39 protein-coding genes and 2 pseudogenes (1 of these 41 running past the window's edge) are annotated in these 52,420 nt (G+C 62.7%); 25 read left to right on the forward strand and 16 right to left on the reverse strand.

The features are described 5' to 3' along the window. Nucleotides 1-671: the 5' portion of a glycine-betaine demethylase subunit GbcA gene (gene gbcA, locus AAZU54_RS06750; RefSeq protein ID WP_186552767.1), read on the reverse strand. The gene continues 619 nt to the left of window position 1, outside the view; the window shows 671 of its 1,290 coding nt (coding positions 1-671); its start codon is at nucleotides 669-671; its stop codon lies beyond the left edge, outside the window. 292 nt (nucleotides 672-963) lie between these two features. Between gbcA and gbcB the strand changes: the two genes are divergently transcribed. After that, nucleotides 964-2,064: a glycine-betaine demethylase subunit GbcB gene (gene gbcB / locus AAZU54_RS06755; RefSeq protein ID WP_186552766.1), complete on the forward strand. Its 1,101-nt coding sequence runs from the start codon at nucleotides 964-966 to the stop codon at nucleotides 2,062-2,064. Here the strand turns inward: gbcB and AAZU54_RS06760 are convergent. The 3 genes and pseudogenes from AAZU54_RS06760 to AAZU54_RS06770 all read right to left on the reverse strand — a co-directional run. Next, nucleotides 2,061-2,906, reverse strand: a complete 846-nt coding sequence (locus tag AAZU54_RS06760) for a nitrilase-related carbon-nitrogen hydrolase (protein WP_434726886.1) — start codon at nucleotides 2,904-2,906, stop codon at nucleotides 2,061-2,063. The two genes, gbcB and AAZU54_RS06760, sit on opposite strands and share 4 nt — an antisense overlap. 307 nt (nucleotides 2,907-3,213) lie before the next feature. Further along, nucleotides 3,214-4,086, reverse strand: a complete 873-nt coding sequence (locus AAZU54_RS06765) for a methyl-accepting chemotaxis protein (protein ID WP_372353311.1) — start codon at nucleotides 4,084-4,086, stop codon at nucleotides 3,214-3,216. After that, nucleotides 4,069-4,839 (reverse strand): annotated as a pseudogene (locus AAZU54_RS06770) (MCP four helix bundle domain-containing protein); the annotation flags it as partial. The pseudogene AAZU54_RS06770 and the gene AAZU54_RS06765, both read right to left, overlap by 18 nt. A 280-nt stretch (nucleotides 4,840-5,119) precedes the next feature. Between AAZU54_RS06770 and AAZU54_RS06775 the strand changes: the two are divergent. From AAZU54_RS06775 to AAZU54_RS06790, 4 genes and pseudogenes are all read left to right on the forward strand, one after another. Then, nucleotides 5,120-5,350, forward strand: a complete 231-nt coding sequence (locus tag AAZU54_RS06775; protein ID WP_186552763.1) for a hypothetical protein — start codon at nucleotides 5,120-5,122, stop codon at nucleotides 5,348-5,350. Continuing rightward, entirely contained in the window at nucleotides 5,347-5,649 is a 303-nt protein-coding gene (locus AAZU54_RS06780) for a cell division protein ZapA (protein ID WP_186552762.1), read from the forward strand. The genes AAZU54_RS06775 and AAZU54_RS06780 overlap by 4 nt, the downstream gene beginning before the upstream one ends. 246 nt (nucleotides 5,650-5,895) lie before the next feature. Next, a pseudogene (locus AAZU54_RS06785) lies at nucleotides 5,896-6,924 on the forward strand (HAMP domain-containing protein); the annotation flags it as partial. Between the two features lie 135 nt (nucleotides 6,925-7,059). Continuing rightward, nucleotides 7,060-7,788 carry a methyl-accepting chemotaxis protein gene (locus tag AAZU54_RS06790; RefSeq protein ID WP_392463580.1) on the forward strand — a complete coding sequence of 243 codons (729 nt, stop codon included), beginning with the start codon at nucleotides 7,060-7,062 and terminating at the stop codon, nucleotides 7,786-7,788. A 97-nt stretch (nucleotides 7,789-7,885) separates the two neighbouring features. Here AAZU54_RS06790 and AAZU54_RS06795 read toward each other — a convergent pair whose 3' ends face one another. Then, nucleotides 7,886-8,926 (reverse strand): low specificity L-threonine aldolase, encoded by a 1,041-nt coding sequence (locus AAZU54_RS06795; protein ID WP_434726887.1) that lies wholly within the window; start codon nucleotides 8,924-8,926, stop codon nucleotides 7,886-7,888. A 328-nt stretch (nucleotides 8,927-9,254) separates the two neighbouring features. Here AAZU54_RS06795 and AAZU54_RS06800 point away from each other — a divergent pair, with 328 nt between their 5' ends. The 8 genes from AAZU54_RS06800 (at nucleotide 9,255) to AAZU54_RS06835 (ending at nucleotide 18,968) form a co-directional block, all read left to right on the forward strand. Further along, complete coding sequence (locus AAZU54_RS06800) at nucleotides 9,255-10,508, forward strand: serine hydroxymethyltransferase (protein ID WP_186552759.1); 1,254 nt, start codon at nucleotides 9,255-9,257, stop codon at nucleotides 10,506-10,508. 15 nt (nucleotides 10,509-10,523) lie between these two features. Next, complete coding sequence (locus tag AAZU54_RS06805; protein WP_186552758.1) at nucleotides 10,524-11,774, forward strand: sarcosine oxidase subunit beta family protein; 1,251 nt, start codon at nucleotides 10,524-10,526, stop codon at nucleotides 11,772-11,774. A 15-nt stretch (nucleotides 11,775-11,789) separates the two neighbouring features. Further along, nucleotides 11,790-12,125 (forward strand): sarcosine oxidase subunit delta, encoded by a 336-nt coding sequence (locus AAZU54_RS06810; protein ID WP_186552757.1) that lies wholly within the window; start codon nucleotides 11,790-11,792, stop codon nucleotides 12,123-12,125. Further along, on the forward strand, nucleotides 12,122-15,136 hold the full coding sequence (locus AAZU54_RS06815; RefSeq protein WP_186552756.1) for a sarcosine oxidase subunit alpha: 3,015 nt from the start codon (nucleotides 12,122-12,124) through the stop codon (nucleotides 15,134-15,136). Before AAZU54_RS06810 ends, AAZU54_RS06815 begins: the two co-directional genes overlap by 4 nt. Before the next feature lie 137 nt (nucleotides 15,137-15,273). Beyond that, the gene (locus tag AAZU54_RS06820) at nucleotides 15,274-15,906 is read left to right on the forward strand and encodes a sarcosine oxidase subunit gamma (RefSeq protein WP_186552755.1); all 633 of its coding nucleotides are present in this window, start codon (nucleotides 15,274-15,276) and stop codon (nucleotides 15,904-15,906) included. A 10-nt stretch (nucleotides 15,907-15,916) separates the two neighbouring features. Then, nucleotides 15,917-16,774 carry a formyltetrahydrofolate deformylase gene (gene purU, locus AAZU54_RS06825; RefSeq protein WP_186552754.1) on the forward strand — a complete coding sequence of 286 codons (858 nt, stop codon included), beginning with the start codon at nucleotides 15,917-15,919 and terminating at the stop codon, nucleotides 16,772-16,774. Nucleotides 16,775-17,053: 279 nt separating this feature from the next. Further along, entirely contained in the window at nucleotides 17,054-18,253 is a 1,200-nt protein-coding gene (gene fdhA, locus AAZU54_RS06830; protein WP_186552753.1) for a formaldehyde dehydrogenase, glutathione-independent, read from the forward strand. Nucleotides 18,254-18,392: 139 nt separating this feature from the next. After that, on the forward strand, nucleotides 18,393-18,968 hold the full coding sequence (locus tag AAZU54_RS06835; RefSeq protein WP_312155491.1) for a DUF2780 domain-containing protein: 576 nt from the start codon (nucleotides 18,393-18,395) through the stop codon (nucleotides 18,966-18,968). Between the two features lie 59 nt (nucleotides 18,969-19,027). Here AAZU54_RS06835 and AAZU54_RS06840 read toward each other — a convergent pair whose 3' ends face one another. Both AAZU54_RS06840 and AAZU54_RS06845 read right to left on the reverse strand, forming a co-directional pair. Next, nucleotides 19,028-20,392, reverse strand: coding sequence for an APC family permease (locus AAZU54_RS06840; RefSeq protein ID WP_434726888.1), 1,365 nt, complete (start codon nucleotides 20,390-20,392; stop codon nucleotides 19,028-19,030). A 235-nt stretch (nucleotides 20,393-20,627) separates the two neighbouring features. Next, the gene (locus AAZU54_RS06845) at nucleotides 20,628-21,515 is read right to left on the reverse strand and encodes an acyltransferase (RefSeq protein ID WP_186552750.1); all 888 of its coding nucleotides are present in this window, start codon (nucleotides 21,513-21,515) and stop codon (nucleotides 20,628-20,630) included. Between the two features lie 181 nt (nucleotides 21,516-21,696). On the opposite strand from AAZU54_RS06845, the gene AAZU54_RS06850 reads away from it, so the two are divergent. The 4 genes from AAZU54_RS06850 to creD all read left to right on the forward strand — a co-directional run bounded on the left by AAZU54_RS06850 (nucleotide 21,697) and on the right by creD (nucleotide 25,927). Continuing rightward, nucleotides 21,697-22,203 carry an ATP-dependent zinc protease family protein gene (locus tag AAZU54_RS06850; RefSeq protein WP_186552749.1) on the forward strand — a complete coding sequence of 169 codons (507 nt, stop codon included), beginning with the start codon at nucleotides 21,697-21,699 and terminating at the stop codon, nucleotides 22,201-22,203. Between the two features lie 179 nt (nucleotides 22,204-22,382). Next, a complete protein-coding gene (gene creB, locus AAZU54_RS06855; protein WP_312155946.1) occupies nucleotides 22,383-23,063 on the forward strand; it encodes a two-component system response regulator CreB in 681 nt (226 codons plus the stop codon). Beyond that, nucleotides 23,063-24,496 carry a two-component system sensor histidine kinase CreC gene (creC, locus tag AAZU54_RS06860; RefSeq protein WP_405129036.1) on the forward strand — a complete coding sequence of 478 codons (1,434 nt, stop codon included), beginning with the start codon at nucleotides 23,063-23,065 and terminating at the stop codon, nucleotides 24,494-24,496. Before creB ends, creC begins: the two co-directional genes overlap by 1 nt. 102 nt (nucleotides 24,497-24,598) lie before the next feature. Then, nucleotides 24,599-25,927 carry a cell envelope integrity protein CreD gene (creD, locus tag AAZU54_RS06865; protein ID WP_434726889.1) on the forward strand — a complete coding sequence of 443 codons (1,329 nt, stop codon included), beginning with the start codon at nucleotides 24,599-24,601 and terminating at the stop codon, nucleotides 25,925-25,927. A gap of 137 nt (nucleotides 25,928-26,064) precedes the next feature. On the opposite strand, the gene AAZU54_RS06870 is transcribed toward creD, so the two are convergent. The 5 genes from AAZU54_RS06870 to aceE form a co-directional block, all read right to left on the reverse strand. Beyond that, entirely contained in the window at nucleotides 26,065-26,688 is a 624-nt protein-coding gene (locus AAZU54_RS06870) for a glutathione S-transferase (RefSeq protein WP_434726890.1), read from the reverse strand. A 9-nt stretch (nucleotides 26,689-26,697) separates the two neighbouring features. Beyond that, entirely contained in the window at nucleotides 26,698-27,363 is a 666-nt protein-coding gene (gene msrA, locus AAZU54_RS06875) for a peptide-methionine (S)-S-oxide reductase MsrA (RefSeq protein ID WP_186552744.1), read from the reverse strand. Nucleotides 27,364-27,511: 148 nt separating this feature from the next. Beyond that, entirely contained in the window at nucleotides 27,512-30,205 is a 2,694-nt protein-coding gene (locus AAZU54_RS06880) for a putative bifunctional diguanylate cyclase/phosphodiesterase (protein WP_186552743.1), read from the reverse strand. Between the two features lie 274 nt (nucleotides 30,206-30,479). Then, the gene (gene aceF / locus AAZU54_RS06885) at nucleotides 30,480-32,123 is read right to left on the reverse strand and encodes a dihydrolipoyllysine-residue acetyltransferase (RefSeq protein WP_434726891.1); all 1,644 of its coding nucleotides are present in this window, start codon (nucleotides 32,121-32,123) and stop codon (nucleotides 30,480-30,482) included. A gap of 12 nt (nucleotides 32,124-32,135) precedes the next feature. After that, nucleotides 32,136-34,781 (reverse strand): pyruvate dehydrogenase (acetyl-transferring), homodimeric type, encoded by a 2,646-nt coding sequence (aceE, locus tag AAZU54_RS06890; RefSeq protein ID WP_186552741.1) that lies wholly within the window; start codon nucleotides 34,779-34,781, stop codon nucleotides 32,136-32,138. A 383-nt stretch (nucleotides 34,782-35,164) separates the two neighbouring features. Between aceE and glnE the strand changes: the two genes are divergently transcribed. The 8 genes from glnE (at nucleotide 35,165) to AAZU54_RS06930 (ending at nucleotide 45,281) form a co-directional block, all read left to right on the forward strand. Next, nucleotides 35,165-38,098, forward strand: a complete 2,934-nt coding sequence (gene glnE / locus AAZU54_RS06895) for a bifunctional [glutamate--ammonia ligase]-adenylyl-L-tyrosine phosphorylase/[glutamate--ammonia-ligase] adenylyltransferase (RefSeq protein ID WP_434726892.1) — start codon at nucleotides 35,165-35,167, stop codon at nucleotides 38,096-38,098. Between the two features lie 222 nt (nucleotides 38,099-38,320). Further along, a complete protein-coding gene (gene waaF, locus AAZU54_RS06900) occupies nucleotides 38,321-39,370 on the forward strand; it encodes a lipopolysaccharide heptosyltransferase II (RefSeq protein WP_186552739.1) in 1,050 nt (349 codons plus the stop codon). After that, nucleotides 39,371-40,429: a lipopolysaccharide heptosyltransferase I gene (waaC, locus tag AAZU54_RS06905; RefSeq protein WP_434726893.1), complete on the forward strand. Its 1,059-nt coding sequence runs from the start codon at nucleotides 39,371-39,373 to the stop codon at nucleotides 40,427-40,429. Then, nucleotides 40,429-41,553: a glycosyltransferase family 4 protein gene (locus tag AAZU54_RS06910; protein WP_312155411.1), complete on the forward strand. Its 1,125-nt coding sequence runs from the start codon at nucleotides 40,429-40,431 to the stop codon at nucleotides 41,551-41,553. The genes waaC and AAZU54_RS06910 overlap by 1 nt, the downstream gene beginning before the upstream one ends. Further along, a complete protein-coding gene (gene rfaP / locus AAZU54_RS06915; RefSeq protein WP_312155413.1) occupies nucleotides 41,550-42,356 on the forward strand; it encodes a lipopolysaccharide core heptose(I) kinase RfaP in 807 nt (268 codons plus the stop codon). The genes AAZU54_RS06910 and rfaP overlap by 4 nt, the downstream gene beginning before the upstream one ends. Further along, entirely contained in the window at nucleotides 42,356-43,090 is a 735-nt protein-coding gene (locus AAZU54_RS06920) for a lipopolysaccharide kinase InaA family protein (protein WP_186552735.1), read from the forward strand. The genes rfaP and AAZU54_RS06920 overlap by 1 nt, the downstream gene beginning before the upstream one ends. Continuing rightward, a complete protein-coding gene (locus AAZU54_RS06925) occupies nucleotides 43,087-43,839 on the forward strand; it encodes a lipopolysaccharide kinase InaA family protein (RefSeq protein ID WP_186552734.1) in 753 nt (250 codons plus the stop codon). The genes AAZU54_RS06920 and AAZU54_RS06925 overlap by 4 nt, the downstream gene beginning before the upstream one ends. Beyond that, complete coding sequence (locus AAZU54_RS06930; RefSeq protein WP_186552733.1) at nucleotides 43,839-45,281, forward strand: lipopolysaccharide kinase InaA family protein; 1,443 nt, start codon at nucleotides 43,839-43,841, stop codon at nucleotides 45,279-45,281. Before AAZU54_RS06925 ends, AAZU54_RS06930 begins: the two co-directional genes overlap by 1 nt. Here the strand turns inward: AAZU54_RS06930 and AAZU54_RS06935 are convergent. The 4 genes from AAZU54_RS06935 to AAZU54_RS06950 form a co-directional block, all read right to left on the reverse strand. After that, a complete protein-coding gene (locus AAZU54_RS06935) occupies nucleotides 45,254-48,259 on the reverse strand; it encodes a dermonecrotic toxin domain-containing protein (RefSeq protein ID WP_434726894.1) in 3,006 nt (1,001 codons plus the stop codon). The two genes, AAZU54_RS06930 and AAZU54_RS06935, sit on opposite strands and share 28 nt — an antisense overlap. A gap of 72 nt (nucleotides 48,260-48,331) precedes the next feature. After that, nucleotides 48,332-48,508, reverse strand: coding sequence for a hypothetical protein (locus AAZU54_RS06940; protein WP_186552731.1), 177 nt, complete (start codon nucleotides 48,506-48,508; stop codon nucleotides 48,332-48,334). Next, the gene (locus tag AAZU54_RS06945; RefSeq protein WP_405129045.1) at nucleotides 48,505-49,617 is read right to left on the reverse strand and encodes a PepSY-associated TM helix domain-containing protein; all 1,113 of its coding nucleotides are present in this window, start codon (nucleotides 49,615-49,617) and stop codon (nucleotides 48,505-48,507) included. Before AAZU54_RS06945 ends, AAZU54_RS06940 begins: the two co-directional genes overlap by 4 nt. 153 nt (nucleotides 49,618-49,770) lie before the next feature. Next, nucleotides 49,771-52,203, reverse strand: a complete 2,433-nt coding sequence (locus tag AAZU54_RS06950; RefSeq protein WP_434726895.1) for a TonB-dependent siderophore receptor — start codon at nucleotides 52,201-52,203, stop codon at nucleotides 49,771-49,773. Nucleotides 52,204-52,420: the final 217 nt, after the last annotated feature.

The following is a 52,420-nucleotide window of genomic DNA, read 5'->3' on the forward strand; positions in this document are numbered from 1 at the left end:
TCTGGATGCGAGCCGTTGCAGTGGTAGCACTCGCGGTTGTTTTCCAGCACCAGCTTCCAGTTGGCCTTTTCCATCAAGGTGGTTTGCACCGCCACCTTGGTGTTCTCCATGTCGTACGGTTCCATGTAGTGCTCGAGGGTTTCGAGGAACTCGTCGATAGCCGGAGGGTTCTCGGCCAGGCTGATGAAGATGTAGCCGCCTGCGGTCTTGACGTTGATCGGCTTGAGGCCGTACTGCTTCATGTCGAAATCGGCGCCCATCTCGGTGCCGGCGAACAGCAGGCGGCCGTCGAGCTCGTAGGTCCACTGGTGGTACGGGCAGACCAGCTTGGCCACCTTGCCCTTGTCGCTGGTGCACAGCCGTGAGCCGCGATGGCGGCAGACGTTGTGGAAGGCATGCACCTTGCCTTCGGCGCCGCGGATCACGATGACCGGGTTCTTGCCGATCTGCAGGGTGAGGAAGTTACCCTTGGTCGGGATCTCGCAGGTCATGCCGGCGATCAGCCACTCCTTGTGGAAGATCTCCTGCATGTCGATCTGGAACAGACGCTCGTCGGTGTAGAACGGCTGGGGCAGCGAGTAGGTACGCTCGCGGGTCTGCAGCATCTCGGCGGTGGCCTTGCGTGCTGCTTCCAGTGGATCGCCCAGGCTCAGGGTTGCGGTGACGTCCATCGTTTTATCCTCAAGGCCGATAAGGGCCGGCGAAAGGTGGCTAATCGTTATTGTGGTGCCGCAAGGCTGCTTGCAAAAACATCAGGTCTATTTGCCGTGGAGTGTGCGATCAGATACGCCTTGAGCCGTATCCATGGGCGACATGGCCGATTCGAATTCCGACGCGTAAACCCTTGTAGGTCGGGGCTGGTCGCGATAAGCACGCCGATGTCGCTGGCAGGAATGTACGCCGCCTGCGCCTTGAGCATTATCGGAGCCATAAAAGGCCGGTAGTCGGCCGCTGGAGAACACCATGTCCGATACCTTCCTCAACCCGGTCACTACCCAGACCTGGGCCAACGGCCGCCACATCGTGCGCTGCGTCAAGGTCATCCAGGAAACCTGGGATGTGCGCACCTTCTGCTTCATGGCCGACCAGCCGATCATGTTCTTCTTCAAGCCGGGTCAGTTCGTCACCTTGGAGCTTGAGATCGAAGGCAAGCAGGTGATGCGTTCGTACACCATCTCCAGTTCCCCATCGGTGCCGTACAGTTTCTCGATCACCGTCAAGCGGGTGCCGGGCGGGCATGTTTCCAACTACCTGCACGACACCATGCACGAGGGTGCCGAGCTGCCGGTGCACGGGCCGGTGGGGCTGTTCAACGCGATTGATTTTCCGGCCGGCAAGGTGCTGTACCTGAGCGGTGGCGTGGGCATCACCCCGGTGATGTCGATGGCCCGCTGGTTCTATGACACCAATGCCAATGTCGACATGGTCTTCGTGCACAGCGCCCGCTCACCGAAAGACATCATCTACCACCGCGAGCTGGAGCAGATGGCTTCGCGCATTCCCAATTTCAGCCTGCACATCATTTGCGAGAAGCATGGTTTGGGCGAGCCGTGGGCGGGTTATCGCGGTTACCTGAACCAGCGGCTGATGGAGCTGATCGCCCCCGACTACATGGAGCGCACGGTGTTCTGCTGCGGGCCGACACCGTACATGACGGCGGTCAAGCGCATGCTCGAAGCGGTTGGTTTCGACATGAAGAACTACCACGAGGAATCGTTCGGCGCGACGCCAGCAGAAGCCAAGGCCGACGCAGTCGAGCATGCCGAACAGGCCGCCGACGCCCCGGAACTGGACCTGTCGGATCTGAACCTGGTGGAGTTCGTCGGCAGCGATAAGAGCATTCGCGTAGCCCCCGGCGAAACCGTGCATGCGGCAGCGGCCAAGGTCGGGCTGATGATTCCCAAGGCTTGTGGCATGGGCATCTGCGGCACCTGCAAGGTACTCAAGCTCGGTGGCGACGTGGAGATGGAGCACAACGGCGGCATCACCGAGGAAGATGAAGCCGAGGGTTACATCCTGTCGTGCTGCAGTGTGCCCAAGGGTGATGTGCGTATCGACTACTAGGCCTGGCAGAGTTTGCCGTAGAGCTGGGGGCGGCGGTCGCCGAGGATGTCGTTGTAGGGTGGAATGCGCTTGTCTGAGGCTGTGCGCAATTTGATGTCGGCCACCAGTAATTGGGGCCGATCCAGGCTGATCCCGCCGGCCAGCAGATAGCCGTCGGCACCGACCAGGGTGGAGCCTGCAACCCAGTCCATGCCGCGCTCATGGCCGCAGCGGTCGCAGGCCAGGATGAACAGATGATTGACCGCTGCATTAGCTTGCACCCGCGTTACTTCGACAGGGCGCTGCAGCGCCGGACGTGGCGATGCCGGCCAGTTGACCGGCGCGCACAGCAGTTGTGCGCCGCTGAGCGCAGCCAAGCGGACCCACTCGGGGAACTGCAAATCGTAACTTAGCATCATCGCCACCCGTCCTGAGCTCGTCTGAACCACGGGCGGGGCGCAGTCGCCCGGGGTGAAGATCAGCGTTTCTCGGTTCCACAGGTGTGCTTTGCGGTAGAAGGTGCGCTGGCCGTTTGGCTGAATCATCACCGAGGTATTGGCCACATGGCCGGCTTCGAGGCGTTCGCAGAATCCTACTATCACGATCAGATCAAGCGCTCGTGCCTGCTCTGCCAGTGCGTTTAGGCGAGTGCCGTCGCGTGACATCGAACAGACGAAGGCTTCTTCCCGGTCGCGTAACGCATTACCGCTCAAGGCCAACTCCGGCAACACCAGCAATTTCGCCTGCCGCTCGGCAGCTTCAGACATTGCCTTGAGCGATTGCTCAAGGTTGAAGCTTGGGTCGGCGATTTTGGGGGCGAACTGATAGCAGGCTACACGTTGCTTGGCGTTGGCTTGGGGCATGGGGGTTCTCCTGATTCGACGCCGCATGGGACAAAGACGCGTGAGGCCTGGACGCGTTGCGGACAGAGACTGCTCAGATGACCGGGGAGGGCAGGGTCGGCGATAGCTGGCGACCCACCATCACTTTTCCGTAGGCCTAAACGGGGACATTGATAGCTCGAATCGAGAGTTTGATATGTAGGAAAAGTCTGTTGTTGTTTTGGGGGTGCCACTTTTGATTTTTGGGGCCGCGTTGCGCCCCTTCGGGGCGCCGAACCGCCGCGAAGGGGCGCAAAGCGGCCCCAAAACAGGCGACCGCACTGCTGGCTCAAACGCGGAAACGCGCCACCAGGCCATTGAGGTCCACCGCCAGGCGAGACAACTCGGCACTGGCCGCGCTGGTCTGGTGCGCGCCCGTGGCGCTCTGCACCGACAGGTCGTTGATATTGACCAGGTTGCGATCCACTTCGCGGGCGACCTGGGCCTGCTCCTCGGCCGCGCTGGCAATCACCAGGTTGCGCTCGTTGATCTGCGACACCGCCCCGGCAATGCTGTCCAGCGCAAGCCCTGCGCCGCGAGCGATGTTCAGGGTCGACTCCGCGCGCTCGGTACTGGTGCGCATCGAGTCGACGGCCTCGCCAGTACCACTTTGGATGCTGGCGATCATGCGCTCGATTTCACTGGTCGACTGCTGGGTGCGGTGGGCCAGGGCGCGTACTTCATCGGCAACCACGGCAAAACCACGGCCCGCCTCACCGGCACGGGCGGCCTCGATGGCGGCGTTGAGTGCCAACAGGTTGGTCTGGTCCGCCAGGCCGCGGATCACGTCGAGCACCTTGCCGATGTCACGTGACTGTTCGGCCAGGTGGGTGATCAGCTTGGCGGTGGCCTGCACATCACCACTCATACGCTCGATTGCGTTGACGGTCTCCATCACCAGGTCGCGGCCGTCTCCTGCAGAGCGGCTGGCCTCGCCGGAGGCCTCCGAGGTGCTGACGGCATTGCGCGCCACTTCTTCCACGGCGCTGGTCATTTCGGTGACAGCGGTGGCGGCCTGTTCGATTTCGTTGTTCTGCTGATGCAGGCCACGGGCGCTTTCATCGGTGACGCAGTTGAGCTCTTCGGCTGCGGAGGCCAGTTGCGTGGCGGAACCTGCGATCAGCTGCAGGGTGTCGCGCAGTTTGTCCTGCATGCGCGCCATGGCCCGCAGCAGGCGGGCGGCTTCGTCGGTGCCTTCGGCGCGGATGATCTGGGTCAGGTCACCGTCGGCAACTTGCTCGGCGGCCTTGAGCGCTTCATCGATGGGTTTGACGATGCTGCGGGTCAGCAGCAGGGCGCAGAGCAAGGTCAGCACGGTGGCGGCGATCAACAGGCCGATCACCAAGGCGAACGCGGCGGCGTATTGGCTGGCGGCAGTTTCGTTGGTTTGGCGGGTCTGCTCAGTGTTGATCCGCACCAGGCTGTCCATGACCTTGTTGATCTGCTCGGAGTTGGCCAATAGATCGCGGTTGAGCAGGTCGCGCAGCTCGTCGGTGCGGTCGGCCTGGCTCAGGCTGCGCATGCGCGACTCCAGCTGGCGGTATTGCGCCAGTAGCTGACTGTATTGATCATAGGCCGCCTGCTCGTCGGCAGCGCCGATCAGCGGCTCGTAGGCACGCTTGGCCTGGTCGATCTGGGCATTGCGCTCATCCAGCAGGCGCAGGGTTTCCTGTTGGGTAGCCGGCTCGCGGTTGAGCAGCAAGCGATAGGACAGGGTGCGCATGCGCAGATTCAGCGCGGTCAGCTCGTCGAGGGTCTTGATGCTCGGTACGCTTATGTTTTCAATGGCGACACCGGCTTGGCGGATGTTGCCCATCTGGATCAGCGAGAAGACGCCAAGGCCAAGCATCAGCAGGCCGATCAGGGCGAACCCGAGCAGCGCGCGCGGGGCGATATTCATGTTGCGTAGGGACATGGTGGGGAAAATCCAGGCAAGGAGAGGGAGCGCGCGGTCCGTGCGACGAAATAAGACCTGCCTGGCTATCGGTCGTGACTGGCCAGTCTTGAGTACGAGCGGAGAAAAGTGTGAGCCACCTATCTAAATTCCTGACCGGCGGTTGACCCAGGTCGGAACAAGGGGGGCCAAACCCGGTCAATCTGCACAGGCTAAAGCCTTAAGAATCCGATATTTAATGGCGGGGGCTCGCGCTTTTCTTTATCGTGTGCGCCCTTTGCAACAACCGAGATATCCCCCCATGTTGGAAGCCTCCCTGAATCAAATCGAGCAGTTGGTCACTGACCTGCTGCAAAAGAACGCGCAATTGGTCGAGCAGAACACTGCGCTCAGCCAGGAACTGGCCCAGGCCAAGGAAGAAAACGACAGCCTGCAGCTGTCGCTGATGGAGCAAGAAGAGAAGCACGGCGCCACCGCCGCGCGTATCCAGGCGCTGGTCGAGCGCGCCAGTGCAGGTGTCGTTAACGCATGAGACTGCAAGCGCAGCCGATCAATGTGGTGTCGATCCTCGGCGCCGATTATTCGATCAAGGCGCCCGAAGGGCAGGAAGAAACCCTGTCGCAGGCTGTGCGGATGCTCAACACCGCCCTGGCCGAAACCAAACGTCAGTACCCGACCCTGATCGGCGACAAGCTGCTGGTACTGGCAGCCTTGAACCTGTGCTCCAAGCAGATCGAACTGCAGAAAGAGCACCAGCAGACCCTGGCACGCACCCAAGCGCAAATTGATGCGACGGTCGATGCCATTAGCCGCACCATCGGCGACCAGTAACCACTCACGAAGTACATGAGCGGGGATCGTGGCGGCGGGCTTGCCTCGCGATAGCCCCAGGGCCTGCTCCCTTGCCGTCACGGGGCACTCCGCTGCTACCATCCCCGTTTGTGCGCTGTTTGATTGTTGCTGATCTATGGCGTGACTGAATACTTAAGTGTATACACTTTCTCCGCACATGGATTCCTGGGGAGGAAGGGTATGCGCATCTGGCGGCGGAGTATTCAGTGGCAGTTGATCACCAGCATGGGCGCGGCCCTGCTGGTGAGCATTCTGGTGGTGGTGGCGATCTATACCGTGGCGGTCAACCGCCTGACTGAACGCTACCTGGTCGACACGGCGCTGCCGGCCAGTATCGAAGCCATCCGCAACGACATCGAGCGCATGCTCGCCCAGCCGCTGGTGGCGGCGGCCGACATCGCAGGCAATACCTTGCTGCGCGACTGGCTGGCTGCCGGTGAAGACCCAGCCCACGCGCCACGGTTCATCGAAAACCTGCAAGCTGCCAAGCAGCGCAACCAGGCGTTTACCGCGCTGTTCGCCTCGACCGCGACCGGTCACTACTACAACGAGAACGGCCTGGACCGCACGCTCAGCCGCGAGAATCCCAAGGACAAGTGGTTCTACGGCTACATCGACAGCGGCGCCGAACGCCTGATCAATATCGACATCGATGGCGCCACGGGTGAAGTGGCGTTGTTCATCGACTATCGGGTGGAAAAGGACGGCCAACTGGTGGGCGTGGCCGGCATGGGCCTGCGCCTCACAGAGCTGTCGAAACTGATCCACGACTTCAGCTTCGGTGAGCACGGGCGGGTGATGCTGGTGCGCAACGATGGGCTTATCCAGGTCCATCCGCAAAATGAATTCAGCGCCAAGCGCCAGCTCACCGAGCAGATCGGCGCCGAAGCGGCCAAGGCGGTGATGAGCCAAGGGCAAGGTTTGCGCAGCAGCCGCTTCCAACGTGATGGTGAGGACTATTTGGCCTTGGGCCTACCGCTGCGCGACCTCAACTGGACGTTGGTGGCCGAGGTGCCGGAAGCCGAGATCTACGCGCAGATGCGCCAAGCGGTATGGCTGACCAGCCTGATTGGCGGAGCGGTGGCGTTGGTTTCGCTGCTGCTAGTGGTGTTGCTGGCGCGTGGCTTGGTGCGGCCCATCCGCCAAGTGACAGCAGCCCTGGTGCAGATCGGCAGCGGTGCGGGCGATCTCAGCCATCGTCTGGATGATTCACGCCAGGACGAACTGGGCGACCTGGCCCGGGGCTTTAACCGTTTTCTCGACAGCCAGCGTGCGCTGATCGGCGACGTGCTGCGGACCACTGAGCGTCTGCACCACTCGGTGGAGCAGGTGACCCAGGTGGTGGATGATACGGCTGAACGCTCAGGGCGCCAGCAGGAGATGACCGAGATGGTTGCCACTGCCGTGCACGAGATGGGCCTGACCGTGCAGGACATCGCGCAGAACGCCGGGCAAGCGGCGCAGGCATCGCAGTCGGCGCGTGATGAAGCGCTGCAAGCACGGGAGGTGGTACAGCGCTCGGTCAAGGGTATCGAGGGGATGTCTGGCGAGATCGGTAAAGCTGCCGAGGCGGTCGAGCAGTTGGCCAATGAAGTGGCCTCGATCGATGAAGTGCTGGGGGTGATCCGCAGTATTTCCGAGCAGACCAACCTGCTGGCGCTCAACGCCGCCATTGAAGCTGCGCGAGCGGGGGAGATGGGCCGTGGCTTTGCCGTGGTGGCCGATGAAGTGCGTACCTTGGCCCGGCGCACGCAAGTGTCTACCGATCAGGTGCAGCAGATGATCCAGCGCCTCAAAGAGGGGGCGGGGACTGCCGTTGCTTCAATGCAGGCGGGGCAGGCGGCTACGGGCAGTGGGGTCGAATCCAGCCAGCGCACGGGAAGCTCGCTTGGGGCGATTACCGATCAGGTGGAGCACATCAGCGACATGAACCACCAGGTAGCCACGGCGACCGAAGAGCAGTCGGCTGTCACTGAGGAAATCAACCGCACGGTGCAGGGGATTTCCGATCTGGCCCGGCAGACGGCGGCGCAGGTGCAGGGCTGTCGGGATGAGTGCCAGGCGTTGCGTGGCTTGGCAGATGATCTGGCGCGGCAGATGGGTGGTTTCAGGCTTTGACAGGCTGTGAATGCATCGCGGGGCAAGCCCGCTCCCACGCTTCCTGCATTTAGAGTTGGCAGGCGTGGGAGCGGGCTTGCCCCGCGATAGCGCTCGATCAGCCAGCGATGATCGCGCGGATATCCGCTGCCAATTCACGCACCCGCGCTTCCTGGGTATCCCACGAACACATGAACCGCGCGCCACCGCTGCCAATGAAGGTATAGAAGCGCCAGCCCTTGTTACGCAGCGCTTCCAGCGCAGGTTCCGGCATCTGCAGGAACACGCCGTTGGCCTCCACCGGGAACATCAATTCCACCTCCGGCAAGTCACTCACCAGCGACGCCAGCAACTGCGCGCAGTGGTTGGCGTGGTTGCCATGGCGCAGCCAGGCGCCATCTTCCAGCAAGCCCACCCACGGCGCTGACAAGAAGCGCATCTTCGATGCCAGTTGGCCGGCCTGTTTGCAGCGGTAATCGAAGTCTTCTGCCAGCTGGCGATTGAAGAACAGAATCGCCTCACCCACCGCCATGCCGTTCTTGGTGCCGCCAAAGCACAGCACATCGACGCCAGCCTTCCAGGTCAGCTCGGCTGGCGAGCAGCCGAGGAACGAACAGGCATTGGTGAAGCGGGCGCCGTCCATGTGCAGGTTCAGGCCCAACTCCTTGCAGGTGGCGCTGATTGCCTTGAGCTCGTCGGGGCGGTACACGGTGCCGACTTCGGTGGCCTGGGTCAGGGTCACCACGCGCGGCTTGGGGTAGTGGATGTCCTGGCGCTTGAGCGCGACTTCGCGGATCGACTCCGGGGTGAGCTTGCCATTGACGCTAGGCGCGGTGAGCAGCTTGGAGCCGTTGGAGAAGAACTCCGGCGCGCCGCATTCGTCGGTTTCGACGTGGGCGGTCTCCGAGCAGATCACGCTGTGGTAGCTCTGGCACAACGAGGCCAGGGCCAGCGAGTTGGCGGCGGTGCCGTTGAAGGCGAAGAACACTTCGCAGTCGGTTTCGAACAACTTGCGAAAGTATTCCGAGGCGCGCTCGGTCCACTGGTCGTCGCCGTAGGCGCGTTCGTGGCCCTGGTTGGCCTTGGCCATGGCGGCCCAGGCTTCGGGGCAGATACCGGAATAGTTGTCGCTGGCGAATTGTTGGCTGTTATCTGACATGACACGGTCCTGTGAACGACGCAGAACAGCACTCTAAACCAAGAGCCGAGCGGTTGCCTATACAACCGATTGACCCGAGCGCGGAGGCTACGTGGGAGCGGGCTTGCCCCGCGATAGCGCAAGCAAGACAGCCAGCGTTGGGCACGCCAACGCTATCGCGGGGCAAGCCCGCTCCCACGTTCCCACTCAACACCGTTTTCGCCAATGTCGTAAACGCGCCATTGCAAGGCGTGCGCAGGCATCTGACCGCTCCTTGCCAGTCATACCATCGCCACAAAGGGTCATCGAACCCTACTGACAAAAAATGATCGCTGCCGGGAGATACATGATGTTCAGCAAGCAAGACCAGATCCAGGGTTATGACGACGCACTGCTGGCGGCGATGAATGCCGAGGAACAGCGCCAGGAAGATCACATCGAGCTGATCGCCTCGGAGAACTACACCAGCAAGCGCGTGATGCAGGCCCAGGGCAGCGGCCTGACCAACAAATACGCCGAAGGCTATCCGGGCAAGCGCTACTACGGTGGCTGCGAGCACGTCGACAAGGTCGAGGCACTGGCTATCGAGCGCGCCAAGCAGCTGTTCGGCGCTGATTACGCCAACGTTCAGCCGCACTCCGGCTCTTCGGCCAACAGCGCCGTGTACCTGGCCCTGCTGCAGGCCGGTGACACCATCCTGGGCATGAGCCTGGCCCATGGCGGTCACCTGACCCACGGCGCCAAGGTGTCGTCCTCGGGCAAGCTGTACAACGCTGTGCAATACGGTATCGACACCACGACCGGCCTGATCGACTACGACGAAGTCGAGCGCCTGGCGGTCGAGCACAAGCCGAAGATGATCGTCGCTGGCTTCTCGGCCTACTCCAAGACCCTCGACTTCCCGCGTTTTCGCGCCATTGCCGACAAGGTCGGGGCGCTACTGTTCGTCGACATGGCCCATGTCGCCGGCCTGGTGGCTGCTGGCCTGTACCCCAACCCGATCCCCTTCGCTGACGTGGTCACCACCACCACCCACAAGACCCTGCGCGGTCCGCGTGGCGGCCTGATCCTGGCCAAGTCCAACGAAGAGATCGAGAAAAAACTCAACGCCGCCGTGTTCCCCGGCGCCCAGGGCGGCCCGCTGATGCACGTCATCGCTGGCAAGGCGGTGTGCTTCAAGGAAGCCCAGGAGCCGGAGTTCAAGAGCTACCAGAAGCAAGTCATCGAAAACGCCCAGGCCATGGCCCAGGTGTTCATCGAGCGCGGCTACGACGTGGTCTCCGGCGGCACCGACAACCACCTGTTCCTGGTCAGCCTGATCCGCCAGGGCCTGACCGGCAAGGACGCTGACGCAGCCCTGGGCCGCGCGCACATCACCGTCAACAAGAACGCCGTGCCTAACGACCCGCAGTCGCCGTTCGTCACCTCGGGCCTGCGCATCGGCACCCCGGCTGTCACCACGCGTGGTTTCAAGGTTGCCCAGTGCGTGGCACTGGCTGGCTGGATCTGCGATGTGCTGGACAACCTGGGCGACGCCGACGTCGAAGCCGACGTTGCCAAGAATGTCGCCGCGCTGTGCGCCGACTTCCCGGTCTACCGCTGAGTGGAGTAACACACCATGCAACGCTATTCGGGCTTCGGCCTCTTCAAACACTCCCTCAGCCACCACGAAAACTGGCAGCGCATGTGGCGCACGCCGACCCCTAAGAAGGTCTATGACGTGGTCATCGTTGGCGGTGGCGGACACGGCCTGGCCACCGCTTACTACCTGGCCAAGGTTCACGGCATCACCAACGTGGCCGTGGTCGAGAAGGGCTGGCTGGGCGGCGGCAACACCGCCCGTAACACCACCATCGTGCGTTCCAACTACCTGTGGGACGAATCGGCCAAGCTCTACGAACACGCCATGAAGTTGTGGGAAGGCCTGTCGCAGGACATCAACTACAACGTGATGTTCTCCCAGCGCGGCGTCTACAACCTGTGCCACACCTTGCAAGACATTCGTGATTCCGAGCGTCGGGTCAGCGCCAACCGCCTCAATGGCGTCGATGGCGAGCTGCTCAATACCGACCAGGTCGCGGCTGAGATTCCGTACCTGGACTGCTCGAAGAACACCCGCTACCCGATCCTCGGCGCGACCGTTCAGCGCCGTGGCGGCGTGGCCCGTCACGATGCCGTGGCCTGGGGCTTCGCCCGTGCTGCTGACGCCCTCGGCGTCGACCTGATCCAGCAGACCGAGGTCATTGGTTTTCGCAAGGAAAACGGCGCAGTCATCGGCGTCGAGACCAACAAAGGCTTCATCGGCGCCAAGCGCGTTGGCGTGGTCACTGCCGGTAACTCCGGGCACATGGCGCGCCTGGCGGGCTTCCGCCTGCCGCTCGAATCGCACCCGCTGCAAGCGCTGGTGTCCGAGCCGATCAAGCCGATCATCGACAGCGTGATCATGTCCAACGCCGTGCACGGCTACATCAGCCAGTCGGACAAAGGCGACCTGGTCATCGGCGCCGGTATCGACGGCTGGGTCGGCTACGGCCAGCGCGGTTCGTACCCGGTGATCGAACACACCCTGCAAGCGATCGTCGAGATGTTCCCGATCCTCTCGCGGGTGCGCATGAACCGCCAATGGGGCGGCATCGTCGACACCTGCCCGGACGCCTGCCCGATCATCTCCAAGACCCCGGTGAAGAACCTGTTCTTCAACTGCGGCTGGGGCACCGGCGGCTTCAAGGCCACCCCAGGTTCGGGCAACGTGTTCGCCGCGAGCCTGGCCAAAGGCGAGATGCACCCGCTGGCCGCGCCTTTCTCCATCGACCGTTTCTACAACGGTGCGCTGATCGACGAACACGGCGCCGCGGCCGTCGCCCACTAATCGGAGACAATCGTCATGTTGCATATTTTCTGTCCCCACTGCGGCGAGCTGCGCTCCGAAGAAGAGTTTCACGCCTCAGGCCAGGCGCACATCGCCCGCCCGCTCGACCCGGCTGCCTGCTCCGACGAGGAGTGGGGTACCTACATGTTCTTCCGCGACAACCCACGCGGCATTCACCACGAGCTGTGGGACCACGTTGCCGGTTGCCGCCAGTACTTCAACGTCACCCGTGACACGGTGACCTACGAGATTCTGGAAACCTACAAGATCGGCGAGAAGCCGCAGATCACCGCCGCTGGCAAGCAAAACGCCGCGCCGTCGACCGTCAAAGGCCAGGGGGAAAAAGTATGAGCCAGACCTATCGCCTCGCCAGCGGCGGCCGTATCGACCGCAGCAAGGTCCTGAACTTCACCTTCAACGGCAAGACCTACCAGGGTTATGCCGGTGACAGCCTGGCCGCCGCATTGCTGGCCAACGGTGTCGATATTGTCGGGCGCAGCTTCAAGTACTCGCGTCCGCGCGGCATCGTTGCCGCTGGCACCGAAGAGCCGAACGCGATCCTGCAGATCGGTTCCAGCGAAGCCACCCAGATCCCTAACGTGCGGGCCACGCAACAGGCGCTGTACTCGGGCCTGGTCGCTACCAGCACCAACGGTTGGCCGAACGTCAACAACGACGTCATGGGCATCCTGGGCAAGGTGGGCGGCAGCATGATGCCGCCGGGCTTCTACTACAAAACCTTCATGTATCCCAAGTCGTTCTGGATGACCTACGAGAAGTACATCCGTAAAGCCGCAGGCCTGGGCCGTGCGCCGCTGCAGAACGATCCGGACAGCTACGACTACATGAACCAGCACTGCGACGTGCTGATCGTCGGTGCTGGCCCTGCCGGCCTGGCTGCTGCCTTGGCCGCTGGCCGCAGCGGCGCGCGGGTGATCCTCGCCGATGAACAGGAAGAGTTCGGCGGCAGCCTGCTCGACAGCCGCGAGACCCTCGATGGCAAGCCAGCCGCTGACTGGGTTGCCGCGACCATCGCCGAGCTCAAGGGCCTAGCGGAAGTCACCCTGCTGCCACGTGCCACGGTCAACGGTTACCACGACCACAACTTCCTGACCATTCACGAGCGCCTGACCGACCACCTCGGTGACCGCGCGCCTATCGGCCAGGTTCGCCACCGCGTGCACCGCGTGCGCGCCAAGCAGGTGGTGCTGGCGGCTGGCGCCCACGAGCGGCCGCTGGTGTATGGCAACAACGACGTGCCGGGCAACATGCTCGCTGGCGCTGTGTCCACGTACGTTCGCCGCTATGGCGTGGCGCCTGGGCGCAAGCTGGTGCTGTCGACCAACAACGACCACGCCTACCGCACCGCGCTGGACTGGCACGACGCTGGCCTGCAAGTGGTGGCCATCGCCGACGCCCGTCACAACCCACGTGGCTCGCTGGTCGAGGAAGCGCGTGCCAAGGGCATTCGCATCCTCACCTCCAGCGCTGTGGTCGAGGCCCGTGGCAGCAAGCACGTGACCGGCGCCCGCGTGGCGGCGATCGATGTGCAGGCATTCAAAGTCACCAGCCCCGGCGAAGTGCTCGACTGCGACCTGATCGCCAGCTCCGGCGGCTACAGCCCTATCGTTCACCTGGCTTCGCACCTGGGCGGTCGCCCGGTGTGGCGTGAAGACATCCTCGGCTTCGTGCCTGGCGATGCCCCGCAGAAACGCGTCTGTGTCGGGGGCGTGAATGGCGTCTACCCGCTGGGTGATGTCCTTGCCGATGGCTTCGAAGGCGGCGTGCGCGCAGCCACCGAGGCCGGCTTCAAGGCCACTACCGGCACTCTGCCGAAAACCGTCCAGCGCAAGGAAGAGGCCACCGTGGCGCTGTTCCAGGTGCCGCACGACAAAGGCACGCGTGGCCCGAAACAGTTCGTCGACCAGCAGAACGACGTCACCGCCGCCGGTATCGAGCTGGCCACCCGCGAAGGCTTCGAGTCGGTCGAGCACGTCAAGCGCTACACCGCGCTGGGCTTCGGTACTGACCAAGGCAAGCTGGGCAACATCAATGGCCTGGCCATCGCTGCTCGATCGCTAGGTATCACCATCCCGGAAATGGGCACCACCATGTTCCGCCCCAACTACACCCCGGTGACCTTCGGCGCGGTCGCCGGTCGTCACTGTGGTCACTTGTTCGAGCCGGTGCGCTTCACCGCCCTGCATGCCTGGCACGTGAAGAACGGCGCCGAGTTCGAGGATGTCGGCCAGTGGAAGCGTCCGTGGTACTTCCCTAAACCCGGCGAAGACATCCATGCCGCGGTTGAGCGTGAGTGCAAGGCGGTGCGCGACAGCGTCGGCCTGCTCGATGCCTCGACCCTGGGCAAGATCGACATCCAGGGCCCGGATGCGCGGGAGTTCCTCAACCGCGTCTACACCAACGCCTGGACCAAGCTTGACGTGGGCAAGGCCCGCTACGGCCTGATGTGCAAGGAAGACGGCATGGTCTTCGACGACGGCGTTACCGCCTGCGTCGCCGACAACCACTTCATCATGACTACCACCACTGGCGGCGCCGCGCGCGTGCTGCAATGGCTGGAGCTGTACCACCAGACCGAATGGCCGGAACTGAAGGTGTACTTCACCTCGGTCACCGACCACTGGGCGACCATGACCCTGTCCGGCCCCAACAGCCGCAAGCTGCTCGAAGAGATCAGCGACATCGACCTGGACAAAGAAAACTTCCCGTTCATGAGCTGGAAGGAAGGCAACGTTGGCGGGGTGCCGGCGCGGGTGTTCCGGATCTCGTTCACCGGCGAGCTGTCGTACGAAGTCAACGTCCAGGCCAACTACGCCATGGGTGTGCTGGAGAAGATCGTCGAGGCCGGCAAGCCATTCAACCTGACCCCGTACGGCACCGAGACCATGCACGTACTGCGTGCCGAGAAGGGCTTCATCATCGTTGGCCAGGATACCGATGGCTCGATGAACGCCGACGACTTGAACATGAGCTGGTGCGTAGGCCGCAACAAGCCGTACTCGTGGATCGGCCTGCGTGGCATGAACCGCGAAGACTGCCTGCGCGAAGACCGCAAGCAGCTGGTTGGCCTGAAACCGGTCGATCCCAAGCAGTGGCTGCCGGAAGGCGCGCAGCTGGTGTTCGACCCCAAGCAGCCGATCCCGATGGACATGGTTGGCCACGTGACCTCCAGCTACGCCTCCAACTCCCTGGGCTATTCGTTCGCCATGGGTGTGGTCAAGGGCGGCCTCAAGCGCATGGGCGAGCGGGTGTTCTCGCCGCAGGCCGATGGCAGCGTGATCGAGGCCGAGATCGTGTCTTCGGTGTTCTTCGATCCGAAGGGTGAGCGGCAGAACGTCTAAGGCCGGCGGATGTTGAATGCGTGGGAGCGGGCTTGCCACGCGATAGCGATGGCGGACACAGCGCCGCCATCGCGGGGCAAGCCCGCTCCCACGTAGCGTGCATCGCATCGATCACAAGAATTCAAGGCAGGTAACAAATGAGCGCTATCAACGTCTTCCAGCAAAACCCCGGCGCTGAGGCCAAGGCCCAGTCGCCGTTGCACCACGCAGACCTGGCCAGCCTGGTCGGCAAGGGTCGCAAGAACGCAGGTGTGACCCTGCGAGAGAAGAAATTCCTCGGTCACCTGACCCTGCGCGGCGATGGCCACAACCCGGAATTCGCCGCAGGCGTGCACAAGGCCCTGGGCCTGGAACTGCCGGTGGCACTGACCGTGGTCGCCAACGCTGACAGCTCGCTGCAGTGGGTCGGCCCCGATGAGTGGCTGCTGATCGTGCCGGGCGGCCAGGAGTTGGCCGTCGAGCAGAAACTGCGCGAGGCCCTTGAAGGCCAGCACATCCAGGTGGTCAACGTCAGCGGTGGGCAAAGCCTGCTGGAGCTGCGCGGGCCGAACGTGCGCGACGTGCTGATGAAATCCACCAGCTATGATGTGCATCCCAACAACTTCCCGGTCGGCAAGGCCGTGGGCACGGTGTTCGCCAAGTCGCAACTGGTGATCCGCCGTACCGCCGAAGACACCTGGGAGCTGGTGATTCGCCGCAGCTTTGCCGATTACTGGTGGCTGTGGCTGCAGGACGCTTCGGCCGAATACGGCCTGAGCATCGAAGCCTAAGGAGAGCAGCATGAGTCGGGCACCGGATACCTGGATTCTCACCGCCGACTGCCCGAGCATGCTCGGCACTGTCGATGTGGTTACGCGTTTTCTCTACGAGCAGCGCTGCTATGTCACCGAGCACCACTCCTTCGATGACCGGCTGTCGGGGCGCTTCTTCATTCGCGTCGAATTCCGCCAGCCGGATGACTTCGACGAAGTCGGCTTCAGGGCCGGTCTTGCCGAACGCAGCGAAAAGTTCGGCATGACCTTCGAGCTGACCGCCCCCAATCACCGCCCCAAGGTGGTGATCATGGTGTCCAAGGCCGACCATTGCCTGAACGACCTGCTGTATCGCCAGCGCATCGGTCAACTGGGCATGGACGTGGTCGCGGTGATCTCCAACCACCCAGACCTGGAACCCTTGGCCCATTGGCACAAGATCCCCTATTACCACTTCGCCCTCGACCCCAAGGACAAGCCGGCGCAAGAGCGCAAGGTGCTGCAGGTGATCGAGGACAGTGGCGCAGAGCTGGTGATTCTTGCCCGCTACATGCAGGTGCTGTCGCCTGAGCTGTGCCGCCGACTGGATGGCTGGGCGATCAACATCCACCACTCGTTGCTACCAGGGTTCAAAGGCGCCAAGCCTTATCACCAGGCGTACAACAAGGGCGTGAAGATGGTCGGTGCCACCGCGCACTACATCAACAACGACCTCGATGAAGGGCCGATCATTGCCCAGGGCGTCGAGGTGGTCGATCACAGCCATTATCCTGAGGACCTGATTGCCAAGGGGCGCGATATCGAGTGCCTGACCTTGGCGCGGGCAGTGGGTTATCACATAGAGCGCCGGGTGTTCTTGAACGCCAATCGCACCGTAGTGCTTTGATTTACGCAATCGCGGGGCAAGCCCGCTCCCACGCACCCTGAGTACGACTCCGATAGCGTGGGAGCGGGCTTGCCCCGCGATTGCGTTGGTGGCTACAGCACAAAAATCGCTTTCTGCAACCCAGGCTGGCTGACGCCTCCTGACAAGCCACTGTCGTTTCCAGTCACGGCATCCCCCCGCCACAAGCCCACAATTCCCTCATTCCAGTAACACATGCCGCCCATGGATGGCGGCGCTTCAACCAACGCTGCATAAGTACAATTCAAGCGAGGTAAGAGCATGTCTGGTAATCGTGGAGTGGTATATCTCGGCGCCGGCAAGGTCGAGGTGCGCAATATCGACTACCCCAAAATGCAGGACCCACGCGGCAAGAAGATCGAGCACGGGGTGATCCTCAAGGTGGTTTCCACCAACATCTGCGGCTCCGACCAGCACATGGTGCGTGGTCGTACCACCGCCCAGGTCGGCCTGGTGCTGGGCCACGAGATCACCGGCGAAGTCATCGAGAAAGGTCGTGACGTCGAGAACCTGCAAATCGGCGACTTGGTCTCCGTGCCGTTCAACGTCGCCTGCGGCCGCTGCCGCTCGTGCAAAGAGATGCACACCGGCGTCTGCCTAACCGTCAACCCAGCCCGCGCCGGCGGCGCTTATGGTTACGTCGACATGGGCGACTGGACCGGTGGCCAAGCCGAATACGTGCTGGTGCCGTACGCCGACTTCAACCTGCTGAAGCTGCCTAATCGCGACAAGGCCATGGAAAAGATCCGTGACCTGACCTGCCTCTCCGACATCCTGCCAACCGGCTACCACGGCGCTGTAACTGCGGGCGTCGGCCCAGGCAGCACCGTCTACGTCGCCGGTGCCGGCCCGGTCGGCCTGGCTGCAGCTGCGTCGGCGCGCCTGCTTGGTGCGGCGGTAGTCATTGTCGGTGACCTCAATCCCGCCCGTCTGGCCCATGCCAAGGCGCAGGGCTTCGAAGTGGTCGACCTGTCCAAGGACACCCCGCTGCATGAGCAGATCGTCGATATCCTCGGCGAGCCGGAAGTGGATTGCGCCGTTGACGCGGTAGGCTTCGAGGCCCGTGGCCATGGCCATGAAGGCGCCAAGCACGAGGCCCCGGCCACTGTGCTCAACTCGCTGATGCAAGTCACTCGCGTCGCCGGCAAGATCGGCATCCCGGGCCTGTATGTCACCGAGGACCCAGGCGCCTCGGACGCCGCCGCCAAGATCGGCGCGCTGAGCATTCGCTTCGGCCTGGGCTGGGCCAAGTCGCACAGCTTCCACACTGGCCAGACTCCAGTGATGAAGTACAACCGCGCCTTGATGCAGGCGATCATGTGGGACCGGATCAATATCGCCGAAGTGGTCGGCGTGCAGGTGATCAGCCTGGATCAAGCGCCGGAAGGCTACGGCGAGTTCGATGCCGGTGTGCCGAAGAAGTTTGTCATCGATCCGCACAAGATCTTCAGCGCTGCCTGAAAACCCTGAGCCAAGCCCCTCCCCGTGAGGGGCTTTTTCATTGGCAAGCCAGCACCGACATGCGGCCCGGAACAAACCTGCGAACCCCCAGTCGAATGCCTCGTTTCCCCGGCCATCCCGGCCGACGAGGTCCATTGCAATGAAAGCTCTCACCCTGGCAACCCTGATGACCCTGGCCGCAAGCCCGGTGTTCGCCTTCAACCTCAGCGATGCCGCCAACGCTGTGTCGTCCGTGCACAATCAAAACCAGCAGGGCAAAGTGCAGGCGCCAGCCGAGTCGGCCAATCTGCTCAATACCTTGGGCAGCCAGCTGAACATCACCCCCGAACAAGCGGTCGGCGGGGCAGGGGCCATGCTTGGGCTGGCGCGCAACAACCTGAGCACCGACGACTACGGCCAGTTGACCAAGGCTGTGCCGGGATTGGACCTGCTGGCGGGCGCCAATGCGCTGGGTGGCCTGAGCGGCCTGGGTGAGTTGCTGGGCAACAACAGCGAGAAGTCGTCTGCCCTGAGCAACGCCCTGGGCAACAACGTCGAGGATCGCAACGACCTGGACAGCGCCTTCAAGGCGCTGGGCATGGATACCGGAATGATCGGCCAGTTCGCTCCGCTGATCCTGCAGTACCTGGGTCAACAAGGTTTGGCAGGGTCGTTGCTGCAGAATCTGGGCAGCCTGTGGGGCGCTCCGGCTGCGCCCGTCACCCCATCGGTGTAACCCTTGGATTACACCGGCCCCTGTAGGAGCGGGCTTGCCCGCTCAGAGGAATCGCAGACTCAACCGGCTTCGGAGAAGTCCACCAGGCGCACCGGGCGGCGGAAGCCGGCCGTGAGCACGCCCAGGTAGGCCAGGCCCAGGGCAAACCAGCTCAGGCCGATCACCAGGGTCAGCGCCGAGAGACTGGTCCACAGCCACAAGGTCAGGCCCAGGCCGACCAGCGGTACCACGCCATAGCGCAGCAGCCCAAGCAAATTGCGTTGGCTGCTATCCATCAGCAAATGGGTGCGCACCACAGCAAGGTTGACCGCCGAGAACGCGACCAGGGCGCCAAAGCTGATCAGCGAGGCGAGGGTGCCCAGGTTGATTACCAGTGCCAGCAGCGAGAACGCCGAGACCACCAGGGTGGCGAACACTGGGGTGCCGAAGCGTGGCGACAGCCGACCGAAGCTACGCTGCGGCAGCATCCTGTCGCGACCCATGGTGTAGAGAATCCGCGACACGGCCGCTTGGGAGGCCAGCGCCGAACCCAGGCTGCCGGCCACGTAGGCGGCCGTGAAGAAGTTGGCCAGGAACTGCCCACCGGCCTTGAGCATCACTTCATTGGCCGCCGCATCGGCATTGGCGAAGGTGCTGCCGGGCAGCACCAGCTGGCTGATGTAGGCCAGCAGGGTGAACAGCAGGCCGGCGCCGAGGGTGGTGAGGATGATCGCCCGAGGTACGTCGCGGCGTGCGTCGCGGCTTTCTTCGGCCAGGGTCGACACCGCGTCGAAGCCCAGGAACGACAGGCACAGCACCGCAGCGCCGGCCATCAGGTGGCCAAAGCCGGGTGCCGAACCATCGCCCAGCAAGGGTGAGAGGAAGTCGACCGACTGGCCGTTGCCCAAGGTCTGCCACGACAAGGCGACAAACACCCCGATGAACACGATCTGCGCGCCAACGATCAGGTTGCTGGCCTTGGCTACCGAGTGGATACCGACCACGTTCAGCACCGTCACCAGAGCGATCGACGCCAGGACAATGGTCCATGCCGGAATGGCCGGGAAGGCGATATTCAGGAACAGCCCGATCAACAGGTAGTTGATCATCGGAATGAACAGGTAATCGAGCAGCAGCGACCAGCCGGCAAGAAAGCCGATATTGGGCCCAAAGGCCATGTTGGTGTAGGAATACGCCGAACCCGCGACCGGATAGCGCTTGACCATGAAGCTATAGGAGGTGGCGGTGAACAACATCGCCAGCAGGGTTACCAGGTAGGCGCCGGCCGTACGGCCACCGGTGATTTCGGTGACGATGCCGTAGGTGGTGAAGATGGTCAGCGGGACCATGTACACCAGGCCGAAGAACACCAGCGCGGGTAGGCCCAGGACGCGGCGCAGTTGAGCGGGGGCTGCCTCGGCAGCAGAGCAAGGTTGGTTTGCCATCAATCGATCCCGGCGTTTTTGTAGTTGTTTGTTGATCGATTTTTATCCATCTAGATGGATGATGACAAACAAAGAGTTCCTTATCTCAATTATAAGCGTGGGTTTTAATCGACCTTCGCTGCTGAAGGTTCCGGCCTCTTCGCGGGCAAGCCCGCTCCCACAGGTTTTTGCAGCGCTGACCAACCCTGTGGGAGCGGGCTTGCCCGCGAAGAGGCCGGAACAGCCACTGAATATCTCAGCGCATTTCAGCGCGCAGCTGCTCGATCCGCTGATCTTTCTCGACCCACAGCTGATTCACCCAAGCCTGCACAGACTGGCGGAACGCCGGATCATTCTCGTAATCCCCTTCACTCAACGCCGGGTCCAACTCACGCACGCGAATGTCGATAATCACCCGACTAATGCTGCCATTGAGCAAATCCCAGAAGCCCGGCGCTTTATCGCCTGGATAAACGATGGTGACATCCAGCAACGCATCGAGCTGCTCACCCAATGCCGCCAAAACGAACGCCACACCACCGGCCTTGGGCTTGAGCAGGTACTTGTACGGAGACTGCTGCTCCAAGCGCTTGGCCTCGCTGAAGCGGGTGCCTTCCAGGTAATTGACCACGGTCACCGGCTGGCGCTTGAACAGCTCGCAGGCAGCCTTGGTGATTTCCAGGTCCTTGCCCTTGAGCTCTGGATGTTTCTCCAAAAACGCCTTGCTGTAACGCTTCATGAACGGGTAATCCAGCCCCCACCAGGCCAAGCCCAGCAGCGGCACCCAGATCAGCTCCTTCTTGAGGAAGAACTTGAAGAACGGCACCCGCCGATTGAGGCTCTCGATCAAAGCGGGGATATCGACCCAGGTCTGGTGGTTGCTCACACACAGGTAGGAGGTGTCCTGACGCAGTTTGTCGACGCCGCGGATATCCCACTGGGTGGGGATGCACAGGGCGAAGATGAGCTTGTCGATTTCCGACCAGGATTCGGCGATCCACATCACCGCCGCAGAGGCATAGTCACGGCCCCGGCCTGGCAGGACCAGTTTGAGCAGGGCAAAGACCATCAGCGGGCAGATCATCACCACCGTATTGAGCAGCAGCAGGAAGGTGGTGAGGATGCCGGTCAGCAGGCGACGCATAAAAAGACTCTTGTTGTGGGAAATAAGCGGTTGGCAATGATAAGTGCGGCAAAGTCCTACGCCAAATGTCCAATGCCCAACGGATGGGACAAATGTTTCACATTATGTTGGATAAGCTTTGGCGACGAACCTCTCGCGCTTGTGCAGTCTAAGCACTGTCTCGTCTCAAGGAAGCTAGCCTGTGAAACCATTGCTTGCCCTGTTATCGCTGCTCGCCCTGCCGGTCATGGCGGCCGAGCCGACCCTGTATGGTCGCTACGAGTACATCACCTTGCCGGAAATTGGCGGCGAAACGCTCAAGGCCAAGATGGATACCGGCGCGTTGACCGCGTCGCTGTCGGCCAAGGATATCGAGCGCTTCACCCGTGATGGCGAGGACTGGGTACGTTTTCGCCTGGCCACCAAAGATGCCGACGGCAAGGTCTATGAACACAAGATCGCGCGGATCAGCAAGATCAAGACCCGCGCCGATGAAGACGATGAAGAGGGCGAAACGGCTGAGGCGGCGCGCCGGCCGGTGGTCGACCTGGAGCTGTGCCTTGGCGATGTGAAACGCACGGTCGAGGTCAACCTGACCGACCGCAGCAGCTTCAACTACCCGCTGCTGATCGGCGCCAAGGCATTGCGTGAGTTCAAGGCAGCAGTGAACCCGGCGCGCAGGTTCACCGCAGGCAAGCCTGACTGCTGATTGATGTCGTCTGCACTGGCCTCTTCGCGGGCAAGCCCGTTCCCACAGGTACAGCGCTGCGCCTGTAGGAGCGGGCTTGCCCGCGAAGAGGCCGCTACAGACCCCAAATCAATCCCGCACTTGCTACATTCCCCCCAATCCCCTAAAAGTCCTGCATTGCCCCAGCAAGGCCGGACGCCATGCCCCACATCCTCATCGTCGAAGACGAATCCGCCATCGCCGACACCCTGATCTACGCCCTGCAAGCCGATGGCCACAGCACCGACTGGGTCAGCCTCGGTAGCGCTGCGGTCGAGCGCCAGCGCCTGCAACCGGCGGACCTGGTCATTCTCGACATTGGCCTGCCCGACATCAGTGGCTTTGAAACCTGCCGCCAGTTGCGCCGCTTCAGCGAAGTCCCGGTGATGTTTCTCAGCGCCCGCGATGCCGAGATCGATCGGGTGCTGGGCCTGGAAATCGGCGCCGACGATTACGTGGTCAAGCCGTTCAGCCCACGCGAAGTGGCCGCGCGGGTGCGGGCCATCCTCAAGCGCATCGCCCCGCGTGCTGAAGTGGCCAGTGCCGCTACCCCGTTTCAGCTCGACACCCTGCGCATGCAGATCATCTACCGCAGCGAGACGCTGGTGCTGACTCGCCACGAATTTCGCCTGCTGCAATGTCTGCTCGAACAACCGCAGCGGGTGTTCAGCCGCGAGCAACTGCTCGATGCCTTGGGTGTGGCGGGCGACTCTGGCTACGAGCGCACCATCGACAGCCATATCAAGAGCCTGCGCGCCAAGCTGCGCCTGGTCGCCGCCGATGCCGAACCGATCCAGACCCACCGTGGCCTGGGTTACAGCTACAGCCCGGATAACGCCTGATGCGCTTGGGGATCCGGATCTTCCTGGTGTATTTCCTGTTCGTGGGGCTGTCGGGTTATTTCCTGCTCAATACCGTGCGCGAACAGATCCGCCCGGTGGTGCGCCAGTCCTCCGAGGAAACCCTGGTTGACACGGCCAACCTGCTGGCCGAGATCCTGCGCGATGACGTCAAGGCCGGCACCCTTGCACAAAGCCGCCTGCCGCAATTGCTCGAATCCTATGGCCAGCGCCGCCCAGGTGCCGAGATCTGGGGGCTGGCGAAAAATCAGGTCAGCCACCGCATCTATGTCACCGATGCCAAGGGCACGGTACTGCTCGACTCTTCCGGTAACGACCTGGGCAAGGACTATTCGCGCTGGAACGACGTCTACCTGACTTTGCAGGGCCAGTACGGTGCGCGCTCCACCCGCAGCGACCCTGATGACGAAAGCACCTCGGTGATGCACGTGGCGGCGCCGATCATGGACGCGGGCAAGATCATTGGCGTGGTCACCGTGGCCAAGCCCAATAGCTCGTTGCAGCCGTATATCGATCGCGCCGAGCGGCGCTTGCTCAACCTGGGCTTGGGCTTGATCGGCCTGGGCCTGTTGGTCGGCGCGCTGCTGTCGTGGTGGCTGGCGCGCTCGTTGCGGCGCCTGACCCACTATGCCCAGGCGGTCAGCGAGGGCCAGCGCGCGGCGCTGCCGCATTACAAAGGGGGAGAGCTGGGGCAATTGGCGACAGCGGTTGAGCGGATGCGCACAGAACTGGCGGGCAAGGCCTATGTCGAGCGTTATGTGCATACCCTGACCCATGAGCTGAAAAGCCCGCTGGCAGCGATACGCGGCGCCTCTGAGCTGCTCCAGGGCGAGATGCCGGCTGAGCAGCGCGTGCGCTTTGCCAGCAACATCGAACGCGAAAGCGGGCGCTTGCAGCAGATGATCGAGCGCCTGCTCAACCTTGCCCAGGTCGAGCAGATGCAGGCCTTGGAAGATGAGCAGGACGTGGCCTTGGCGCCGATGGTCGATGAACTGCTGCTGGCACATGCGGCGCGGATTGAAAGCGCAGGCTTGCAAGTGCGTCAGCGCGTGCCGGTGGGGGTGCGGCTACGCTGTGATCCGTTCTTGATGCGTCAGGCGCTGGCCAATCTGCTGGAGAATGCGCTGGATTTCACCCCCCAGGGCGGCGCGCTGTTGTTCGAGCTGGAACAGGCCGGGGAGCGAATGGCGTTGAGCCTGTTCAACCAGGGCGAGGCCATTCCGCACTATGCCATTGGCCGGGTCAGTGAACGCTTCTACTCCCTGCCGCGGCCGGGCAGCGGGCGCAAGAGCACCGGCTTGGGGCTCAACTTCGTGGCTGAGGTGATGCAGCTGCATGGCGGGGCATTGGCAGTGGATAACGTCGAAGGTGGCGTGCGGGTCAGGTTGTGGCTGCCGGCGCGGCGTATCGCCTAGCGCCGCGCTACCACACAATCTTCACAGACTCTCCACACACCCTCCCTAAGGGCTCCACGGACGCAGCACACACTGCGCCCATCGCAAACGGAGCCCTTGCCCATGAACAAAACCCTGAGTTTCAAGCTCGGCATGATCGCCTTGCTGATGTTGCTGCTGTTGATCCCGCTGCTGATGATCGGCGGCCTGATCGAGGAGCGGCAGATCCTGCGTGACAGCGTGCTGGCAGATATCGCCCAGAGCTCAAGCTTCGAGCAGCAGATATCTGGCCCCTTGCTGGTGGTGCCTTACCGCAAGTACGAGCGGCGCTGGATCGACAAGGACGGCCACAGCGTGCAGGAGACCACCATCGTCAACGGTCACCTGTACTTCTTGCCGGAAACCTTCGACGCCGAGATTGGTATCGACACCGAGCTGCGCTCGCGGGGCATTTATCAGGCGCGCTTGTTTCACGCCAAAAGCCAGATCTCCGGGCGCTTCAAGCTGCCAGAGCGTTGGGGCATCGACAAAGACTACGAAGACTACCGCTTCGACAAACCCTTCCTGGCTGTTGGCATCAGCGATATCCGCGGCATCGAGAGCAACCTGGAGCTGACCCTGGATGACCAGCGCTTGCCGTTCGAGGCTGGTACAGGGCTGGACTGGATGCGCGGCGGGGTACACGTCGCCCTGCCTGGGCTGGATGGGCAGAGCGCTCGCGAGTTCAGCTACGCCTTCGACCTCGCGCTGCAGGGCACTGGCCAACTGCATGTGCTGCCGATTGGCCGTACCAGCAGTGTCGACATGCACGCCAACTGGCCGCACCCAAGCTTCGTCGGCAGCTACCTGCCGAGCCGCCGCGAGATCAACGCCGAGGGCTTCAAGGCGCACTGGCAGACCTCGTTCTTCGCCACCAACCTGGAGGATGCCCTGCGCCAGTGCGCCACGGTTGCCCAGTGCGCGGACTACAAGGAGCGGACCTTCGGCGTGAGCTTTGTCGACCCGGTTGACCAGTACCTCAAGAGCGAACGGGCGATCAAATATGCGCTGTTGTTCATTGCCCTGACCTTCGCCGGCTTCTTCCTGTTCGAAGTGCTGAAGAATCTCAGCGTGCATCCGGTGCAGTACGTGTTGGTCGGCGTGGCCTTGGCGTTCTTCTACCTGCTGCTGTTGTCGCTGTCCGAGCATCTTGGCTTTGGCCCGGCGTATGGCTTGTCTGCTTCGGCGTGTGTGTTGCTGATCGGTTTTTACCTGAGCCATGTGCTGCACAGCCTGTGGCGTGGGGTCGGCTTTGCGGCCGGGCTGGCGGTGCTGTATGCGATGTTGTTTGGGCTGCTGAGCGCCGAAGACTATGCGCTGCTGATGGGCTCGTTGCTGTGCTTTGGCTTGCTGGGTGTGTTCATGGTGCTGACCCGCCGGCTGGACTGGTCGCGGGTGGGGAGGTCGGCATGAGGGAGGATCGCGAAGTTGGGCGCTGGTTGGCCCGGAAGATTGGGCTGTTGTTCGCAGTGACAGCCAGATGAGCCAAGCCCGCTTCCACATGCTCTGAGACAGCGCGTGGGAGCGGGCTTGCCCCGCGATAGCGTCAGTCAGGCCACAGGCGCGGTGGCGACCATCGAAGGACGCAAAGCCACCTCGGCATACCAGGCAGCCAACCCCGGTTGCTGCTCGCGCCAGCCAAAATCGGGGTGGCGCAGGTCCAGATAGCCCAACGCACAAGCCACACCAATGGCAACGATATCGAAGCCTGAAACCAGCTCCGCCAGATGCTCGCGTTCAAGGTTCGTCAGGCTCCGGCGGATCTTCTGCGACTGCGCCTCGACCCAGCCGTCCCAGCGTTTTTCTGCCGGGCGCAGGAACGTCTCGTAACGCAGCGAAACAGCCGCATCCATGATCGCATCAGCCTGGGAGGCCAGCGTCAGCCGCCGCCAGCGCGCCGAGCCCTCACGGGGGATCAATGGAATGCCCACATGCTGCGTGTCGAGGTACTCGCAGATCACCCGGCTGTCATGCAGCACGCCGCCATCTTCCAGGCGCAATGCCGGGATCTTGCCAATCGGGTTGCCTTGGTTGAGCTGCTCGTCGCCGGCCACCGGGCTGACGTTGACCGCTTGCAGTTGCACCCGATCCAACTGCCCGGTTTCATGCAGCACCACCATCACCTTGCGCACGAACGGCGACAGCGGTGAGTGGAACAGGGTCATCGTCGCCATGGCTTGCCCTCAGTTGCCTTGCAGGCTAGGGGGCAGGCACACACCGGTACCGCCGATGCCGCAGTAGCCGTCGGGGTTCTTGGCCAGGTACTGCTGGTGATAGGCCTCGGCGAAGTACACGGTAGGCGCCTGGGCGATCTCGGTGGTGATCGGGCCGAAACCGGCCTTGTCCAGCTCGGCCTGGTAGGCCGCTTTGCTGGCCTGGGCCTGATCCAGCTGCTCAGGGCTGGTGCAGAAGATCGCCGAGCGGTATTGGGTGCCGATGTCGTTGCCCTGGCGCATACCTTGGGTGGGGTTGTGTAGCTCCCAGAACATCGCCAGCAGTTCGCCGTAGCTGACCTTGGCCTTGTCGAACACCACCAGCACCACTTCGGTGTGGCCGGTCAGGCCCGAGCAGACTTCTTCGTAAGTCGGGTGCGGGGTGAAGCCACCGGCATAACCGACCACGGTGCTGACCACACCTTCACGCTGCCAGAAGCGGCGCTCGGCGCCCCAGAAGCAGCCCAGGCCAAAGATGGCGAAGTCGACGTCGTCGAAGAACGGGCCCAACAGGGGCGTGTCTTCGAAGACGAAGTGCTTCTCCGGCAAGGTCATCGGCGTTTCGCGGCCAGGCAGGGCCTGTTCAGCGGTGGGCAGGACGTTTTTGTTCACCAGGATTTCCGAACGCAGGACCATGGCCGTTCCTCTGTTGATAGCTAGGCAGTTGTGGCCTCATCGCGGGGCAAGCCCGCTCCCACGCGTATTTAGAGGGAGTTCGTGGGAGCGGGCTTGCCCCGCGATGAGGCCCGAATGGTTCCTATATTGCCCGAGACTGGCCTTGCTGTCAGGCCATCGGTCCGCGCGGATAGCGCTTGAGTTTATCGACCAGCTCACGCCCTGGGATTGGCCGGTCGAACAGGTAGCCCTGACCGACGTCGCAGCGGTGGCGACGCAGGAACGCCAGCTGTTCGGCGGTCTCGATGCCCTCGGCAACCACCTTCAACTTGAGGTTGTGGGCCATGGCCACCACCGCTGAGGTGATCTCCATGTCGTCCTGGTTGTCGGGGATCTCGTTGATGAAGCTGCGGTCGATCTTGATGATGTCGATGGGAAACTTCTTCAGGTAACTCAGCGACGAGTAACCGGTGCCGAAGTCGTCCATCGCCAGGGTCAGGCCCAGCGCCTTGAGTTCGTCGAGCTGGCGGTGGGTGTCCTCGGTGGCTTCCAGCAGCAGGCCTTCGGTCAGCTCCAGCTCCAGCAGGTGAGGCGGCAGGGCCTCTTCCTTGATGATGTTGCCAATCGAGCTGACCAGCTCAGGGTCGGAAAACTGCTTGGGCGAGAGGTTGATCGCCACATGCAGGTTGCCCATGCCCGCGTCGCGCAGTTGCTGGCTCATCCGGCAGGACTGGCGCACCACCCACTTGCCGATCGGAATGATCAAGCCGGTTTCCTCAGCCACGCTGATGAACTGGTCGGGGCGAATCATGCCGCGCTCTGGGTGGTTCCAGCGCAGCAGCGCTTCCAGGCCCAGCAAACGCCCGCTGCGCAGGCACAGCTTGGGCTGGTAGAACACTTCCAGCTCATTCTGGGTCAGGGCGCGCCGCAGGTTGTTCTCGACGAACAGCTTATAGCTGGCCTCGGCGTTGAGCACCTCGGTGAACACCTGGACCTGGTGCTTGCCGTTAGCCTTGGCCTTATGCAGGGCAAGCCCGGCGTTTTTCATCAGCGTTTGCGGGTCGCTGCCATGCAGCGGCGCGCAGGCCAGGCCTACCGAGGCGGTGACGTTGATCAGCTGATTGTCGACGAACATCGGTTTATCGAGAGTACGCAACAGCTGTTGCGCCACCGCCTGGCCGTCTTCCAGGCCGATATCATCGAGCAGCACGGCGAATTCGTTACTGGCAAAGCGCGCCAGGATGCCGCCAGCGTGCAGGCTATTGCGCAAGCGTCGGGCGAGGCTGACCAGCAGCTTGTCACCGGTCTGGTGGCCGAGGCTGTCGTTGATCCGCTTGAAGTTGTCGATGTCGACCAGCAGCAGGCAGATCGAGGTTTCTTGGTCGCGCGCGAAACGTTCGTCGAGGTTGCGGATGAACGCCGGGCGGTTGCCCAGGTTGGTCAGGTTGTCGGTATAGGCCAGGCGCTCGATGCGCTGCTGGGCCAGCTTGCTCTGGGTGATGTCTTCGTAGATGCCGATGTAATGAGTCAACTCGCGGTTGTCGCCATACACCTTGGAAATCGACAGCTGGCCCCAGTAGGGCTCAAGGTTCTTGCGCCGGCTCTTGAACTCGCCTTGCCAGCTGTTGCCCATGGCCAGGCTCGAAGGCGAGTCGAACAACAGTTCACTGAGGTTTTCCAGGGCGGGCAATTCCGACAGGCGGTGGCCTTGGACCTCATCGGTGCTGTATTGGGTAATGGCGGTGAAGCTCGGGTTGACGTACTCCACCACGCCGTCACGGTTGACCAGCAAGAATGCGCTGGCGCTCTGTTCCACCGCACGCTGGAACAGGTGCAGGGCGCTGGCGGCGGTGCGCCGGTTGTGGTTGGTGATGACCTGGGCGAACTGGTCGGCCAACTCGCCGGCAAAGGCGATTTCATCGGACTGCCAGGCCCGCGGCGTGCCGGTTTGCTCCAGGCACAACACGCCGACCACCTGGCCATCGACGCGGATGCTGGCATCGAGCATGGCGTTGTTGGCGCTGGGGTAGAGGGTCTCGGCCATGTCGCGGGTGCGCGGGTCGTGGCTGGCATTGTGTGCGTCGATGGCGCGGCTGGCGTGCAGGGCGTCGAGGTAATCGGGGAAGCGGCTGGCGTCGATGGGCTCGGGCAATCGGTGCTGCTGCTCCAGGCGATACCAGGCGCTGATCGGCTCCAGGCGCTGGTCATCGAGGTACCAGATGCTGGCGCAGTCGACCTTGTAGATTTCGCAGGCGCTCTGGGTAATCAGCTCGGCAGCTTCGAGCAACGAGTTGTCGGCGCTGTAGCGCTGGCGTGCCAGGCGCAGGATCAGGTCCTGCTGGGCGCGTACCCGCTCCAGGTGTTCGAGCTGCTCCTGCTGGGCGCGCTGGTTCAGTTGCAGGGCGATTTGCAGACGGTTGTTACGCGTTTCCAGGTCGCTGGCGGCGAGGTCCGGAGCGTCTTCTGCAGCATCGTCGAGCACGGTCAGGTAGCCGCGCAGCAGTTGCCGGCCATGCTGCTTGTAGGCTTCGCCGACTTCCAGCAGGCGCAGTGGCTCGGGGCTGGCGTGCAGGGTGTAGCGCACCCGGTAGTGGCCGCGCCGGGTCAACTGCAGCTGGATCTCGTCGTGCAACCGGTAGCGCGCTTCTGGCTCCATCAGGCTGGCATAGGGCGAGCCGATCAAGGCGCAGAGGTCGGCGGCAGGCAGGCCGAACTGACGGTCGCAGGCGGGGTCGAGGTACAGCATGGCCCAATTGGCTTCGTTGAGCCTTTCGAAACGCAGCATGCCGAGCCGCGAGGGCACGGGGAGCTGCGTGACGACCTCGGCCGCCACACGGCTGGCGGCATCGGGTTGGCTTTTCATCGAAGACTCGCTTGAAGAGGGTGGCGCAGGCCTGGTCGGTCGCGCATCTGGCAAGGTTGCATCATGTCCCGGAGGCTGGCAAGCGGCCATAAGGGATGCTGTGAACAGGTTGTCGGCAGGCTGAGTGAAGTCTGAAGGTTGCTAGGGCGGGTTGACGGCTAAAGCCGCTCTGGCCTGGGCAAAAAAAAGCCCCGCCAAGGGCGGGGTTGAGGTACGAGCGTGGCAGCTCGAAAGGGGGCCTGCCTTCGCGCATGGGAAGGCAGGTTGCAGCGCGTTACAGCAGCATGGTGCGGATGTCCGCCAGCAGGTCGCTCAGGCGCTTGGTGAAGCGCGCAGCTGCGGCGCCGTTGATCACACGGTGATCGTACGACAGCGACAGCGGCAGCATCAGCTTGGGCTGGAAGGCTTTGCCATCCCAGACCGGCTGCATGGTGGCCTTGGATACACCGAGGATCGCCACCTCAGGCGCGTTGACGATCGGCGTGAAGCCGGTGCCGCCAATGTGGCCGAGGCTGGAGATGGTGAAGCAAGCGCCTTGCATGTCGTCGGCCGACAGCTTCTTGGTGCGGGCTTTTTCGGCCAGCGCCGCAGCTTCGCCAGCCAGTTGCAGCAGGCTCTTCTGATCGACGTTCTTGATCACCGGGACCAGCAGACCATCCGGGGTGTCCACGGCAAAGCCGATGTTCACGTACTTCTTGCGGATGATCGCCTTGCCGCTTGGTGCCAGCGAGCTGTTGAAGTCCGGCAGTTCCTTGAGCAGGTGGGCACAGGCCTTGAGCAGCAGTGGCAGCACGGTCAGCTTGACGCCCGCCTTCTCGGCCACCGCTTTCTGGGCAACGCGGAAGGCTTCCAGCTCGGTGATGTCGGCGGAGTCGAACTGGGTCACGTGCGGCACGTTCAGCCAGCTGCGGTGCAGGTTGGCGGCACCGACCTGCATCAGGCGGGTCAGGGCGACTTCTTCGACTTCACCGAACTTGCTGAAGTCCACCACCGGGATCGGCGGGATGCCTGCGCCACCGGTTGCACCCGCTGCTGCCGGTGCTTCCTTGGCCTTCTGCATCATGGCCTTGACGTAGACCTGCACGTCTTCCTTGAGGATGCGACCGTGCGGACCGGTGGCTGCTACTGCACCCAGGTCGACGCCGAACTCGCGGGCCAGCTGACGCACTGCCGGGCCGGCATGGACCTTGGCGTTGCTGCCAGCCGCTGGAGCGGTGGCGGCAGGTGCTGGAGCGGCAGCAGGGGCAGCGGCAGGTGCGGCGGCCGGAGCCGCGTCAGCCTTGGCCGGCGCAGCAGCGGCTGGCGCTGGAGCCGGTGCGGCAGCAGCCGCGCCTGCGACTTTCAGCTTGAAGATCAGGTCGCCAGTGCCGACTTCGTCGTCCAGCTTGCAGATCACTTCTTCGATCACGCCAGCGGCAGGCGAAGGGATCTCCATGGAGGCCTTGTCGGACTCCAGGGTGATCAGCGACTGGTCGGCTTCGACGCTGTCGCCAACCTTGACCAGCACTTCGATGATCTTGGCCTTACCCGACGAGCCGATGTCCGGCACGTGGATGTCCTGCACGCTGGCTGCAGCTGGAGCTGCGGGCTGGGCAGGTGCTGCAGCCGGGGCGGCAGCGGGTTTTTCTTCGGCGGCGGGCGCAGCAGGGGCGGCTGCGGCCGGAGCCTCGGACGCCGCAGCGGCGCCCTCGACTTCCAGCACCAGCAGCTCGTCGCCTTCTTTCAGGCGATCGCCCAGCTTGACCTTCAGCTCTTTGATCACGCCTGCCTTGGGGGCAGGGATCTCCATGGAGGCCTTGTCGGACTCCAGGGTCAGCAGGCTCTGGTCAGCCTCGATGCGGTCGCCAACCTTGACGAACAGCTCGATGATTTCACCTTCACCGCTGCCGATGTCAGGTACGCGAATGAGTTCGCTCACTTAAAATACTCCTCAGCAGTCCAGTGGGTTGCGCTTGTCCGGGTCGATGCCGAACTTGACGATGGCGTCAGCCACCACCTTAGGTTCGATCTCGCCACGGTCAGCCAAGGCTTCCAGGGCAGCCAGCACCACGAAGTGACGGTCGACTTCGAAGAAGTGACGCAGCTTCTTGCGGCTGTCGCTGCGACCGAAGCCATCGGTACCCAGGACTTTGAACTCTTTGCTCGGCACCCACTGGCGGATCTGCTCGGCAAAGATCTTCATGTAGTCGGTCGATGCGATAACCGGACCCTTGCGACCGTTCAGGCACTGCTCGACGTAAGTCTGCTGTGGCTTCTGGCCAGGCTTGAGGCGGTTGGCGCGTTCTACGGCGAGGCCGTCGCGACGCAGTTCGTTGAAGCTGGTGACGCTCCACACGTCGGCGCCGACGTTGAACTCTTCACGCAGGATCTTCGCCGCTTCACGGACTTCACGCAGGATGGTGCCGGAGCCCATCAGCTGAACGTGGTGGGCCGCGTCCTTGGTGTCTTCCTCGAGCAGGTACATACCCTTGACGATGCCTTCCTCGACACCGGCCGGCATGGCTGGCTGCTGGTAGGATTCGTTCATCACGGTGATGTAGTAGAAGATGTCCTGTTGCTCTTCGGTCATCTTCTTCATGCCGTCCTGGATGATCACCGCCAGCTCGTAGCCGTAGGTTGGATCATAGGTGCGGCAGTTCGGGATGGTCCCGGCGAGCAGGTGGCTGTGACCGTCTTCGTGCTGCAGGCCTTCACCGTTGAGGGTGGTACGGCCGGCGGTACCGCCGATCAGGAAGCCACGGGTGCGGCTGTCGCCAGCGGCCCAGGCCAGGTCACCGATACGCTGGAAGCCGAACATCGAGTAGAAGATGTAGAACGGCAGCATCGGCTGGTTGTGGTTCGAATAGGAAGTGCCCGCAGCAATGAACGACGACATGGCGCCGGCTTCGTTGATGCCCTCTTCGAGGATCTGGCCCTTCTTGTCTTCGCGGTAGAACATCACCTGGTCTTTATCGACTGGCTCGTAGAGCTGGCCGACCGAGGAGTAGATGCCCAGCTGGCGGAACATGCCTTCCATACCGAAGGTACGGGCTTCGTCCGGGATGATCGGAACGATGCGCTGGCCGATCTCTTTGTCCTTGACCAGCTGCGCCAGAATCCGCACGAAGGCCATGGTGGTGGAGATTTCGCGGTCGCCCGAGCCGTCCAGGATCGCCTTCAGGGTTTCCAGTGGCGGGGTCGGGATGCTGATGCTCTTCTCGCGGCGCTGTGGCACGAAACCACCCAGGGCGCTGCGGCGCTCGGCCAGGTAACGGGCCTCGGCGCTGCCTTCTTCAGGCTTGAAGAACGGCAGGTTTTCCAGCTCTTCGTCCTTGACCGGGATGTCGAAACGATCGCGGAAGTGACGCAGGCTCTCGACGTCGACCTTCTTGGTGTTGTGCGCGGTGTTCTTGGCTTCGCCAGCACCGGTGCCATAACCCTTGATGGTCTTGGCCAGGATGACAGTCGGCTGCTCTTTGTGGTTGACCGCCTGGTGGTAGGCCGCATAGACCTTGTACGGGTCGTGACCGCCACGGTTGAGCTTCCAGATCTCTTCGTCGGACAGGTCTTCGACCATGGCCTTGAGTTCTGGGGTGTTGAAGAAGTGCTCACGGACGAACGCGCCGTCCTTGGCCTTGTAGTTCTGGTACTCGCCGTCGATGACTTCGTCCATGCGACGTTGCAGGATGCCGTCGACGTCCTTGGCCAGCAGTGGGTCCCAGAAACGGCCCCAGACCACTTTGTTGACGTTCCAGCCACCGCCACGGAACACGCCTTCGAGTTCCTGGATGATCTTGCCGTTGCCACGAACCGGGCCGTCGAGGCGCTGCAGGTTGCAGTTGATGACGAAGATCAGGTTGTCCAGTTTCTCGCGGCCAGCCAGGGAGATCGCGCCCAAAGATTCCGGCTCGTCGCACTCGCCGTCGCCCATGAAGCACCAGACTTTCTGCTTGCCGGCCGGGATGTAGCCGCGCGCTTCGAGGTACTTCATGAAGCGTGCCTGGTAGATCGCCTGGATCGGACCCAGACCCATCGAAACGGTCGGGAACTGCCAGAAGTCAGGCATCAGCCATGGGTGCGGGTACGAGGACAGACCCTTGCCATCGACTTCCTGACGGAAGTTGTTCATCTGGTCTTCGCTGATCCGGCCTTCCATGAAGGCGCGGGCGTAGACGCCAGGCGAGGCGTGGCCCTGGAAGAAGATCAGGTCGCCGCCGTGTTCTTCGGTCGGGGCCTGGAAGAAGTAGTTGAAGCCGATGTCGTACAGGGTGGCACTGGAGGCGAAGCTCGAGATGTGTCCGCCCAGGTCCGAATCCTTCAGGTTGGTACGCATGACCATGGCCAGGGCGTTCCAACGCACCAACGAGCGAATGCGGCGTTCCATGAACAGGTCGCCAGGCATGCGTGCTTCGTGGGTGACAGGGATGGTGTTGCGGTATGGCGTGGTGATGGCATACGGCAGCTGCGAACCACTGCGGGTGGCCAGCTCGCCCATACGGGTCATCAGGTAATGAGCGCGGTCTTCGCCTTCTTTGTCGAGGACCGACTCCAGGGCATCCAGCCATTCCTGGGTTTCGATTGGATCGAGGTCTTGCATGGCTTGCTCCAGGGCGGAAAGGCCACCAGAATCGGGGGCCTGAGTTTGCGACTGGCCTTATGGGCAGACGTCGTGAATTCTTGGATTACCGGAGTGTGATCCGGCGCCGTGTAGTTTTACTACAAAAGCTTTCGCATTTCATGCTTTTAGACGGTCGGGGTAGTAGTAATACTACAGAAATGCGACGTTTGGTCGCACCCCGGGTTGTGAGGAAAAACGTTCATGTTGGTTGGCGGTGTGTTCGAGGCGGGTGATTCATGATGTTTCTTGCCAATGATTCGACTATTTCAGCTATTTCCAACTTTTGTATGACAGTCCAACCGTGGTCCCGCTTCGCCGCGACCGCATTTACCCCTCTGATTCACGCCGATCAAGGATAGTCCATGCGCCTGCCTTTGCCGCTCGATCTGCCTGCCGCCCTGCAACCACTGGTCGTTCGCAACCAGCAGTTGCTCACCGATGCCGTCGCTGGCCACGATCAATTGCACCTGGACGCTTTGAGCGCCACTCATCGGCAACAGTTCGATCAGGTTGCCGCCGCCAGTGATTTCGTCCTCGGCCAGGTCCAGCGTGAGCCCGGTATGTTCTTCGAGCTATTGGGCAGCGGCGAGCTGGAGCAGGCTTTCGCCCCGGGCCAGCTCTGTGCGCGGATCGTCAGCGTGGCCCAGGCGGCGCAAAGCGAAGATGAGCTGGCGCGTAATCTGCGCCGCGAGCGCAACCGCCAGCAATTGCGCATCATCTGGCGCGACATCACCCGCCAGGCCGCCTTGGGCGAGACTTGCCGCGACCTGTCGGACCTTGCCGATGCCTGTATCGACCAGGCCTATCAATGGTTGTACCCACGCCACTGCCAGCAGTTCGGCACACCGATCGGTAACCGCAGTGGCGAGCCGCAGCACATGGTGGTGCTGGGCATGGGCAAGCTCGGCGCTGTGGAGCTGAACCTGTCATCGGACATCGACCTGATCTTCGCCTTCCCCGAAGGCGGCGAGACCGAAGGGGTCAAACGCTCGCTGGATAACCAGGAGTTCTTCACCCGCCTGGGCCAGCGCCTGATCAAGGCGCTCGACCCGGTCACCGTCGATGGTTTCGTGTTCCGCGTCGACATGCGCCTGCGCCCCTATGGCTCGGCGGGTGCCTTGGTGCTGTCGTTCAATGCACTGGAGCAGTACTACCAGGACCAGGGGCGTGACTGGGAGCGCTACGCCATGATCAAGGCGCGGGTGGTGGCGGGCGACCAGACGGCCGGTGCCCAACTGCAGGAGATGCTGCGCCCGTTCGTCTACCGCCGTTACCTGGATTTCTCGGCGATCGAAGCACTGCGCACCATGAAGCAGCTGATCCAGCAGGAAGTGCGCCGCAAAGGCATGGCCGAGAACATCAAGCTCGGCGCGGGCGGCATCCGCGAGGTGGAGTTCATCGCCCAGGCGTTCCAGTTGATCCACGGCGGGCGTGACCTGAGCCTGCAGCAGCGGCCACTGCTTAAAGTCCTGGCAACCTTGGAGGGCCAGGGTTACCTGCCGCCGGCGGTGGTTGCCGAGTTGCGCGAAGGCTACCAATTCCTGCGGTATACCGAACATGCCATCCAGGCCATCGCCGACCGCCAGACGCAGATGCTCCCCGAAGACGATACCGACCGCGCGCGGGTGGCCTTCATCCTCGGTTTTGCCGACTGGCACAGCTTCCACGATCAGCTCATGTACTGGCGCGGGCGCATCGACTGGCATTTCCGCCAGGTGATCGCCGACCCGGATGAAGACGAAGGCGAGGGCGAGTTGGTGGTGGGCGGTGAGTGGTCGCCGCTGTGGGAGCAGGCCCAGGACGAAGAAGCCGCTTGCCGACAGCTGGAGGAAGCCGGTTTCCGCCAGCCTGCCGAAGCCCTGCGGCGTTTGGCTGGGTTGCGCGCCAGCCCGCAGTTGCGTTCGATGCAGCGTTTGGGGCGCGAACGCCTGGATGCCTTCATTCCGCGCCTGCTGGCCCAGGCCGTCGAGCACGACAACCCGGATCTGGTGCTGGAACGGGTGCTGCCGCTGGTCGAAGCGGTGGCGCGACGTTCGGCTTATCTGGTTCTGCTTACCGAAAACCCAGGCGCTCTACGCCGCCTGCTGACGCTTTGCGCCGCCAGCCCATGGATTGCCGAGCAGATCGCCCGCTATCCGCTGCTGCTCGACGAACTGCTCAATGAAGGCCGCCTGTTCAGCCCGCCACTGGCGCCGGAGCTGGCTTCGGAGCTGCGTGAGCGGCTGACGCGCATCCCCGAAGATGACCTGGAACAGCAGATGGAGGCGCTGCGTCACTTCAAGCTGGCGCACAGCCTGCGCGTGGCGGCTTCGGAAATCAGCGGCAACCTGCCGTTGATGAAAGTCAGCGACTACCTCACCTGGCTCGCCGAAGCCATTCTCGACCAGGTGCTGGCCCTGGCCTGGCGCCAGACCGTGGCGCGTCATGGCCAGCCCAAGCGCAGCGATGGCAGCCTGTGCGATCCGGGCTTCATCATCGTCGGCTACGGCAAGGTCGGTGGTCTGGAGCTGGGCCATGGCTCGGACCTGGACCTGGTATTCATTCACGACGGCGACCTGTATGCCGAGACCGACGGCGCCAAGCCGATCGACAGCGCGCAGTTCTTCACCCGCCTGGGCCAGCGCATCATTCACCTGCTGACCACCCAGACCAACTCCGGCCAGCTGTATGACGTCGACATGCGCCTGCGGCCATCGGGCGCTTCCGGGCTGCTGGTCAGCTCGCTCGGTGCCTTCGAGCGTTATCAACAAGGCGAAGCCTGGACCTGGGAGCATCAGGCCCTGGTCCGGGCACGGGTGCTGGTAGGCTGCAAGCAAGTGACCACAGCCTTCGAGGCGGTACGCGCCAAGGTGCTGGGCCAGGCCCGAGACCTCGACAAGCTGCGCGTCGAGGTCAGCGAGATGCGTGCCAAGATGCGTGACAACCTCGGCACCAAGCTCACCGCCGCCGGCACTGCCAGCAACGCCTTCGATGCGGGCGTGCCGTTCGATATCAAGCAGGATGCCGGCGGTATCGTGGATATCGAATTCATGGTCCAGTACGCAGCGTTGGCCTGGTCCCACGACCACCCGGCGTTGCTGCGCTGGACCGACAATATCCGCATCCTCGAAGAGCTCGAACAGGCCGGCCTGGTGCCCGCCAGCGATGCGGTGTTGCTGCGTGAGGTGTACAAGGCCTTCCGTTCGGCCTCGCATCGCCAGGCCTTGCAGAAGCAGGCCGGGGTCATCGATGCCGCCCAGTTCGCCGACGAGCGCCGCGAGGTGCGGCGAATCTGGGGTGAGCTTGGCCTGAGTTGAGCGTTCAGGGCGACGACAGGGCACCAGTGGTACACTGCACGCCATATAGCCTGAATATAAAGAGGGATGGCTCGCCTCGAAGCCCGCGCGAGCGGTTTGCGTGGGAGCGGGCTTGCCCCGCGATGGCATCGTCACACAACGATGCTATCGCAGGGCAAGCCCGTTGCCATGTCGGCCGTTGCAGCACGGTATGGGTTATCCCCGAGCGTTTCTGGACAAAGCATGAGAATACTGATCATTGGCCCCAGCTGGGTCGGCGACATGGTAATGGCGCAAACGCTGTTCCACTGCCTGAAGCAGCAGCACCCCGAATGCGTGATCGACGTGCTGGCGCCCGAGTGGAGCCGGCCGATCCTTGAGCGTATGCCTGAAGTACGCCAGGCCCTGAGCTTCCCGCTTGGCCACGGCGCACTTGAGCTGGCGACGCGCCGGCGCATCGGCAAATCCTTGGCTGGCCAGTACGACCAGGCGATCCTGTTGCCCAACTCGCTCAAGTCGGCGCTGGTGCCGTACTTCGCGGGTATCCCCAAGCGCACCGGCTGGCGCGGCGAGATGCGCTACCTGCTACTCAACGATGTGCGCAAGCTCGATAAAGAGCGTTATCCGCTGATGATCGAGCGCTTCATGGCCCTGGCCTATACGCCGGGCGCCGAGTTGCCTAAACCGTACCCGCGACCGACCTTGCAGATCGAAGCCGCCAGCCGTGAAGCCGCCCTGGCCAAATTCGGCTTGAGCCTGGATCGCCCGGTGCTGGCGCTGTGCCCAGGTGCCGAGTTTGGCGAAGCCAAGCGCTGGCCGGCCGAGCATTACGCTGAAGTCGCCGATGCGATGATTCGCCAAGGCTGGCAAGTCTGGCTGTTCGGCTCGAAGAACGACCACCCGGTGGGTGAGTCGATCCGCGACCGGTTGATTCCGGGGCTGCGTGAAGAATCGAGCAACCTGGCAGGCGAAACTTCGCTGGCCGAAGCCATCGACTTGATGTCCTGCGCCGACGCGGTGGTGTCCAACGATTCGGGCCTGATGCACGTGGCCGCTGCGTTGAACCGCCCGCTGGTGGCAGTCTACGGCTCGACCTCGCCGGGCTTCACCCCGCCGTTGGCCGAGCAGGTCGAGGTGGTGCGCCTGGGCCTGGATTGCAGCCCATGCTTCGACCGGACCTGCCGGTTCGGCCACTACAACTGCCTGCGCCTGTTGGAGCCTGGCAAGGTCATCGCTGCCTTGCAGCACCTGGCCGGGCCGAACCTGATCGATACCGTGGCTGAGGTCGACTAAGTGCGGGTGCTGATCATCAAGACATCTTCGCTGGGGGATGTCATCCATACCTTGCCAGCGCTCACCGATGCCGCCCACGCCATCCCCGGGATTCGTTTCGACTGGGTGGTGGAGGAGGGCTTCGCCGAGATCCCCAGCTGGCACCCGGCGGTCGACCAGGTCATCCCGGTAGCGATCCGTCGCTGGCGCAAGAATATCTGGCAGACCCTCAAGAGCGGCGAGTGGAAGGCCTTCAAGCAGCGCGTGCGTGAGCGCAAATACGACCTGGTGATCGATGCCCAGGGCCTGGTCAAGTCGGCCTGGTTGACCCGCTACGTCAAGGCGCCGGTGGCAGGGCTCGATCGCTTCTCTGCGCGCGAAGGCTGGGCCAGTCGTTTCTATGACCGGCCGCTGTCGGTCGCGGTTGGCCAGCACGCCGTCGAGCGTGTGCGCCAGCTGTTCGCCCTGGCCTTGGCCTATGACTTGCCGGAAGGCATCGGCAACTACGGCCTGGACCTCGATCGTCTGCAATTGCCGCCAGCAGCCCCCTACGTGGTGTTCCTGCATGGCACCACCTGGGCCACCAAGCACTGGCCGGAAGCCTATTGGCGCGAACTGGCCGAGCGCATGGGCCGGCGCAACCTCAAGGTGTGCCTGCCCTGGGGTAACCCCGCCGAGAAGGCGCGCGCCGAGCGCATCGCCCAGGGCTTGAATAACTGCCAGGTACTGCCCAAGTTGAACCTGGCGGGCGTGGCCCGCGTACTGGCGGCCGCCAAGGCCTGCGTGGCAGTGGACACCGGCCTGGGCCATCTGGCCGCGGCGCTGGATGTGCCGACCATCTCGCTGTTTGGCCCCACCAACCCTGGTTTGACCGGCGCCTATGGACGTGTCCAGGTCCACCAGGCGAGCGACTTCCCCTGCGCGCCTTGCCTGCAGAAGAAGTGCACCTACAAACCGAGCGCCGAGGATCTGCGCCGGTTCGATCTCAAACGCGAGTGGCCGCTGTGCTTCACTCGCCTGAATCCCGAGCATGTGGCGAGCCGCTTGAGCGCGTTGCTGCTGGCTGAGGATGTTCGTTGATGCAACTGGCTTTCGTGCTTTACAAATACTTCCCCTTCGGCGGGCTGCAGCGTGACTTCATGCGCATTGCCCTTGAGTGCCAGAAGCGTGGCCATCAGATCCGGGTCTACACCCTGATCTGGGAAGGGGACATTCCACCAGGCTTCGAAGTACTGGTGGCGCCGGTCAAGGCGCTGTTCAACCATCGGCGCAACGAGAAGCTCAGTGCCTGGATGCAAGCCGACCTGGCCAAGCGCCCGGTCGACCGCCTGATCGGCTTCAACAAAATGCCGGGCCTGGACGTCTACTACGCCGCCGACGGCTGCTTTGAAGACAAGGCGCAGACCCTGCGCGGTGGCCTGTACCGGCGCTGGGGCCGCTACCGGCACTTCGCCGAATACGAGCGAGCGGTGTTCGCCCGCGATGCCCGCACCGAGATCCTGATGATTTCCGAGGTGCAGCAACCGCTGTTCATCAAGCATTACGACACTCCGGTGGAGCGTTTCCACCTGCTGCCGCCGGGTATCTCCCAGGATCGCCGCGCGCCAGACAACGCCGCTGAAATTCGCGCGCAGTTTCGCCAGGAGTTCAACCTGGGCGCTGACGACTTGTTGCTGGTACAGATCGGCTCGGGGTTCAAGACCAAGGGCGTCGACCGCAGCCTCAAGGCGCTGGCCTCGTTGCCTTCGGCCCTGCGCAAGCGCACCCGGCTGATGGTCATCGGCCAGGACGACCCCAAGGTGTTCCAGCTGCAAAGTGCGACCCTGGGCCTGGGCGAGCAAGTGCAGTTCCTCAAGGGGCGCAGCGATATTCCGCGCTTCCTGCTCGGCGCCGATATGCTGATCCACCCGGCCTACAACGAGAACACCGGTACGGTGCTGCTCGAAGCGCTGGTCGCCGGGTTACCGGTGCTGGTTTCGAAAGTCTGCGGTTATGCCCATTACATTGCCGAGGCCGATAGCGGCCTGGTGCTGGATGAGCCGTTCGAGCAGGAGCAGCTCAACCGCTACCTGCAGCGTATGCTCGAAGACGCCGAGGCCCGCGCCGCCTGGTCGCGCAATGGCCTGGCATTTGCCGACAGCGCCGACCTCTACAGCATGCCGCAGCACGCTGCCGATGTGATCCTCAACCAGGAGCACGCATGAAGCTGATACTGGCTGAACCGTTCAAACGCCTGTGGGCCGGACGCGATGCCTTCGAGGCCGTCGAAGGCCTGCAAGGCGAAGTGTTCCGCGAGCTGGAAGGGCGCCGCACGCTGCGCACCGAAGTCGAAGGCGAGGGCTATTTCGTCAAGATCCACCGCGGCATCGGCTGGGGCGAGATCTTCAAGAACCTGTTCAGCGCCAAGCTGCCGGTGTTGGGTGCCGGCCAGGAATGGCGGGCCATCCAGCGCCTGCACGAAGTCGGCGTGCCGACCATGACCGCCGTCGCCTATGGCGAGCGCGGCAGCAATCCCGCCACCCAGCATTCGTTCATCGTCACCCAAGAGCTGGCGCCGACCATCAGCCTGGAAGATTTCAGCCTGGACTGGGTCAAGCAGCCGCCGCTGCCGCGCCTCAAGCATGCGCTGATCGCCGAAGTGGCGAAGATGACCGGCGGCATGCACCGCGCCGGGGTCAACCACCGCGACTGCTATATATGCCACTTTCTGTTGCATACCGATCGCCCGGTGACCCCGGATGATCTGAAGTTGTCGGTGATCGACCTGCACCGTGCCCAGACCCGTGCCAGCATCAGCCGCCGTTGGCGCGACAAGGACCTGGCCGCGCTGTACTTCTCGGCGCTGGACATCGGCCTGACCCGCCGCGACAAGCTGCGCTTCTTGCGCGGCTATTTCCAGCGCCCGTTACGCCAGATCCTGGCTGACGAGGCCGCGCTGCTCGCCTGGCTCGAACGCAAGGCGCAGAAACTCTACGATCGCAAACAACGCTATGGGGATGCGCTCTGATGGCGGGTTGGACACTGGCGCCGGGCTATGAATCGCTGGCGGCGGATTTTGGCAGTCTCGAGGCGGTGTTCGCGCTGCAGGGCGAACGCCTGACCAGCGACCCACTCAGTGAAGTGGTGCGCATCGAGCGTGGCGGGGTCAATTACTACGTCAAACGCTACACTGGGGCCGGCAAGCACATGCGCCGCTACCTGGGGCGGCCGCGAATCAAGGCCGAGTGGCAGAACCTCAAGCAGTTCGCCAAGTGGGGCATCCCCACTGCCGAGGTGGTGGCCTGGGGCCTGGAGCGCAAGGGCCTGGCCTTTGGCCGTGGGGCGATGATCACCCGTGAGTTGCCGCGTACCGAGGATTTGTCGGAGCTGGCCAAACACAATGATCCGCGCCTGGCCGATCGCGCCTGGGTCGATCACGTCAGCCGGCAGCTGGCGCGGCACACCCGGGTGATGCACGATCACCACTTCACCCATAACGACCTGAAGTGGCGCAATCTGTTGGTGGATGACCAGGGCACGCTATTCTTCATCGATTGTCCGACCGGTGACTTCTGGCGTGGCTTCATGCTCCGCCATCGGGTCATCAAGGACCTGGCCTGCCTGGACAAGGTTGCCAAGTACCACCTTTCGGCCACCCAGCGCCTGCGTTTCTATCTGCAGTACCGCGGGCATCAACGGCTCAATGCCCGCGACAAGCAACGGGTGCGCGAAGTGGTGCGCTTTTTCGAGGGAAGGGAATGACCGATTACCTGGCCAGCGGCGATCTTGCGCTGCTGCAGCGCCACGGCCTGAACGATTTCGAAGCGCTGTGGGCGCTGCAACTGGACGCCGTGGACGAACCCAATACCGGCCGTGGCGGCTGGAGCAGCGTGTTTCGCCTGGAGCTCGAGGGCAAGGGCTACTACCTCAAGCGCCAGTGCGATTACCTCACGCGGACCCTGCACCGGCCGTTCGGCGAGCCGACCTTCGCCCGCGAATTTCGCAATATCAGCCGCTACCAAAAGCTCAAGATCCCGGCCTTGCAGGCGGTGTTCTATGGCGAGCGCAAGAGCAAGGGCCAGCACCGCGCGATTCTCATGACCCGTGCCCTGGACGAGTGGAGCGACCTGGACAGCTTGCTCGAGCAATGGCCGCTGCTGGCTGCCGAGAAGCGCCTAGGGATTCTCCAGGCCTGCGGTCAGCTGGCGCGCACCCTGCACGCCGCAGGCCAGGTGCATGGCTGCTTCTATCCCAAGCACATCTTCCTGCGTGAGCGCCGCGAAGGCTGGCAAGCGCAGCTGATCGACCTGGAAAAGACCCGCCCACTGCTGCTGGGCATGCGTGACCGGCTCAAGGACCTGGAGCCACTGCTGCGTCGCACCCGCGCCTGGAGCGAGGGTGATGTGCGCAGCATGCTGGCGGCCTATCTTGAGCAGCCCGCCGACAGCCCGCTGGTGGCGACCTGGCTGCAGCGCCTGGTGCGCCGCCGTCGTGAAAAAGAGGCACGTTGATGCGTTTGTCTGAATTGAAAGTAGCCGGGCGCAGCCCGGCTTTGCCGCTGAGCGTGACCCTGGCCGACGCTGCAGGCAGTGCCGAGCTGCAACTGCTCAGCTTGTTGCGCGTGCTGCCCGGCCAGCGTTACGTCGGTGCAGGTATCTGGCGCGGCACTCCGGTGCTGGCCAAGCTGTTGGTCGGCAACAACGCTGCCCGGCATTTCCAGCGTGAGCTCGAAGGCGTCAAGCTGATGGCTGCACAGGGCCTGACCACCCCGCAACTGCTGGCCGACGGCCTCAAGGAAGGCGAGGGCGGCTGGTTGTTGTTCGAGTTCCTCGAAGGCGCCGAGAGCCTGGGCGATGCCTGGGCCGAAGTCGAAGCGCTGCCGCCGTTGGCCGACGAGCAGCACCTGGTGCTCGGCGAGGCACTGACTGCGGTGGCGCAGATGCATGCTAAAGGCCTCTGGCAAACGGACTTGCACCTGGACAACTTGTTGCGTCACAACGGCCGCCTGTACCTGATCGACGGCGCCGGGATCAAAGCCGAGACGCCAGGGCAAAACCTCTCGCGCCAGCGCGTGCTGGAAAACCTTGGGGTGTTCTTCGCCCAGTTGCCCAAGCGCCTGGAGCCGTTCATCGAAGAGTTGCTGGTGCACTATCTGCTGGCTAACGGCGAGCATGCGCTGCCTTTGGAAGCCCTGCAAAAGCAGGTCGACAAGGTCCGTGCCTGGCGCCTGAAGGATTACCTGGATAAGGCCGGTCGAGAGTGCACCCTGTTCAGCGTGCAGCGTACCCTGTCTGGCCTGCGGGCGATCCGCCGGCCAGAAGTCGAGGCCATGCTACCGGTGCTGGAGCAGGCCGACGCCTTGATCGACCAGGGCCATCTGTACAAAACCGGCGGCGCGGCCAGTGTCGCCCGGGTCGAGGTAGATGGGCGCAAGTTGGTGCTCAAACGCTACAACATCAAGAACACCGCGCACTGGTTCAAGCGTTTCTGGCGCCCGAGCCGGGCCTGGCATTCGTGGATCGAGGCGCATCGCCTGACATTTCTCGACATCGCCACGCCCAAGCCGCTGGCGGTGCTCGAACAACGGGTCTTGGGCCTGCGCAGTCGTGCCTACCTGGTGACCGAATATGCCGATGGGCCAGACCTGATCGAGTGCTTCAAGCCCTATATCGACAGTGGTGATGCACCCCAAGAGCAGCTGCAGGCGCTGGTTCACCTCATGCAGCAACTGATCCGCGAGCGCATCAGCCATGGCGACATGAAGGGCCACAACCTGTTCTGGCAGAACGGCCAGTGGTCGCTGATCGATCTCGACGCCATGTGCCAGCACGCCACCCAGCTCAGCTTCGCTGCGGCCTACTCCCGCGATCGGGCGCGGATGCTGCGCAACTGGCCCAGTGGCAGTGCCCTGCACCAACGTATCGATCAGCTGCTGCCAAGGCTTGCCGAGTAAGCTGCCGGAAGCGCCAGCCAGTCGCTGCTGCGGCCGGTTTGGCGCACCCGGATGCGCCACTGGTCATCATGCCAGCGCAGTACCGCCCAAGCGGCAACGCTGCCTCGCTGGCTTTCAGGCATTACCAGGTGGTAGTGGCTTTTGAGCAGATGGCGGCGCACGGAAAACTGATTCGCTCCCAGCTGCACATAGAGCTGAGTGTTCTCTTCAAACAGGTTTTCATCGGCTGCGTCAGCAACACCTTGCAGGGTAGATTTCAGGCGGCAGTCGTCCAGTAGTTGCTGGAGATCAGGCAGCCCGTCGTGCCAGAGCAGCGGTGAATCAACCACCCAATTGCCATCCAGACGGCGCTTGATGGGCAGTTGCAGATAGGCATTGGGCAAGTTTGGATCGATGGCGCGCCAGCGCGTCCCGTCAAAGGTGACATTGAAGTAGCGGCCAAGGTTGTCCTTGACGTAGTACTGTGACAAGCCGGGGCTGACCGATCTCTGCTCGTAGACGGCCTCACCGTGGGGCGCATCGATGCGGTAGCGCAAACTGGCGACTTCGGGGGTTGCTTCGTAGTGCTTGGGTAGCGGTACTGGCGGTGGTTTCGGTAGCCCACGCATGGCTCGACGCATCAGCCCTGAACCAGACATATCGTTTAGCCCCGCAGTGGCATGCCCGAGTGCGGCGACAGCGTGATGCAGGGCACCGCTATGATCGTCGTGTTCGAATGCTTCAAAACCATCCCAGATGGAAATACCCATGCGCCCGAACGCCAGTGCCACCGAGCCTGCCTGCGGCAGGACCAGGGTGACGATATCCAGTAGCAGCCTCAGTACATTGACCGAGTATTGACCTAGCAACTCTTGGTTGCTGCGGGTCACGTTATCGGCCTGCGCCAGTAGATGTTTCACTTCGGCCCGGTAGCTCGCCTGGTAAAAGTTGCCGGTGATCGTCTGCAGGCTGATATGCGAGCCCAGGCGGCCTTTGAGTAGCAGCTGTTCCAGCGCTTTGCCGTTGCCCAGTGGCAAACGCTGCAAGACATAGCGGCGCAGCTGCGTATCCGTGCGCACGGCGCGGATCAGCGCCCTGGCATTGGTGTACTCACGCCATGGGCGACGGTCTGGCGCGTCGGGGCAGTAGGCCACGATGCGGTTCGAGTTCTCCGGGGAAACCAGCAATAGCACCCCTAGCAAGGTTTGCCCTTGGATCAGTATCTGCCGCACGATCACCTGTTGCTCGTTGTAATGAGGGCGGTTGTGGCTATCGGGCGCATGGATCGCGGTATTGGCCCAGCCATAACCCTGGTCGAACGTGTCACGCTGAAAATGGCCTGCGTAACGCGCCTTCACTGCTTCGGCATTCATGCGCGTGCGGTTGAGTTGCTCATACGCTTGCTGGCGCCAATGGCCATGTGGTGAATCGAGCAGTTGGGTGCGCAGATAAGCCTGATAACTACTGCCGGCGTTCAATCGACGAATGATCTGTTTGACCCTCAGCGGGGTAAGCGCTGGTAATGCCTGGTCGTTGTCCAGATGCACGCGTGCGGTCAGCCAGTAATCGACATCGAACCAAGCGATGTTGAGCAGTGCCAGCTCGTCCAGCCGATAGGTCTGCTTGACCAGTTCGACGCTTGTGCCTGCCTGCGGGTTGCTTACCACGGGAATATAGGCACTGCTGTCGAGCGGGTTGAGCAGCGGTCCGACCTGACGCGCCAGGGTCACGCTGATCGAGATATCTTGCGGGGCAGTATCGATGCCAGGGTCGCGCTGCAAGAACTCGCGCAGACGCTCGCGCACCCAGTTCAACAGCGAGTGGCGCTGGTTGAACTGCTCCAGGGTGAGAATGCCCGGTGCGGCAGCTGCCTGGATGGCTGCGACCTGCTCCTGCATCGCTTGCATGATGTGCGCGACGCCTTGCTGGCTGGTGGTGCGCAACCAGTTGGGCAAGTGTTTTTCCAGCAGCAGACCGTAGCGGGTGGCCAAAGGGCCGTGGCTGCTTAGCTCGTGGTGAAGATTCAATGCACTGGCCAGCTTGGCATCGAGCTGGCCGATGTCACGCTGCAGACCGCGTTCGAACGCGGTTCGCCAGGCGAGCGTCAAGCGCTTGCCATGGGCATCGCCAATGGCCAGTGCCTGCGACTGCGCGAGGTCTTCGTTGTACCAGTCATAGCGCAGGCGCTCGGCTCGGCACGCACGTCGCTGCTGCTCCGGCTCGACCAGCAGTCTGCTCAGTGGTTCGCTCTGTTGTTGATCTTCAAGGCGTTCACACAGCTCCACATGCAGCGTGGCGAGGCTTTCGAATGCCTCGATACCATGCGCGACGCTACACAAAATCACTCGCCCGACCGGCTCTTGAGCCTCGATCAAGCGACCCTCAGGGCCGTGTTCAGTGAGGATCATTACCCCAGGCAGATGACTACGCCAGTTTGGCGCCGTGCCGGACAGTAGGGGGCGATACAGCTGGGGGCGGCCAGTGGCGGGCAGGTGTCGGCGTTGCCAGGACAGCGGCAATTCAAGGCAGGTGTTGAGCAACTGGGCGTGTTCTGGCGACAGGGTCTGGTCGTTTAGGCGTAAGCGCCTCTCGGTGAACAATTGCTCTCGGCGCAATGACGCCAGGCGGACCTCACGGCTCAGCCCCTTGCTGTCGCGCTCCAGCCAATAGCTTGCCAGATCGGCATGCAGGGTCTGGCGAATGGTTGCGCAAAAGCTGCCGATCCGCGTGCTGAAGTCGGCCGGCAGGCTGAGCTGCGGATAGGCGTCATGGCGGGGGGCAGTGGCAACTGGCAGCGTGAAGGTTGCGCCATCGAACAGATGTAAACCGACCAGTTCCAGCAGCTGCCAACGGCCAAAGTACAGAGCGCGGGCGGTGATGTTTTGCCTTGGGAAGAGGTTCGCCAGACACTGGTCGAGGCGGTATTCCACACCCGGCAGTGGCGGCAGCAAGGTGTTTAATTGGGTGTCTAGTGCCTGGAGCAGCAGCAACGGCGTCACGGGTCATCTCCGAGGGGTGAGGATGTCCCATGCTGCCGCGAAGTGCCCAGGCCTTGGCGTTAACCCGATACCTCAGCGCCGCAGCAGGCCGCGCATGGCCAACCATGCCGGGATGCCCAGCCCAAGCCAGGACAGCCCATCCCACCAACCGTCGCCGAGCAACGCGGCGAACAGTCCTAGGGCGCCGAGCAGGCCAATCAAGGCCGGCCAGGCGAAGATCCGCGCGGTGGCTTGCGACTTGTGGCTCATGCCTTGGCCTCACGGGGTTTGCGCTGCTTGGCGAGCCACAGGTACAGGCCGCTGCCGAGTACGATGATGGTCAGGACATCGAGCAGCGCCCAGAGGATTTGCATCGGTCGTCCGCCATAGTCGCCAAAGTGCAGTGGCTGCGACAGACCGAGGGCGTCCATGTACCACGGTCGGTCGCCGACTGCGGTGACCTCAAGGGTCTTGGCGTCGATCAGTACTGGTGTGAACAGGTGCGAGGTCAGGTGGCTGGCACCTTTCATGAACACCGCATAGTGGTGCTCACTGGAGAAGCGCGTGCCGGGAAAGGCAATGAAGTCGGGGTGCATGCCAGGCGCTGCGTGTTCGGCGATTTCCAGCAGGCGACTGGCGGGGGCACGTTCTGTCAGCGCTGGCACATCGCGGTAGGGCGCGACCATGGCCGTCAAACTTTCGTTGCGCCAGGCAGCGATCACCAGGTCGGCGCAGGCGCTGATCACGCCGGTGACGCCGACCACCAGCGCCCAGGTCAGGGTGACCACGCCGATCAGGTTATGCAGGTCGAGCCAACGCAGCCGGCGTGACTTGTCGCGGCGCACCGTGGCGAACTCCAGGCGGCGCATGAAGGGCGCGTAGAGCACGGTGCCGGAGATGATCGCCAAGACGAACAGCACGCCCATGAACGCTAGCCAGAGTTTGCCGGGCAGGCCGGCGAACATGTCCACGTGCAGGCGCAGCAGGGTCATCATCAAGCCGCCATTGGCCGCAGGCATGGCAACCGCCTCGCCGGTACGGGCGTCGAGCATGAAGGTATGCGAGTCGTTAGGGTCGCTGCCCGCGCTGGCGGCGGTGATGGCGATCACGCCGTTGGGCTCGTCCTCGTCATAGCCGAAATACTGCATGACCTCGCCGGGACGATGTTGCTCGGCTTTGAGCACCAACTGCTGTAGATCAAGGTGCGGGGTGTCGGCGGGCATTTGCCGCAGCTCAGGGGCATCGCCGAGCAGGTGTTCCAGCTCGTGGTGGAAGATCAGTGGCAGGCCGGTGAGTGCCAGCAACAGCAAGAACAGCGTACAGATCAGGCTGCTCCAGGTGTGGATCGCGGACCAGCGGCGGATGGTTTGGCTTTTCATCACGGGGGCTCTTGTGTCGCCTGCTTTGGGGCTGCTTTGCAGCCCTTCGCGGGCAAGCCCGCTCCTACAGGGACCGCGCCAAAATCAACGACGGCGCTCTCCCTGTAGGAGCGGGCTTGCCCGCGATGGGCCGCAAAGCGGCCCCCGCATGGCTCAGAACTTGTAGTTAACGCTGGCCACCACATTGCGCTCGTCGCCGTAGTAGCAGTAGTAACCATCACAGGTCGACAGGTAGTCCTTGTTGAACAGGTTCTTGGCATCCACCGCCAGGGTTACACCCTTGAAGGTGCCGTTCAGACGTCCCAGGTCGTAGTGCAGCGATGCATCATAGATGGTGTATGAGCCTACATGCCCCCAATCTGTATTGGTGGTATTGCCGTAGGTGTCGCCCACATAGCGCACGCCTACGCCGATGCCGAAGCCATCCAGCGGGCCACTGTGCCAGGTGTAGTCTGCCCAGGCAGTGGCCTGATTGCGTGGCACCTGAGCCATGCGCTTGCCTTTCTCCGCAGCCGTGCCTTTGATGATCTCGCTGTCGTTATAAGTGTACGAGCCGATCAGCTTGAGGTTCTCTGTTAAGTCGGAAGTAGCTTCCAGCTCCAGACCCTTGACCCTTACTTCACCCACTTGGCGGGTGATGTTGTTTTCCGTTACTGACATGTTCTCCTGGGTCAGATCGAACACCGCTGCGCTTAACAGGGTCTTGCTGCCTGGCGGCTGATATTTGATACCCAGCTCGTACTGTTTGCCTTCAGTAGGTTTGAAACCATCGGTGCTATTAACGGTAGCTCCGGATGCAGCCTGGAAAGACTCGGCATAGGAGATATAGGGCGTGACGCCGTTATCGAAGACATAGCTCAGGGCGGCGTTGCCACTGAATTTCTTGTCTCGCTGGGTGTTAGTAGCGTCGCCCTGGTTGTGGAAGGTTGTGCCGGTATGCACCCAGTCTTCGCGCCCCCCAAGGGTCAGTCGCCAGTTATCAACTGCCATTTGATCCTGGATGTACAGGCCGGTCTGTTGGGTCTTCTGGTCATAATCGTACATGTCGAAGTACTGGACGTTGGAGAAGTCCTGACCGTAGATCGGATTATGGATATTGCTCGGAGGAACACCCGCCGAACCCCAGCGCCAACGGGCGTTGCTGTCAGAGCGCTGGTGATCGAGGCCGAGCAGCAGGGTGTGGTTGATCAGGCCAGTCTGGAAGTCAGCTTGGAAGTTATTGTCCAAAGCGAATTGGCTGATGTCTTCTTCGACGATTCCCGCAGTGCGCTGAACCGTGCCATCGGCGCTGACAGCTTGATCTGGGCCTGCTGGCCAGATCGAGCCACCGGCGGTGATGCCCTTGAAATCCAACTCGTTGCGGGCGTAACGCAGGTTTTGCCGGAATTGCCAGGTATCGTTCAAGCGAGTCTCGAACGCGTAGCCTAGGTGGTAGTAGGTACGGTCATAAGACTCCCAGTCGGGATCGCCCAGGTTCTTGTGATGAGAAATCTTGCCGGCGGCGCTGTCCAGCTTGGTTCCTTGCAGTGGCAGGAACTGGCCGGTAATCCCTGTATCGTCGCGGTTGAATTGGGTGATGAAGGTTAGCTTGGTATCGTCGTTGATGTTCCAAGTGACGCTCGGCGCAAGGTTGTAGCGTTTGTCCGGGATGTGGTCGACCGGGGAGTTGCTGTCTCGCACAGTGCCGCTGATACGGTAGAGGAACTGACCTTGATCGTCGATCTTGCCGGTACTGTCGAAGTTAATCTGCTTATGTTCATTACTGCCGACCTGCACTCCAACTTCATGGCTGCTCAGCGCTTCGGGGCGGCGCGAGGTCATATCCAGCAGACCACCGGGCGGAGTCTGGCCATAAACGGACGAAGCTGGGCCGCGCAGCACTGCGATGCGCTCAAGATTCCATGGTTCGATCTTGGGTGTAGCGTAGTTGCCCTTGGGCAGCGGCAGGCCGTCGAGGAACTGGGTCGGCACGAAACCGCGCACCAGCAACCAGTCGTTGCGTGAGTCGGAGCCGTAGCCGCTGCTCTGGACCCCGGCGGTGTAGCGTAGCGCGTCGTTGAGGTTGAGAACCGGCCGGTCTTCCATCTGTTGGCGGGTGATGACGGTGACCGAGCGCGGCAGCTCAGCAATGGCAGTATCGGTCTTGCTGCCGGCCGCAGTACGTGTGGCCGTATAGCCTTCGACCGCACCCCAGGCGCTTTCATAGTCGCTGTTGGCGTTGATCGCGGTTTCCGGCAGCGCCAGGCTGCCGTCTGGGGTGGCAACCAGGCTATAGCTGCCGACGCTGCTCTGTTGCAGTTGCAGGCCGCTGCCACGCAGGGCCGCTTGCAGGGCGCCGAGGGCGTCATATTGGCCGCTGACCGGGGCCGAGGTGCGGCCGCTAACGATCGCCGGATCAATGGCCAGGGCGATGCCGGCTTGGCTGGCGATCTGGTTCAGCGTGGTCGCCAGTGGCGCGCTAGGCAGATCATAGGTGCGCACGGACTGCTCGGCGGCGTAAACGGCAGGGCTGGCAAACGGCGCGGCCAGGGCGATGGCCAGAGCCATCAGGCTGGGGCGCAGGAAACAATCAACAGCACGGGACATGCAGCGGCTCCTCGACGGATAAGTGCTAACTGCTTCCTTGCCGAACGAGATTTGAAAAGTGACAGGGGGCTGTCGAAATTATTTTTTGGTCAATCTGCCAGGTGTACAAACGCGCAAGGCGCTGGCTGCGTGGAGTGGGCTGCATGAATGTTTGCGTGAGCTTGCCATGTGGGAGCGGGCTTGCCCCGCGATAGCGTCGGCATGAGCCCCCGCACAT

Source organism: Pseudomonas sp. Je.1.5.c (assembly GCF_051129895.1).
Classification (GTDB): Bacteria; Pseudomonadota; Gammaproteobacteria; order Pseudomonadales; family Pseudomonadaceae; genus Aquipseudomonas; species Aquipseudomonas urmiensis.

What these genes read in the sequence shown, in the direction of transcription:
- glnE (WP_434726892.1), top strand. Translation starts at nt 35,165, where the DNA reads ATGCGCCTGCCTTTGCCGCTCGATCTGCCTGCCGCCCTGCAACCACTG.
- AAZU54_RS06790 (WP_392463580.1), top strand. Translation starts at nt 7,060, where the DNA reads ATGGTTGCCACTGCCGTGCACGAGATGGGCCTGACCGTGCAGGACATC.
- waaF (WP_186552739.1), top strand. Translation starts at nt 38,321, where the DNA reads ATGAGAATACTGATCATTGGCCCCAGCTGGGTCGGCGACATGGTAATG.
- AAZU54_RS06780 (WP_186552762.1), top strand. Translation starts at nt 5,347, where the DNA reads ATGAGACTGCAAGCGCAGCCGATCAATGTGGTGTCGATCCTCGGCGCC.
- rfaP (WP_312155413.1), top strand. Translation starts at nt 41,550, where the DNA reads ATGAAGCTGATACTGGCTGAACCGTTCAAACGCCTGTGGGCCGGACGC.
- AAZU54_RS06950 (WP_434726895.1), bottom strand. Translation starts at nt 52,203, where the DNA reads ATGTCCCGTGCTGTTGATTGTTTCCTGCGCCCCAGCCTGATGGCTCTG.
- AAZU54_RS06810 (WP_186552757.1), top strand. Translation starts at nt 11,790, where the DNA reads ATGTTGCATATTTTCTGTCCCCACTGCGGCGAGCTGCGCTCCGAAGAA.
- fdhA (WP_186552753.1), top strand. Translation starts at nt 17,054, where the DNA reads ATGTCTGGTAATCGTGGAGTGGTATATCTCGGCGCCGGCAAGGTCGAG.
- AAZU54_RS06880 (WP_186552743.1), bottom strand. Translation starts at nt 30,205, where the DNA reads ATGAAAAGCCAACCCGATGCCGCCAGCCGTGTGGCGGCCGAGGTCGTC.
- creB (WP_312155946.1), top strand. Translation starts at nt 22,383, where the DNA reads ATGCCCCACATCCTCATCGTCGAAGACGAATCCGCCATCGCCGACACC.
- AAZU54_RS06920 (WP_186552735.1), top strand. Translation starts at nt 42,356, where the DNA reads ATGGCGGGTTGGACACTGGCGCCGGGCTATGAATCGCTGGCGGCGGAT.
- AAZU54_RS06945 (WP_405129045.1), bottom strand. Translation starts at nt 49,617, where the DNA reads ATGAAAAGCCAAACCATCCGCCGCTGGTCCGCGATCCACACCTGGAGC.
- AAZU54_RS06760 (WP_434726886.1), bottom strand. Translation starts at nt 2,906, where the DNA reads ATGCCCCAAGCCAACGCCAAGCAACGTGTAGCCTGCTATCAGTTCGCC.
- AAZU54_RS06870 (WP_434726890.1), bottom strand. Translation starts at nt 26,688, where the DNA reads ATGGCGACGATGACCCTGTTCCACTCACCGCTGTCGCCGTTCGTGCGC.
- AAZU54_RS06940 (WP_186552731.1), bottom strand. Translation starts at nt 48,508, where the DNA reads ATGAGCCACAAGTCGCAAGCCACCGCGCGGATCTTCGCCTGGCCGGCC.
- msrA (WP_186552744.1), bottom strand. Translation starts at nt 27,363, where the DNA reads ATGGTCCTGCGTTCGGAAATCCTGGTGAACAAAAACGTCCTGCCCACC.
- AAZU54_RS06820 (WP_186552755.1), top strand. Translation starts at nt 15,274, where the DNA reads ATGAGCGCTATCAACGTCTTCCAGCAAAACCCCGGCGCTGAGGCCAAG.
- AAZU54_RS06835 (WP_312155491.1), top strand. Translation starts at nt 18,393, where the DNA reads ATGAAAGCTCTCACCCTGGCAACCCTGATGACCCTGGCCGCAAGCCCG.
- AAZU54_RS06845 (WP_186552750.1), bottom strand. Translation starts at nt 21,515, where the DNA reads ATGCGTCGCCTGCTGACCGGCATCCTCACCACCTTCCTGCTGCTGCTC.
- gbcB (WP_186552766.1), top strand. Translation starts at nt 964, where the DNA reads ATGTCCGATACCTTCCTCAACCCGGTCACTACCCAGACCTGGGCCAAC.
- AAZU54_RS06805 (WP_186552758.1), top strand. Translation starts at nt 10,524, where the DNA reads ATGCAACGCTATTCGGGCTTCGGCCTCTTCAAACACTCCCTCAGCCAC.
- AAZU54_RS06795 (WP_434726887.1), bottom strand. Translation starts at nt 8,926, where the DNA reads ATGTCAGATAACAGCCAACAATTCGCCAGCGACAACTATTCCGGTATC.
- AAZU54_RS06765 (WP_372353311.1), bottom strand. Translation starts at nt 4,086, where the DNA reads ATGGCGCGCATGCAGGACAAACTGCGCGACACCCTGCAGCTGATCGCA.
- AAZU54_RS06775 (WP_186552763.1), top strand. Translation starts at nt 5,120, where the DNA reads ATGTTGGAAGCCTCCCTGAATCAAATCGAGCAGTTGGTCACTGACCTG.
- AAZU54_RS06925 (WP_186552734.1), top strand. Translation starts at nt 43,087, where the DNA reads ATGACCGATTACCTGGCCAGCGGCGATCTTGCGCTGCTGCAGCGCCAC.
- AAZU54_RS06840 (WP_434726888.1), bottom strand. Translation starts at nt 20,392, where the DNA reads ATGGCAAACCAACCTTGCTCTGCTGCCGAGGCAGCCCCCGCTCAACTG.
- purU (WP_186552754.1), top strand. Translation starts at nt 15,917, where the DNA reads ATGAGTCGGGCACCGGATACCTGGATTCTCACCGCCGACTGCCCGAGC.
- aceE (WP_186552741.1), bottom strand. Translation starts at nt 34,781, where the DNA reads ATGCAAGACCTCGATCCAATCGAAACCCAGGAATGGCTGGATGCCCTG.
- AAZU54_RS06910 (WP_312155411.1), top strand. Translation starts at nt 40,429, where the DNA reads ATGCAACTGGCTTTCGTGCTTTACAAATACTTCCCCTTCGGCGGGCTG.
- creD (WP_434726889.1), top strand. Translation starts at nt 24,599, where the DNA reads ATGAACAAAACCCTGAGTTTCAAGCTCGGCATGATCGCCTTGCTGATG.
- creC (WP_405129036.1), top strand. Translation starts at nt 23,063, where the DNA reads ATGCGCTTGGGGATCCGGATCTTCCTGGTGTATTTCCTGTTCGTGGGG.
- AAZU54_RS06800 (WP_186552759.1), top strand. Translation starts at nt 9,255, where the DNA reads ATGTTCAGCAAGCAAGACCAGATCCAGGGTTATGACGACGCACTGCTG.
- AAZU54_RS06815 (WP_186552756.1), top strand. Translation starts at nt 12,122, where the DNA reads ATGAGCCAGACCTATCGCCTCGCCAGCGGCGGCCGTATCGACCGCAGC.
- AAZU54_RS06930 (WP_186552733.1), top strand. Translation starts at nt 43,839, where the DNA reads ATGCGTTTGTCTGAATTGAAAGTAGCCGGGCGCAGCCCGGCTTTGCCG.